This window comes from Pseudomonas sp. NPDC008258 (assembly GCF_042956345.1).
In the GTDB taxonomy this organism is placed as follows: Bacteria; Pseudomonadota; Gammaproteobacteria; order Pseudomonadales; family Pseudomonadaceae; genus Aquipseudomonas.
In genome coordinates this window covers 1-52,117 of record NZ_JBIBGE010000042.1, presented here as the reverse complement: position 1 = coordinate 52,117, position 52,117 = coordinate 1, and the positions used below count along the sequence as shown (strand labels likewise).

At 63.4% G+C, this 52,117-nt stretch carries 39 protein-coding genes; 19 read left to right on the top strand and 20 right to left on the bottom strand.

The window, feature by feature from the left end; genetic code table 11:
* Positions 1-173: 173 nt before the first annotated feature.
* On the bottom strand, positions 174-1,454 hold the full coding sequence (locus ACFY9W_RS25830) for an aminotransferase class III-fold pyridoxal phosphate-dependent enzyme (RefSeq protein WP_391136649.1): 1,281 nt from the start codon (positions 1,452-1,454) through the stop codon (positions 174-176).
* Between the two features lie 210 nt (positions 1,455-1,664).
* On the opposite strand from ACFY9W_RS25830, the gene ACFY9W_RS25825 reads away from it, so the two are divergent.
* Positions 1,665-2,588, top strand: a complete 924-nt coding sequence (locus ACFY9W_RS25825) for a LysR substrate-binding domain-containing protein (protein ID WP_391136646.1) — start codon at positions 1,665-1,667, stop codon at positions 2,586-2,588.
* Positions 2,589-2,956: 368 nt separating this feature from the next.
* Here ACFY9W_RS25825 and ACFY9W_RS25820 read toward each other — a convergent pair whose 3' ends face one another.
* The 9 genes from ACFY9W_RS25820 to bioB all read right to left on the bottom strand — a co-directional run bounded on the left by ACFY9W_RS25820 (position 2,957) and on the right by bioB (position 13,486).
* On the bottom strand, positions 2,957-4,735 hold the full coding sequence (locus ACFY9W_RS25820) for an acyl-CoA dehydrogenase C-terminal domain-containing protein (RefSeq protein WP_391136643.1): 1,779 nt from the start codon (positions 4,733-4,735) through the stop codon (positions 2,957-2,959).
* 124 nt (positions 4,736-4,859) lie between these two features.
* Positions 4,860-6,143, bottom strand: a complete 1,284-nt coding sequence (locus ACFY9W_RS25815; RefSeq protein WP_391136640.1) for a diguanylate cyclase — start codon at positions 6,141-6,143, stop codon at positions 4,860-4,862.
* Between the two features lie 260 nt (positions 6,144-6,403).
* Positions 6,404-8,209, bottom strand: a complete 1,806-nt coding sequence (locus tag ACFY9W_RS25810) for a phenylacyl-CoA dehydrogenase (protein WP_391136637.1) — start codon at positions 8,207-8,209, stop codon at positions 6,404-6,406.
* Positions 8,210-8,503: 294 nt separating this feature from the next.
* The gene (locus ACFY9W_RS25805) at positions 8,504-8,800 is read right to left on the bottom strand and encodes a pyrroloquinoline quinone biosynthesis protein PqqE (protein WP_391136634.1); all 297 of its coding nucleotides are present in this window, start codon (positions 8,798-8,800) and stop codon (positions 8,504-8,506) included.
* Between the two features lie 230 nt (positions 8,801-9,030).
* The gene (gene bioD / locus ACFY9W_RS25800; RefSeq protein WP_391136631.1) at positions 9,031-9,711 is read right to left on the bottom strand and encodes a dethiobiotin synthase; all 681 of its coding nucleotides are present in this window, start codon (positions 9,709-9,711) and stop codon (positions 9,031-9,033) included.
* 10 nt (positions 9,712-9,721) lie between these two features.
* The gene (bioC, locus tag ACFY9W_RS25795; protein WP_391136629.1) at positions 9,722-10,537 is read right to left on the bottom strand and encodes a malonyl-ACP O-methyltransferase BioC; all 816 of its coding nucleotides are present in this window, start codon (positions 10,535-10,537) and stop codon (positions 9,722-9,724) included.
* Positions 10,530-11,261, bottom strand: a complete 732-nt coding sequence (locus ACFY9W_RS25790) for an alpha/beta fold hydrolase (RefSeq protein WP_391136627.1) — start codon at positions 11,259-11,261, stop codon at positions 10,530-10,532. The genes bioC and ACFY9W_RS25790 overlap by 8 nt, the downstream gene beginning before the upstream one ends.
* Positions 11,254-12,426, bottom strand: coding sequence for an 8-amino-7-oxononanoate synthase (gene bioF, locus ACFY9W_RS25785; protein ID WP_391136624.1), 1,173 nt, complete (start codon positions 12,424-12,426; stop codon positions 11,254-11,256). The genes ACFY9W_RS25790 and bioF overlap by 8 nt, the downstream gene beginning before the upstream one ends.
* Position 12,427: 1 nt before the next feature.
* Positions 12,428-13,486: a biotin synthase BioB gene (gene bioB, locus ACFY9W_RS25780; RefSeq protein ID WP_300026833.1), complete on the bottom strand. Its 1,059-nt coding sequence runs from the start codon at positions 13,484-13,486 to the stop codon at positions 12,428-12,430.
* Positions 13,487-13,575: 89 nt separating this feature from the next.
* On the opposite strand from bioB, the gene ACFY9W_RS25775 reads away from it, so the two are divergent.
* From ACFY9W_RS25775 to rarD, 4 genes are all read left to right on the top strand, one after another.
* Positions 13,576-14,307 (top strand): phosphoribosyltransferase family protein, encoded by a 732-nt coding sequence (locus tag ACFY9W_RS25775; protein ID WP_391136620.1) that lies wholly within the window; start codon positions 13,576-13,578, stop codon positions 14,305-14,307.
* Between the two features lie 55 nt (positions 14,308-14,362).
* Entirely contained in the window at positions 14,363-15,127 is a 765-nt protein-coding gene (locus tag ACFY9W_RS25770) for a TOBE domain-containing protein (RefSeq protein WP_391136617.1), read from the top strand.
* A gap of 162 nt (positions 15,128-15,289) precedes the next feature.
* Positions 15,290-16,264, top strand: a complete 975-nt coding sequence (locus ACFY9W_RS25765) for a serine/threonine protein kinase (RefSeq protein ID WP_391136614.1) — start codon at positions 15,290-15,292, stop codon at positions 16,262-16,264.
* A 64-nt stretch (positions 16,265-16,328) separates the two neighbouring features.
* Positions 16,329-17,216: an EamA family transporter RarD gene (gene rarD / locus ACFY9W_RS25760; RefSeq protein ID WP_391136611.1), complete on the top strand. Its 888-nt coding sequence runs from the start codon at positions 16,329-16,331 to the stop codon at positions 17,214-17,216.
* Between the two features lie 347 nt (positions 17,217-17,563).
* Here rarD and ACFY9W_RS25755 read toward each other — a convergent pair whose 3' ends face one another.
* Positions 17,564-18,082: an ACT domain-containing protein gene (locus tag ACFY9W_RS25755; protein WP_391136608.1), complete on the bottom strand. Its 519-nt coding sequence runs from the start codon at positions 18,080-18,082 to the stop codon at positions 17,564-17,566.
* 450 nt (positions 18,083-18,532) lie between these two features.
* Here ACFY9W_RS25755 and ACFY9W_RS25750 point away from each other — a divergent pair, with 450 nt between their 5' ends.
* Entirely contained in the window at positions 18,533-20,710 is a 2,178-nt protein-coding gene (locus ACFY9W_RS25750; protein ID WP_391136605.1) for a malate synthase G, read from the top strand.
* Between the two features lie 110 nt (positions 20,711-20,820).
* Here ACFY9W_RS25750 and ACFY9W_RS25745 read toward each other — a convergent pair whose 3' ends face one another.
* A complete protein-coding gene (locus ACFY9W_RS25745) occupies positions 20,821-21,360 on the bottom strand; it encodes a response regulator (RefSeq protein ID WP_391136602.1) in 540 nt (179 codons plus the stop codon).
* A gap of 116 nt (positions 21,361-21,476) precedes the next feature.
* Between ACFY9W_RS25745 and ACFY9W_RS25740 the strand changes: the two genes are divergently transcribed.
* The 8 genes from ACFY9W_RS25740 (at position 21,477) to ACFY9W_RS25705 (ending at position 32,684) form a co-directional block, all read left to right on the top strand.
* A complete protein-coding gene (locus tag ACFY9W_RS25740) occupies positions 21,477-23,414 on the top strand; it encodes a DUF294 nucleotidyltransferase-like domain-containing protein (RefSeq protein WP_391136599.1) in 1,938 nt (645 codons plus the stop codon).
* Positions 23,411-24,121 (top strand): exonuclease domain-containing protein, encoded by a 711-nt coding sequence (locus ACFY9W_RS25735; RefSeq protein ID WP_391136596.1) that lies wholly within the window; start codon positions 23,411-23,413, stop codon positions 24,119-24,121. Before ACFY9W_RS25740 ends, ACFY9W_RS25735 begins: the two co-directional genes overlap by 4 nt.
* A 227-nt stretch (positions 24,122-24,348) precedes the next feature.
* Positions 24,349-24,867: an RNA polymerase sigma factor gene (locus ACFY9W_RS25730; RefSeq protein WP_391136593.1), complete on the top strand. Its 519-nt coding sequence runs from the start codon at positions 24,349-24,351 to the stop codon at positions 24,865-24,867.
* Entirely contained in the window at positions 24,864-25,820 is a 957-nt protein-coding gene (locus ACFY9W_RS25725; RefSeq protein WP_391136590.1) for a FecR domain-containing protein, read from the top strand. The genes ACFY9W_RS25730 and ACFY9W_RS25725 overlap by 4 nt, the downstream gene beginning before the upstream one ends.
* Before the next feature lie 220 nt (positions 25,821-26,040).
* Positions 26,041-28,482 carry a TonB-dependent siderophore receptor gene (locus ACFY9W_RS25720; protein ID WP_391136587.1) on the top strand — a complete coding sequence of 814 codons (2,442 nt, stop codon included), beginning with the start codon at positions 26,041-26,043 and terminating at the stop codon, positions 28,480-28,482.
* Positions 28,483-28,538: 56 nt separating this feature from the next.
* Positions 28,539-29,651 carry a PepSY domain-containing protein gene (locus tag ACFY9W_RS25715; RefSeq protein WP_391136584.1) on the top strand — a complete coding sequence of 371 codons (1,113 nt, stop codon included), beginning with the start codon at positions 28,539-28,541 and terminating at the stop codon, positions 29,649-29,651.
* Entirely contained in the window at positions 29,648-29,821 is a 174-nt protein-coding gene (locus tag ACFY9W_RS25710) for a hypothetical protein (RefSeq protein ID WP_391136581.1), read from the top strand. The genes ACFY9W_RS25715 and ACFY9W_RS25710 overlap by 4 nt, the downstream gene beginning before the upstream one ends.
* A gap of 70 nt (positions 29,822-29,891) precedes the next feature.
* Positions 29,892-32,684, top strand: coding sequence for a dermonecrotic toxin domain-containing protein (locus tag ACFY9W_RS25705; RefSeq protein WP_391136578.1), 2,793 nt, complete (start codon positions 29,892-29,894; stop codon positions 32,682-32,684).
* On the opposite strand, the gene ACFY9W_RS25700 is transcribed toward ACFY9W_RS25705, so the two are convergent.
* The 8 genes from ACFY9W_RS25700 to glnE form a co-directional block, all read right to left on the bottom strand.
* Positions 32,645-34,087, bottom strand: a complete 1,443-nt coding sequence (locus tag ACFY9W_RS25700; RefSeq protein WP_391136575.1) for a lipopolysaccharide kinase InaA family protein — start codon at positions 34,085-34,087, stop codon at positions 32,645-32,647. The genes ACFY9W_RS25705 and ACFY9W_RS25700 overlap by 40 nt on opposite strands.
* Positions 34,087-34,839, bottom strand: a complete 753-nt coding sequence (locus tag ACFY9W_RS25695) for a lipopolysaccharide kinase InaA family protein (protein ID WP_391136572.1) — start codon at positions 34,837-34,839, stop codon at positions 34,087-34,089. The genes ACFY9W_RS25700 and ACFY9W_RS25695 overlap by 1 nt, the downstream gene beginning before the upstream one ends.
* Complete coding sequence (locus ACFY9W_RS25690) at positions 34,836-35,570, bottom strand: lipopolysaccharide kinase InaA family protein (protein WP_391136569.1); 735 nt, start codon at positions 35,568-35,570, stop codon at positions 34,836-34,838. The genes ACFY9W_RS25695 and ACFY9W_RS25690 overlap by 4 nt, the downstream gene beginning before the upstream one ends.
* Positions 35,570-36,376, bottom strand: coding sequence for a lipopolysaccharide core heptose(I) kinase RfaP (gene rfaP, locus ACFY9W_RS25685; protein WP_391136566.1), 807 nt, complete (start codon positions 36,374-36,376; stop codon positions 35,570-35,572). The genes ACFY9W_RS25690 and rfaP overlap by 1 nt, the downstream gene beginning before the upstream one ends.
* On the bottom strand, positions 36,373-37,497 hold the full coding sequence (locus tag ACFY9W_RS25680; protein ID WP_391136563.1) for a glycosyltransferase: 1,125 nt from the start codon (positions 37,495-37,497) through the stop codon (positions 36,373-36,375). Before ACFY9W_RS25680 ends, rfaP begins: the two co-directional genes overlap by 4 nt.
* Positions 37,497-38,555 carry a lipopolysaccharide heptosyltransferase I gene (gene waaC, locus ACFY9W_RS25675; protein ID WP_391136560.1) on the bottom strand — a complete coding sequence of 353 codons (1,059 nt, stop codon included), beginning with the start codon at positions 38,553-38,555 and terminating at the stop codon, positions 37,497-37,499. Before waaC ends, ACFY9W_RS25680 begins: the two co-directional genes overlap by 1 nt.
* Positions 38,556-39,605, bottom strand: a complete 1,050-nt coding sequence (gene waaF / locus ACFY9W_RS25670) for a lipopolysaccharide heptosyltransferase II (RefSeq protein ID WP_391136557.1) — start codon at positions 39,603-39,605, stop codon at positions 38,556-38,558. It lies immediately after the preceding gene.
* A 202-nt stretch (positions 39,606-39,807) separates the two neighbouring features.
* Positions 39,808-42,741: a bifunctional [glutamate--ammonia ligase]-adenylyl-L-tyrosine phosphorylase/[glutamate--ammonia-ligase] adenylyltransferase gene (gene glnE, locus ACFY9W_RS25665; RefSeq protein WP_391136554.1), complete on the bottom strand. Its 2,934-nt coding sequence runs from the start codon at positions 42,739-42,741 to the stop codon at positions 39,808-39,810.
* A 383-nt stretch (positions 42,742-43,124) separates the two neighbouring features.
* On the opposite strand from glnE, the gene aceE reads away from it, so the two are divergent.
* The 5 genes from aceE (at position 43,125) to ACFY9W_RS25640 (ending at position 51,941) form a co-directional block, all read left to right on the top strand.
* Positions 43,125-45,770 carry a pyruvate dehydrogenase (acetyl-transferring), homodimeric type gene (aceE, locus tag ACFY9W_RS25660; protein WP_391136551.1) on the top strand — a complete coding sequence of 882 codons (2,646 nt, stop codon included), beginning with the start codon at positions 43,125-43,127 and terminating at the stop codon, positions 45,768-45,770.
* A gap of 13 nt (positions 45,771-45,783) precedes the next feature.
* A complete protein-coding gene (gene aceF, locus ACFY9W_RS25655; RefSeq protein ID WP_391136548.1) occupies positions 45,784-47,418 on the top strand; it encodes a dihydrolipoyllysine-residue acetyltransferase in 1,635 nt (544 codons plus the stop codon).
* Positions 47,419-47,798: 380 nt separating this feature from the next.
* The gene (locus tag ACFY9W_RS25650) at positions 47,799-50,489 is read left to right on the top strand and encodes an EAL domain-containing protein (protein WP_391136545.1); all 2,691 of its coding nucleotides are present in this window, start codon (positions 47,799-47,801) and stop codon (positions 50,487-50,489) included.
* Between the two features lie 156 nt (positions 50,490-50,645).
* Complete coding sequence (gene msrA / locus ACFY9W_RS25645; RefSeq protein ID WP_391136543.1) at positions 50,646-51,314, top strand: peptide-methionine (S)-S-oxide reductase MsrA; 669 nt, start codon at positions 50,646-50,648, stop codon at positions 51,312-51,314.
* Positions 51,315-51,317: 3 nt separating this feature from the next.
* Positions 51,318-51,941 carry a glutathione S-transferase N-terminal domain-containing protein gene (locus ACFY9W_RS25640; RefSeq protein WP_391136540.1) on the top strand — a complete coding sequence of 208 codons (624 nt, stop codon included), beginning with the start codon at positions 51,318-51,320 and terminating at the stop codon, positions 51,939-51,941.
* The last annotated feature ends 176 nt before the right edge of the window (positions 51,942-52,117 follow it).

Here is a 52,117-nt window from a genome sequence, read left to right as displayed (position 1 = left end):
CGGTTTGTTGATGTGTTTGCTCGCACGAACATCATCCATCAAACCGGCGTTCTTGTTTCTGTCTTTCCCGGGATTCCGTGAAGAACCAAAAAAAAACGCCCCGGGCCGAATGAAACAGGCCAGGGGCGATGCGCAGGAACGCCAGACGGTTCGTAGAATTCTTTAACGTGCCACTAAGCCGGAACTTCGCGGCGAGCCTGCTGCTGGGCATGCAGGCGGGCAAAGGCGCGCGCCAGGCGCAGCAGCATTTCGTCGATGTTGCCCTTGCTTACGGTCAGCGCCGGTGAAAAACGCACCACATCCGCTTGCGGAGCATTCAGCAGCAAGCCTTCGTGCAGGGCCGCGGCCACCAGCTCGCGGGCCAGGTTTTCTTTCAGTTGCAGGGCCCACAGCAGGCCTTGACCGCGCACTGCGCCCTGGCCATAGCGCCCGGCCAGGCGGCTCAGGCCTTCGCGCAAATGGCGGCCGTTGTCCTGCACCTGCGCGAAGAAGCCAGGCTCCAGCACCGTGTCCAGCACAGCCAGGCCCGCAGCGCACATCAGGGCGTTGCCGTGGTGGCTACCTTCCAGCTCGCCAGGCTCGGCGCAGCATGCCGTGCCCCGGGCGAGCAAGGCAGCCAGTGGCACACCGCCGCCCAGGCCCTTGCCCAGGGTGATGATGTCGGCGCGCACACCGTAGGTTTCTTCGGCCAGCAACGCACCGCAACGGCCAATTCCGGTCTGCACCTCATCGAGGATCAGCAGGATGCCCAGTTCACGGCACAGTGTTTCCACGCCCTTGAGGTATTCCTGCGTGGCGGGGATCACACCCGCCTCGCCCTGGATTGGCTCAAGCATGATCGCCACGGTGCGCGAATCCACTGCGGCATGCAGGGCAGCCAGGTCATTGAACGGCACCTTGCTGAAGCCCGGCAGGCCAGGTTCGCAGCGGTTGCACGGCAGCGGGTCGGACGCCGACAGCGCGCCCAGGCTGCGGCCATGGCAGGCCTGGCTGGCGGTGATGATGTGATAGGCGCCGTTGCGGTGCAGCTGGCCCCACTTGCGTGCCAGCTTGATCGCACCTTCGCAGGCCTCGGCCCCGCTGTTGAGCAGGTAAGCCTGGTCGCTGCCAGTGCTTTGGCACAGGCGGTTGACCAGCCCCAGCAGGCCTCGGCTATGGAAACCCGAACCCGGGTTTATCAACGCCTGGGCCTGGTTGCCCAGCGCTTTCACCAGCACGCTGGGGCTATGGCCCAGGCTGTTGACCGCACCGCCCTGGGTGAAGTCCAGATAGGCGTGCCCCGCGTTGTCCCACAACCAGGAACCCTGGCCCCGCACAAACACCTGCTCGGCCCGCTCGGCACTTGGCATCAGGCGATCACGCGACAACTCGGGCACTTGCGGCACGATTACCGGCGCACACTTGGGCTCGGCGACAGCGGCAGGGGCCGAGCGGCGCAGGTTGAACAGGTTCATCAGGGCTCCAGCCAATCACGGTAAAGGGCGGCAACGGTGCGGTCTTGGTGCCGGCACTCGATATTTTGCCTTGCCTATCAAAAGTGTTTTTCATCCGGGGTAACAATCGACCGATTCATCGCTGTAACCCGTTGGAATACGGCGATAGACTAGGCTTCGCGAGGGTTTTCGACCATTTCGTTTTTCCAGCATTTTCGATAAGTTTTACTTATGGATTTCCGCCAACTGCGTTATTTCGTCGCGGTGTACGAAGAGGGCCATGTTGGCCGTGCCGCCGAGCGCCTGTCGTTGTCGCAGCCGGCGCTCTCCCAGCAGATCCGCCAGCTGGAACACAGCCTTGACCTGAGCCTGTTCGAACGCAGCAACAAGCGCCTGCTGCCGACCCTGGCAGCTCACACCCTGTACAACCACGCCTTGCCGTTGCTCGACGGGTTGCAGCGGGCCCACGAGGCCATGCGCAACTTCAAGGGGCAGTCGCTGCGTACCTTGGCCATTGGCGTATTGCAGACCGTGCGGCCAAGCCTGGTGCCGCAGTTGCTCGAACGGCTACGCAAGGCACAGCCACACCTGGTGGTGCAGATCTATGAATTGTCGGGGCTGGAAATCGAACGGCGCCTGCTCAATGGCAGCCTGGACATCGGCATCAGTTACCTGCCGCCACGCCAGCCCGGGCTGCACGGCCTGTTGCTGTATGAAGATGAGCTGCAGTTGGTCATCCCCGACACTCATCCCCTGAAGGACTTCAAGAAGGTGTCCATCCGCCAGGCCGCCGAGTTGCCCATGCTGATGCTGGGCGAGGAATACCAGATCCGCCAGATCTGGCAGGCGCAGTTGGCCAGCCAGGGGCGGCGGCCACACGTGCAGGCGGAGATGAACAACATGGCAGGGATTCTCGACAGCCTGTCGCACACAGCGCTGGCGACCATCCTGCCGGGGCGGGCCAAGGAAGCGGCTGAGAATGACCAGGGCCTGCTGTGGAAGCCATTGAGCGAGCCGCGGGTGCCGCTGAAGGTTGGCCTGGTGTTTCGCGATGCCCAGCGCCAGCAGGCCTCTGTGGAGCTGCTGCGCACGCTGCTGGAAGAAGAGACTGACGCCCGGCTGCCAGGGGCATCAGCGCTGGATGTGCTGGCCTGAAAAAACACGCGCACAAAGAAAACCCCGCCGAAGCGGGGTTTCCCAGACTGTTTCCCTGTGACATCCGTATCGCCCCGCCATCCTGGCAGGTGGTCCTTCGTCGTCTTCCTTGATCTGTCCTTTGCGCTTCCTGCGCAACGTCCATGTGGTAAAGATTAACCGTGGATCCAATCTGAGAACAGTGGTGAAAAGTCACCACGTCGTGTAGGAAAAAGCTTACAAGGGCGAAGCATTCGCAGATACATCGTGAATGGGGCCGCTCTGCGGCCCATCGCGACGCAAGGCCGCTCCCACAAGGTCCTGCATACGCCGATCAATGTGGGAGCGGCCTTGTGTCGCGATGGGCTGCAAAGCAGCCCCAAGATCCCTTAGAACTGCTCGGCATCCAGCAGGTACAGCGACTCACTCCCCGCCTTCACCGAAGCCACCAGCGAATCCACCCGTGGCAGCAACCGCGCAAAGTAGAACCGCGCCGTTCCCAGCTTGCCCGCATAGAACGCCGCATCCCCCTCACCCGCCTGCGCCGCCCGCGCCATCAAAGCCCACATGTAGGCATAGGCCACGTAACCAAAGGCATGCAGGTACTCGACCGACGCTGCGCCAATTTCGTTCGGGTTGCCCTTGGCCTGTTCCAGCACCCACTCGGTCAACCCGTCGAGCTGGTCGAGGCTGGCCGCCAACGGCTTGGCAAATTCGTTCAGCTCACCGCCTGCGCTGGCAATGAACTGGCGGATCTCCTCAGAGAACAACCGGTAGTACGCCCCACCGCTGGCCACTACCTTGCGCCCCATCAGGTCAAGCGCCTGAATGCCGTTGGTGCCTTCGTAGATCTGGGTAATGCGCACATCGCGCACCAGTTGCTCCTGCCCCCACTCACGGATGTAACCATGCCCGCCGAACACTTGCTGGCCGTGCACCGTGCTCTCCAGCCCCAGGTCGGTGAGGAACGCCTTGGCCACCGGCGTCAGCAGTGCCACCAGCTCTTCGCTGCGCTTGCGCACGGCGGCATCTTCGCTGTATTTGGCACTGTCCAGCTGCATGGCTACATAGGTGGAGAAAGCGCGGCCACCCTCGATTTGCGCCTTCATGGTCAGCAGCATGCGGCGCACGTCCGGGTGGACGATAATCGGGTCGGCGGCCTTGTCTTTGGCTTGTGGGCCGGTAGGGGCGCGGCTTTGCAGGCGGTCACGGGCGTATTCCACGGCGTTCTGGTAAGAGCGTTCGGCAGACGCCAGGCCCTGGATACCAACGCCCAGGCGCTCGTAGTTCATCATGGTGAACATGGCGGCCAGGCCCTTGTTCGGCTCACCGACAATGTAGCCCACTGCTTCGTCGAAGTTCATCACGCAGGTGGCCGAAGCCTGGATGCCCATCTTGTGCTCGATCGAACCGCAAGTGGCCGGGTTGCGTGCGCCAAGGCTGCCGTCTTCGTTGACCAGGAACTTGGGCACCAGGAACAGCGAAATACCTTTCGGCCCCGCCGGCGCGTCCGGCAGCTTGGCCAGCACCAGGTGGATGATGTTCTCGGTCAGGTCGTGCTCGCCACCCGTGATGAAGATCTTGGTGCCGCTGACCTTGTAGCTGCCATCCGCCTGGGGCTCGGCCTTGGTGCGGATGATGCCCAGGTCGGTACCGGCATGTGGCTCGGTCAGGCACATGGAACCGGCCCACACGCCGGCGTACATGTTCGGCAGGTACTTTTCCTTCAGCGCTTCGCTGGCATGGGCATTGATCGACAGGCAAGCGCCCGCGGTCAGCATCGGGTACAGGCCAAACGCCAGGCTGGAGGCGTTGACCATTTCTTCTACCTGCGCCGAAATGGCCTTGGGCATGCCCATGCCGCCGAACAGCGGGTCGCCGCCCACGCCCACCCAGCCGCCTTCGGCGTAAGTGTTGTAGGCCTCGATGAACCCGGCTGGGGTGCGTACCGCACCGTTGTGCCAGTGGCAACCTTCTTCATCCGCGGCGCGGCTGAGCGGCGCGATGGACTTGGCGGTGACCTTGCCGGCTTCTTCCAGCACGGCCATGGCAGTGTCGGCATCGACAACGTCGGCCAGCCCGGGCAACTGCGCCCACTGCTCGGCCACGTTGAAGACTTCATTCAGTACGAAGCGCATGTCGCGCAGCGGCGCTTTATAGTCAGCCATGACAACCTCTCGCTAGTCGGGTCTTGGCGGTCTCGGGGAACCGCGACACTGGGGTTACTGGCAGTGTAACCGAACAACTTTTACGAGACATAGGGTCATCAACGGACCGTATGGTCTATTTCAGTCACGCGGTACGCACTGCCCCACGCTGCGATTGTTGCCCATGCACCATGACACAATTGCGCCCTGCACCTTTGGCGCTGTACAGCGCCTGGTCGGCGGATTTGAGCACCGCTTCGGGGTTGCGGTGATCAGCCTGGCGCTCGGCCACGCCGATACTGATAGTGACCGATACCGTGCCACCAGCGCTCCCCGCCCGCCGCTGACGGCCGGCCGTATCGTCCTGCGGGCGGTTGCTCTGGTCGCGCAGGTGCATCACGTAGTTGGCGATCACCTCGCGCACCGCTTCCACGTGGGGCACGCATTCCTCGGCCGTCTTGCCAGCGAACACCAGGGCAAATTCCTCGCCGCCATAACGGTAGGCCCGGCCGCCTCCGGTCACCTTGGACAAACGGCTGGCCACCAGGCGCAACACTTGGTCGCCGACATCATGGCCATGGGTATCGTTGAATTTCTTGAAGTGGTCGACATCGGTCATGGCGATCACATAATTACGCCCCAGGCGCTGCATGCGCTCGTTCAGCGCGCGGCGCCCCGGCAGGCCGGTCAGTTCGTCGCGGAAGGCCATCTGGTAAGCCTCGTGCGCTACCGCCGCGGCGATCATCAGCATCACCTGGCTGCACATGATGTTCAGGGTGAACGGCAGGATGAACGTTTGCGGCAGCATCCAGAAAATGCCCAGCAGGCCCGTTATCAGCGCAGCGTGCAGAGGCCGCGGTGCGCGCAAGTATTGCACCACCAGCAGGATGAACACGCCGATGAACAAGGGGTAGACCAGCTGGATCAGGCTCATCCACTGGCCATGCAGGGCGGGCCAGCGGATTTCCGCCAGCCAGGTCAGCAGGGCTTCGGGGAAGCTTTGTTCGAGCGCCACTGCCACGCTGCCTACGGCGAACAGCACGGCGCCGCGTGCGACCAGGTCCTGCAGCAGGTGAGTACGTTCCTGCCAGGCGCCATACAGCCCGAACAGCGCGGGGAGCAGCAGGCATACGAGGTGGAATATCACCGCGGCGTCCTCGCGCACGCGGCCATGGTCACGGTAGAAGTCGGTCTGTGTGTCGAGCAGGTAGTAGGCGATGTACACGGTGAGCATCATGAACAGCTCACGCTGGCGGCGATAAACCGCGCAGTAGGCGCCGCCCAGCAACAGAACCAATGTGGGCAGGACGTTGAACAGCGATGTGAAAAAGACACTGAGGTCTCTCACGTAGGCCGCAGCGAGCCCTGCCAGCAACAAAACGAGCGATGGCAGAAAGTGGCTTGCGCGAACAGCATTAAAACGAAACAAGGGTAATCTCCAACCCGGCAGATCAGATGGTGGCATTGTGCCCTTACTTCATCGGCAGTGCACATGAACAGTTGAATTTGCGGTTGGATTGAATGGCCTCATCGCCGGCAAGCCAGCTCCCACAGGTACTGCACCAGGCCTTGAATGCTACGCAATCCTGTGGGAGCAGGCTTGCCGGCGATGGGCCGCACAGCGGCCCTCAAAATGCACAAAACCCGCCTGCCGGTGAGGGCAGGCGGGTTTTCGGTACAACCGATAAATCAGTACGACAGGCCGAAGTTTTCTTCGTCCATCGCCATCAGGTTGTTGGCACCCGACAGCATGGTTGCCACATGGGTACGGGTACGCGGCAGGATACGCTGGAAGTAGAAGCGCGCAGTCTGCAGCTTGGCGGTGTAGAACGCCTCTTCGCTGGTACCGGCTGCCAGCTTCTCGGCCGCCAGGCGGGCGATGTCGGCCCAGAAGTAGGCCAGGCAGGCATAACCGGAATACATCAGGTAATCGACCGAAGCTGCGCCCACTTCTTCACGGTCCTTCATGGCGGCCATGCCCACTTTCATGGTCAGCTCGCCCCACTCCTTGTTGATTGCCGCCAGCGGCTCGACGAATTCCTTGACCGCTTCGTTGCCTTCCTGCGCCTGGCAGAACTTGTGCACGATCTTGGTAAAGCCCTTCAGTGCCTCGCCCTGGGTCATCAGCACTTTACGGCCGAGCAGGTCCAGCGCCTGGATGCCGGTAGTGCCTTCGTACAGCATGGAGATACGGCTGTCGCGCACGTTCTGCTCCATGCCCCACTCGGCAATGAAGCCGTGGCCGCCATAAATCTGCACGCCATGGTTGGCCGCTTCGAAACCGACTTCGGTCATGAACGCCTTGGCGATCGGGGTCAGGAACGCCAGCAGGGCATCGGCCTTCTTGCGCTCTTCTTCGTCCTGGCTGTACTTGACGATGTCCACCTGCTTGGCGGTGAAGTACACCATCGCACGGTTGCCTTCGGCGAAGGCTTTCATGGTCAGCAGCATGCGACGCACGTCCGGGTGGACGATGATCGGGTCAGCGGCCTTGTCCGGCGCTTTCGGGCCAGTCAGCGAACGCATCTGCAGGCGCTCACGGGCGTACTTCAGGCCACCCTGGAACGCCACCTCGGCGTGGGCCAGGCCTTGCAGCGCGGTACCCAGGCGAGCAGTGTTCATGAAGGTGAACATGCAGTTCAGGCCTTTGTTGGCCGGGCCGATCAGGTAACCGGTGGCCGCATCGAAGTTCATCACGCAAGTGGCGTTGCCGTGAATGCCCATCTTGTGCTCGATAGAGCCGCAGCTCACGCCGTTGCGCTCACCCACGCCGCCTTCGGCATTGGGCAGGAACTTCGGCACGATGAACAGCGAAATACCTTTGGTACCGGCCGGTGCATCCGGCAGGCGGGCCAGGACGATATGGACAATGTTGCCGGCCATGTCGTGCTCACCGGCCGAAATGAAGATCTTGGTGCCCGACACTTTGTAGCTGCCATCGGCCTGTGGTTCGGCCTTGGTGCGCAGCATGCCCAGGTCGGTACCGCAGTGTGGCTCGGTCAGGCACATGGTGCCGGTCCACTCCCCGGACACCAGCTTGGTCAGGTAGGTGTGCTGCTGCTCTTCGGTGCCGTGCGCAGAAATGGTGTTCATCGCGCCATGCGACAGGCCTGGGTACATGCCCCACGACCAGTTCGAACCACCAACCATTTCGCTTAGGGCCAGGCCCAGCGACTCTGGCAGGCCTTGGCCACCGTGCTCGATGTCATGGGCCAGGCTCGGCCAGCCGCCTTCGACGAACTGCTCGTAGGCCTCCTTGAAGCCAGTCGGGGTTTTCACGCCCGATTCGCTCCAGGTGCAGCCTTCCTGGTCACCCACACGGTTCAGCGGCGACAGCACCTGCTCACAGAACTTCGCACCTTCTTCAAGGATCGCGTCGACCATGTCGGGCGTGGCGTCCTGGCAGCCCGGCAGGCTCTGATAGTGCGCCTCATAGCCAAGCAGTTCGTCGCGAACGAAGCGGATATCACGCAAGGGGGCTTTGTAATCAGGCATTGCGATGAACCTCTGGGTCAGTTCTGTGGGGGTGACCAGCTCTTGGCGGCCGTCTTATCAAACAGTTGTTTGAAACTTACGTTTAGCTCCGCATTCTGTCAAGGAGGGACTATGGTGCCATTTACGCCACGAAAAATGGCGTTTACGCCAAGCCCGAAAAATGCCACCCATCTGTGGGAGCGGGCGTGCCCGCGAAGAGGCCAGACCAGGCAATAGAGGTGCCTGAGCTGACGCATTCGCGGGCATGCCCGCTCCCACAGGGGATGTGTGTGTGTGATTCGAATAGGCGCCCGGTCAGGCGTAGGTATCGATGATCCGGCCGAGCATTTCGTCGGAAGCCTTGACCACTTTTGCGCCAAGCTCGACTTCGGTCTTGCCCACGGCCTGTTGCACCACGCTGGTAGCCAGGTCCATCTGCTGACTGCGGTCGACCGCGCGCAGGCGTTCAGCCTGAAAATCGCTGGACTGGCTGGTGGCGGTACGTTCGGCGGCGGTGTTGGCGATCTGGCTTGCAGCCTGATCGACGCGGTTCTGGCCGGTGTGGATTGCGCTCAGGCCCGCGTAATAGGCGGAGCTACCGGTGATTTCCATGTCAGGACTCCATTGACGCTGGATAACGAACAGGCTCAATTAAAGCAGGCCTGTGGTGAAAAGGCCCGTTTAAATCCCTAATGGCCTGGTGCCAGCTGATAGGCACTGGGTATTCCTGCGCTGGCCTCTTCGCGGGCTTGCCCGCTCCCACAGGGACCGCACAGCTCCTGAGAACTGCACAATACCTGTGGGAGCGGGTTCACCCGCGAAAGGGCCGAGCCTGGAAAACCCTAATCCAGCAGATCCAGCTGCAAATGCTCAGCCACCATGTCGGCACTGGCCAGCTTCAGCTTGGGCACCCGCCCCAGGCAAGGCGCGGGCAAGCGCTCGGCAAGGCTGGCAAGGTTTTCTTCCAGCCGCGAAGTACGCGGCTCGATGATGTTCGCCACCCACCCCGCCAACTGCAAACCGTCACGCTCGATCGCCTCGGCGCTGAGCAAGGCATGGCTGATACAACCCAACCTCACCCCTACCACCAGGATAACCGGCAGCTTCAAGGCAACAGCCAGATCAGACAGGTTCTCCAACCCTGACAACGGCACGCGCCAGCCACCAGCCCCCTCTACCAAGGTGAAGTCGGCATTTTGTTGCAACACATTGCGCATCGCTGCCAGCAACTCCGGTACCGCCAGCGTCACCCCCGCTTCGCGAGCGGCCACGTGCGGAGCAATCGCAGGCTCGAAAGCAAACGGGTTGACCTGCTCATACGGCAGCTTGATCGTGCTTTCATCAATCAGCGCCTGGGCATCGCTGTTGCGCAACCCTTTAGGCGTCATCGTGCACCCGGACGCAACCGGCTTGGCCCCCAGCGTGCTCATGCCCTGCAAGCGCGCCGCATGCAAAAGCCCGGCGGCGATGGTGGTCTTGCCGACATCGGTATCGGTACCGGCAATGAAATAGGCCTGGCTCATCTCGCTCCCCTTACGCCTGTGGCTTGCGCAACACACCATAGACCACCTGATAGGTGGCTGGCAGCCCCTCGGGCTGGCGAAATGCTTCATAGGCCTGCAACAGGCCCTGCATCCGCGCCCGGCCAGTGAGGCCGGAAGGGCGGCCCGGGTTCAGGTTATGCGCACCCAGCGCCTTGAGCTCGTGCGTCAGGCTGCGCACGTCCGGGTAGTGCAGCACGTGCGGGCGGCGCTGCAACTCAAGCGGTTCGAAGCCGCTGGCAGCACACAGGCGCTGATAGTCTTCGAAGCGGCGGAAACGGTTCACATGCACCAGGCCGTCCACGGCCTGCCAGCTGGCACGCAGTTCGTCGAGAGTGCCCACGCAAAGGCTGCTGAACGCCAGCACGCCTCCCGGGCGCAGTACCCGCAACGCCTCTGCAAGCACGCTGGCGAACTGGTCGCACCACTGCACGGCCAGGCTGGAAAACACCAGGTCGACACTGCCATCACACAGCGGCAAGCGCTCGGCATCGCCAGCCACGTGATACTGTGCCCCGCCCCGTTCATGACGGGCATGGCGCAGCATGCCTTCGGCAATATCCACCGCCACACCACTGCTCTGTGCGAAACGCTCGGCCAGCACGCGGCTGAAATGGCCGGTGCCGCTGCCCAGGTCCAGCCAGTGCGAGGGCTGCAAGCCTGCCGGCAACTGCTCCAGCAGGTTCAAACCTACAGCACGCTGCAAGGCCGCCACGCTGTCGTAGCTGGCCGCAGCGCGGGAGAACGAGGCCGCCACCTGGCGTTTGTCGGGCAATGCGCCTGGGGTTGGACGGGATAGGTCAGTCATCGCCACTCTCATGCAGGAAACTCTTGATGCCCGCCGCCAGCTCCTGCGGATACTCCAGCAGGAACGCGTGGGAACTGTCTTCAACCAGGCCCACTTCCACATCGGGCAGCAGCTCGCTCAACGCTTTTGCCGCCTCTGCCGGCACCAGTGCGTCGCTACCGGCGAACAGGTGCAACTGCGGGCCGCCATAGGCCTGTAGGGCTTCGCGGGTGTCCAGCCTGGCCAGCACTTCCAGGCCGGTGGCCAGGTACAGCGGGTCGGTATCCGGCACGCCGACACCCAGCTGACGTAGCAGCGTGCGTGGCTGCTGCGCGCCATCACTGCACAAGGTACGGAAGCGCTTGAGGGTGACCTGGGTATGGCTGCGACAGCCATCGAGGAAGGTGCCGAAAGTGTCTTCGGCCATGCCGTGGGGCCAGCCCGGGCGGGCCACGAAGCTGGGGTTGCTGGCCAGTGTCAGCAGGCCGCAGCAATGGTCACCGCGCTTGTGCGCCAGCGCGCTGGCCAACATGCCGCCCAGCGACCAACCACCCAGCCACACATCGTTCGGCAGCTTGCGATCAAGGTGGTCTACCCATGCCTGAACATCACTGTCGGCCAGCTCTGGCAGGGGCATCAGCTCTACCTGCAAGCGTGCATCCTGGGCACGCAGGCTGGCGGCCAGCGGCTCCAGTGAAGCAGTGCCCAGGCCCCAGCCGGGCAGCAGTACAAGGCGATTACGCATCGGCGTTCTCCAACTGTGGATAACACTCGGCCAATGCATTCAACAATAGCTGCACCTGCGCCTCGCTGTGCGCGGCACTCAATGTAACCCGCAGGCGGGCGCTGCCAGCCGGTACGGTGGGCGGGCGGATTGCCGTCACCAGCAAGCCGCGTTCGCGCAACATGCGCGACAGGCGCAGGGCCTGTGCACTGTCGCCGATCATGATCGGCTGGATAGGTGTCGGGCTGTCCATCAGCTCAAGTCCGATCTGCCGTGCGCCTTCGCGGAACTGGCGGATCAACGCTGCCAGGTGCTCACGGCGCCAGGTTTCGCGGCGCAGCAACTCCAGGCTCTTGAGCGTGGCGCAAGCCAGCGCCGGTGGCTGGCTGGTGGTGTAGATGTAGGGGCGGGCGAACTGCACCAGCGCCTCGATCAGCTCTTCGCTGCCCGCCACGAATGCACCTGCGGTACCGCAACCTTTGCCCAGCGTGCCGATCAGCACCGGCACGTCATCTACGCCCAGCCCGAAGTGCTCGACGATGCCACCGCCCTGAGCGCCAAGCGTGCCCAGCCCATGGGCATCGTCGACCATCAACCATGCACCGCGCGCCCGGGCCACATCGGCCAGCGCCGGCAGGTCGGCCAGGTCGCCGTCCATGCTGAAAACGCCATCGGTCACCACCAGGGTGTTGCCGACGGCCTTGTCCAGGCGGCTGGCCAGGCTGGCCGGGTCGTTGTGCAGGTACCGGTTGAAACGGGCGCCACTGAGCAGCCCGCCATCCAGCAGCGAGGCATGGTTCAAACGGTCTTGCAGCACCGTGTCGCCCTGCCCCACCAGCGCGGTGATGGCGCCGAGGTTGGCCATGTAGCCGGTGGAGAACAGCAGCGCACGCGGGCGCCCGGTGAGTTCGGCCAGCGCTTCTTCAACCTGGTGGTGCGGCGTACTGTGGCCGACCACCAGGTGCGAGGCACCGCCACCGACACCCCAGCGCCCGGCGCCAGCCTGCCAGGCGGCGATCACTTCGGGGTGATTGGCCAGGCCCAGGTAATCATTGCTGCAAAAGGCCAGCAAACGCTGGCCGTCGACCACCACTTCCGGCCCTTGCGGGCTTTCCAGTAGCGGCCGCTGCCGATACAGGTCTGCGGCGCGCCGTTCGGCCAGGCGCGCCGCCAGGTCGAAGGCCATGTCAGGCCGATGCAGCGTTGTAGAACATCTCGCTGCTGCGCTGTTCGACCAGCGCCTGCTCGATGGCCGCCTGGTGCACTTCGTCGGCGTGCTCTTCACGCGCTTCGGGCTTGATGCCCAGGCGTGCGAACAGTTGCATGTCCTTGTCGGCCTGCGGGTTGGCGGTAGTCAGCAGTTTTTCGCCATAGAAGATCGAGTTGGCGCCCGCCATGAAGGCCAGGGCCTGCATCTGCTCGTTCATTTGCTCGCGGCCGGCGGACAGGCGCACGTGCGACTTGGGCATCAGCAGGCGGGCCACTGCCAGCATGCGGATGAAATCGAACGGGTCGACATCCTCCTCCTCGGCCAGCGGGGTGCCGGCCACCTTGACCAGCATGTTGATCGGCACCGACTCCGGGTGCTCGGGCAGGTTGGCCAGCTGGATCAGCAGGCCGGCGCGGTCGTCCAGCGACTCACCCATGCCCAGGATGCCGCCGGAGCATATCTTCATCCCGGCATCACGCACATAGGCCAAGGTCTGCAGCCGCTCGCTGTAGGTGCGGGTGGTGATGATGCTGCCGTAGAACTCCGGCGAGGTGTCGAGGTTGTGGTTGTAGTAGTCCAGGCCAGCCTGGGCCAGGGCCTTGGTCTGGTCCTCGTCGAGCTTGCCGAGGGTCATGCAGGTTTCCAGGCCCATGGCCTTCACGCCTTTGACCATTTCCAGCACGTAGGGCATGTCTTTGGCCGACGGGTGCTTCCACGCCGCGCCCATGCAGAAGCGGGTGGAGCCGATGGCTTTGGCGCGGGCAGCTTCTTCCAGCACCTTCTGCACTTCCATCAGCTTCTGTTTTTCCAGCCCGGTGTTGTAGTGGCCGGACTGTGGACAATATTTGCAATCTTCCGGGCAGGCGCCGGTCTTGATCGACAGCAGGGTCGAAACCTGCACGCGGTTAGGGTCGAAATGCGCGCGGTGCACGGTTTGCGCCTGGAACAGCAAGTCATTGAACGGTTGCTGGAACAGCGCCTTGACCTCGGCCAGGGACCAGTCGTGACGTGTTGTTGCAGTTGTGCTGGCGCTCATCGGCGTTTCCTTGTTTAGGCTGAAGCAGGCGCCGGGGCAGGAAAGCCCGCCAGCGCATCACGGATAGCTCGCATAGTCATGGAAGGCCTATGAACTGTCAACCACACTGGAAAAGACTGGTTTACAAGTGCTCACTTATTAACCAGACATGCTTATTGTGCGATGAACCTGCCGAGCAGGCCTACCCACTGTGTATCGCCTGCGAGGAGGAACTGCCCTGGCTGGGCGATCATTGTCTGCGCTGCGCCCTGCCACTGCCCATGGCTGGCCTGACCTGCGCCCAGTGCTGCCGCGGCTTGCCGCCCTACGATCAAGTTATTGCGCTATGGCAATTCGGCTTTCCGGTCGACACCCTGGTCAGCCGCTTCAAGCACAATCGGCAATGGCCCCTGGGGCGGTTGATGGCTGAAATGCTGGGGCATGGGCTGCTGCACCGCTTTGCCGAAGGGCTGCCCCGCCCCGACCTACTGTTGCCAGTACCCTTGGCCAAACGTCGACTGCGCGAGCGGGGGTTCAACCAGGCCGGGATGCTCGGGCGGTGGCTATCCTCCCAACTGGGGCTACGCTGCGACGAGCGGTTGCTGGTGCGCACGCGCGATACACCTGCGCAACAAAAGCTGGATGCCAAAGCAAGGCGACGTAACTTGCAACAGGCGTTTACAGCCACTGGCGATCTGGCGGACCAGCATGTCGCCCTTGTCGATGATGTGCTGACTACCGGTGCTACCGCGCAGGCTATCGCCGAAGCGCTGAAGAAGGCCGGGGCACGGCGGGTAGATGTCTACTGCCTGGCGCGCACGCCCAAACCGGGGTATGCATGACCCGGCACAGTCCTACACACTATCGGTCCTCAGGCCGCACAACGACTCGACGCCCATGTCCCTACCCACCCTCCTCACCCAGCACATTGCCCGCCGCCCCCAGCGCATTGCGCTGTTGCAGCACGTCGCCGAGCAAGGCTCGATCACTCGCGCCGCGAAGGCTGCGGGCATCAGCTACAAGGCCGCCTGGGACGCTATCGACGAGCTCAACAACCTGGCCAGCCAGCCCTTGGTCGAGCGCAGCACGGGGGGCCGTGGTGGCGGTGGTGCGCGCCTGTCACCGGAAGGTGAGCGGGTGCTGCGTCTGTATCAAAGGCTGCAGGCGTTGCAGGCGCAAATACTCGAAGCTGCCGAAGAGTCCAGCGACCTCGACCTGCTCGGGCGGCTGATGCTGCGCACCAGCGCACGTAACCAGTTGCAGGGCCAGGTCAGCGGGCTGCGCCGGGAAGGCCGGTATGACCGCGTCAGCCTGGCCTTGGGCGGTGGGCTGGAGATTGATGCGCTGATCACGCACGACAGTACCGCGCGTCTGGAATTGACACTGGGCACGATGGTGGTGGCGTTGCTCAAGGCTGGCTGGGTGCGGTTGCTGGCGGAGGGGGAAGAAGCCGAAACGGGCAGTAATTGCTTGAGTGCAACGGTGGAAGAAGTATTGGCAGACGATGAAGGGCCCAGTGAGGTCCGGCTGGCCCTGGGCAACGGGCAGACCTTGTGTGCCATTGCCGAGGCAGATTGGCTGGCTGGGCAGCGCATAGAAGATGGCAGTGTCGTGCGTGTGCAGTTTCATCCGTCCTATGTGCTGATCGGCATTCCTGCATAGCCTGGCCGCGCTTTGCGCGGTTCGCGGGCTTGCCCGCTCCCACAAGGACCGCGGCCCGTAGCATGTGCACCGTACCTGTGGGAGCGGGCACGCCCGCGAAGAGGCCGCCACAGGTATAACGCGGTACCATGGCGGTCATGCCGCCAACTCCCCGGAGCCCCCATGTCCCACCCCTTCGACACCCTCACCCCCGACCTGGTCCTGGACGCCGTGGAGAGCATTGGCTTCCTGAGCGACGCCCGGGTGCTGGCATTGAACAGCTATGAAAACCGTGTATACCAGGTAGGCATCGAAGACTCGCAACCCCTGATCGCCAAGTTCTACCGCCCCGGGCGCTGGAGCGATGAAGCCATCCTCGAAGAACACAGTTTCACCGCCGAACTGGCCGACTGCGAAGTGCCGGTGGTGGCGCCCATGCAGCACGACGGCCACACCTTGTTCGAACACCAGGGCTTTCGCTTTACCCTGTTCCCCCGCCGCGGCGGATACGCCCCGGAGCCAGGCAACCTCGACCAGTTGTATCGCCTGGGCCAACTGCTCGGCCGCCTGCATGCCGTAGGCGCCAGCAAACCGTTCAAGCACCGTGAAGCCCTGGCTGTGGACAACTTCGGCCATGCCTCGCTGAACACCTTGCTTGAAGGGGGATTTGTCCCACGCGAGTTGCTGCCAGCGTTCGAATCCGTGGCCCGCGACGTGCTCAAGCGTGTCGAGGACATCTACGCCCACACCCCGCACAACCTCATCCGCCTGCACGGCGACCTGCACCCTGGCAACCTGATGTACCGCGAAGAGGCGTACCACGTGGTCGACCTCGACGACTGCCGCATGGGGCCGGCGGTGCAAGACCTGTGGATGATGCTGGCCGGCAACCGCGAAGAACGCCTGGGGCAACTGGCCGAGCTGATCGACGGCTACAACGAGTTTCACGACTTCGACCCGCGCGAGCTGGCCCTCATCGAACCCCTGCGTGCCTTGCGCCAGCTGCACTACAGTGCGTGGCTGGCACGGCGCTGGGACGATCCGGCGTTCCCGCCCAGCTTCCCCTGGTTTGGCCAGCCACGTTACTGGGGCGACCAGATCCTCGCCCTGCGCGAACAGATGGCAGCGCTGGATGAAGCACCGCTGAAATTGTTCTAGAAGCACGCCGGCCTCTGTCTACAATAGGCGTCGCTTTATTTAGCTACCTAAGCAAGGATTCTGCATGCACGCCGCAAACCCGCGTCGCGGGTACATACTGGGCCTTAGTGCCTACATCATCTGGGGCCTGTTCCCCCTGTACTTCAAGGCTATCCAGAACGTTCCGGCAGTGGAGATCATTGTCCACCGGGTACTTTGGTCAGCACTGTTCGGCTCATTGCTGCTACTGGTGTGGAAACACCCTGGCTGGTGGCGTGAATTGCGTGACAACCCCCGCCGCCTGGGCATCCTGGCGCTGAGCGGGGCGCTGATCGCCGGCAACTGGCTGACCTACGTATGGTCGGTTAACAACGGCCGCATGCTTGAGGCCAGCCTGGGCTACTACATAAACCCACTGATCAACGTGCTGTTGGGCATGCTGATTCTTGGCGAGCGGCTGCGCCGCCTGCAATGGCTGGCGGTGGGCATGGCGGCTGTGGGTGTGGCCCAGCAGGTGTGGCAAGTGGGCAGCCTGCCCTGGGTGTCGCTGGTGCTGGCGCTGAGCTTCGGCTTCTATGGGCTGATTCGCAAGCAGGCGCCAGTGGCAGCATTGCCGGGCCTGGTGGTGGAAACCTGGATGCTGGTGCCGCTGGCTCTTGGCTGGATGCTGCTGCACCCGGCGGCGATGAGTGCCCAGGGTGCGTTCTACACCAGCAGCGAGGCGCTGTGGCTGATGGCCGCTGGGCCGGTGACGCTAATACCGTTGGTGTGCTTCAACGCGGCGGCGCGCCACCTGCCCTATACCACGCTGGGCTTCTTGCAGTACCTGGCGCCGACCCTGGTGTTGTTGCAGGCGGTACTGCTGTTTGATGAGCATCTGTCGTCGAGCAACCTGGTGGCCTTCATGTTCATCTGGGCGGGTTTGGCGATTTACAGCGTCGATGCGTGGCTGAGTTTGCGCAAGCGCAGCTGATCAAAAAACGATCAAATCTCTGCAGGCCACGTGCTTTGAGGCCTGCAGAGATATCTCCAAAGGTTATCCACACCCTCGTCCCCGTGCTTTGTGCACAAGCTGCTGATTATTGGGTGTTTTTTGAGCAAAGCCTTGCAAGCCACAGGGTATCTGGGCTGGAGAGGTACACCCCCAGCTTATCCACAGGGCCTTCCCCGTGAAATCGGGATAACCGCAAGGGGCCGCTTCGCACCCCATCGCCGGCAAGCCAGCTCCCACCTTGATCCCGTTGCCCTCCAGGCCTGTGCAATACCTGTGGGAGCTGGCTTGCCGGCGATGGGCCGCAAAGCGGCCCCGACAATCCCGAATCAGTTCTCCGCCCGCAACTGCAACTCCACCATCAAGTCATCCGCCAGGCTCTCCAGTCGCTGCTGCAATTCTTCAAGCGGCAAGGTCAACGGCAGCGCCAGCAACGCATCGGCATGAAACAACGGCTCACTGCTCATCGGCGCAGGCCTCACCTCTGTGGAAAACCGCTCGACGTTTACCTGCAACTCAGCCAGCAACCGGGTAATGTCGCGCACGATTCCCGGCCGGTCATTCCCCACCAGCTCCATCGCAATCGGCTTCCAGGTGCAGGACGGCTCGATCCCGCTTTCGGCAATCAGTACCCGAATGTCATACCTGGCCAGCGCCTGCAACGACGCCACCAGTTCAGCGTAATTCTCGGCAGGCACGGCCACCCGCAGGATGCCGGCAAACTGCCCGGCCATACGCGACATGCGGCTCTCCAGCCAGTTACCACTGTGGTCGGCGATACATTGGGCAATGCGTTCAACCTGCCCGGCCTTGTCGGGGGCTATTACAGTCAGTACAAGATGATCCACAAACCCTTCCTCGTGTCGGACCGCGCCGTGCGGCAGAAAATCGGGGGATCGACTGAGTATAGGCAAGGCGCGGCAACCTGCCGCAGGGCAATCAGCATAGCCAATCGTGTACTGTTTCAAGATTTATCTGGAACAATCCACCTGTTTTTTGCGAACATACCCACTCCCAGCGTGACCATACGCGACCAACGGGTCGCATAACGGCGCTTTTAGTCTGATTTTGCCCCGCCTACTGCATCATGTAGTATCCCGTGGCGCGGACTACAAAACGTCGTTTGGATGTCTGCCAAGGCGCCTGTGAAAATACGCACACTGCCCGCCAGCCCGTCTGGCAGGCTGCACCCAGCCGCGCTCGGGTTCACCCCCGGGGGCAAGCACTGGTACGTGTTTAGAGAAGCGCTACAGGCTTAATACAGAAGAGCGAAATAGCTGAGCAGAGTGAGGCAAGCAATGACTGGATACGTTCAAGTCGGTGGCCTTCAGGTCGCCAAGGTCCTGTACGACTTCGTGAACAACGAAGCCATCCCCGGGACCGGCATCGTCGCCGAGCAGTTCTGGGCGGGTGCAGAGAAGATCATCAATGACCTCGCTCCAAAGAACAAAGCCCTGCTCGCCAAGCGCGACGAGCTGCAAGCCAAGATCGACGCCTGGCACCAGGCACGCAAAGGCCAGGCACACGATGCCGTAGCCTACAAAGCATTCCTCCAGGAAATCGGCTACCTGCTGCCACAAGCCGACGATTTCCAGGCCACCACCCAGAACGTGGACGAAGAAATCGCCAACATGGCCGGCCCGCAGCTGGTTGTTCCAGTGATGAACGCCCGCTTTGCCCTGAACGCCGCCAACGCCCGCTGGGGTTCGCTGTACGACGCCCTGTACGGCACCGATGCCATCAGCGATGAAGGCGGCGCCGAAAAAGGCCAGGGTTACAACAAAGTGCGTGGTGACAAAGTCATCGCCTTCGCCCGCGCCTTCCTCGACGAAGCTGCGCCACTGGCCGCCGGCTCGCACGTCGATTCCACCGGCTACCGCATCGAAGGCGGCAAGTTGATTGTTGCCCTCAAAGGCGGCAGCAACAGCGGCCTGCGTGACGATGCCCAACTGGTCGGCTTCCACGGCGATGCCGCCGCACCGACTGCCGTGCTGCTGAAACACAACGGCCTGCACTTCGAAATCCAGGTCGATGCCAGCACCCCGGTTGGCAGCACCGACGCCGCCAGCGTGAAAGACATCCTGATGGAATCGGCACTGACCACCATCATGGACTGCGAAGACTCGGTTGCCGCCGTCGACGCCGACGACAAGGTAATCGTCTACCGCAACTGGCTGGGCCTGATGAAAGGCGACCTGGCCGAAACCGTGAGCAAGGGTGGTAAAACCTTCACCCGCACCATGAACCCGGACCGCGAGTACGCCGCGCCAAACGGTGGCAGCGTGACCCTGCATGGCCGTTCGCTGCTGTTCGTGCGCAACGTTGGCCACTTGATGACCAACCCGGCGATCCTCGATGCCCAAGGCAACGAAATTCCCGAAGGCATTCAGGACGGCCTGTTCACCAACCTGATCGCCCTGCACAACCTCAACGGCAACACCAGCCGCAAGAACACCCGCAGCGGCAGCGTGTACATCGTCAAGCCGAAGATGCACGGCCCGGAAGAAGTGGCATTCGCCGCCGAAATCTTCAGCCAGGTCGAAGACCTGCTGGGCATGAAGCGCAACACCGTCAAGGTCGGCATCATGGACGAGGAGCGCCGTACCACGGTCAACCTCAAGTCCTGCATCAAGGCAGCCGCCGAGCGCGTGGTGTTCATCAACACCGGCTTCCTCGACCGCACGGGCGATGAAATCCACACCTCGATGGAAGCCGGCGCCGTGGTGCGCAAGGGCGCCATGAAAAACGAGAAGTGGATCGGCGCCTACGAGAACAACAACGTCGACGTTGGCCTGGCCACCGGCCTGCAAGGCCGTGCGCAGATCGGCAAAGGCATGTGGGCCATGCCCGACCTGATGGCCGCCATGCTCGAGCAGAAAATCGCCCACCCGCTGGCCGGTGCCAACACCGCCTGGGTGCCGTCCCCAACCGCCGCCACCCTGCACGCCCTGCACTACCACAAGGTCGACGTACAGGCGCGCCAGCGTGAGCTGGCCTCGCGTACCCCGGCGTCGGTGGACGACATCCTGGCCATCCCGCTGGCTGCCGACACCAACTGGTCGGCTGAAGAGATCCGCAACGAACTGGATAACAACGCCCAGGGCATCCTTGGCTACGTGGTTCGCTGGATCGACCAAGGCGTGGGTTGCTCGAAGGTGCCGGACATCAACAACGTCGGCCTGATGGAAGACCGTGCCACCCTGCGTATTTCGGCCCAGCTGCTGGCCAACTGGCTGCGCCATGGCGTGGTCAGCCAGGAGCAGGTGCTGGAAAGCCTCAAGCGCATGGCCGTGGTGGTTGACCAGCAAAACGCCAGCGACGCCCTGTACCGCCCGATGGCGCCGAACTTCGACGACAACGTCGCGTTCCAGGCGGCTATCGAGCTGGTGGTGGAAGGTGGCAAGCAGCCGAACGGTTATACCGAGCCGGTGCTGCACCGCCGTCGCCGCGAGTTCAAGGCGCGTAACGGGCTGTAAGGCCTATTCGCGGGCACGCCCGCTCCCACAGGTTAATCGCTGCCTTCAAAGACAGTGATAACCCTGTGGGAGCGGGCGTGCCCGCGAATGCATTGGAACAGCCAACACAACTACTCGATCTTCAATTCTTTCTTCACCAGCTCCAGCAACTTGCCCAGGTCTACCGGCTTGAGCAGGAAATCCACCACCCCCAGGTGCATCACGTCCACCGCCTCTTTCACATCGGTGTCGCCCGACACCACGATGATCGACAACGCCGCCCGCTCCGACTCGCGAATGGTCCGTATCAAGTCCAGGCCATCTTCCGGCTGCATGCGCAAATCCGTGATCATCAAGCTGATACGCTGCTGATAATGCAGGTACAACCTGGCCTCCTCGGCCCCGTCCGCACCTACAGCATCGATACCCCGGCTTTTCAGGTAAAGAATCAGCGCCTCGCGGTTGACCGCGTTGTCGTCAACCACCAGCACCAACGGCTTGGGTGCCACAGGCGCGCTCACCACGGCCAATGCCTCCCGTTCGGCGTCGCTCAGGATGTCGGTTTGCTCGGGCATGGCCATCTCGTCAAGAAAATTCCGCTTCAGCATTAGGACCACTTTACTTGCGTAACCCGGTTCGCCTTTCGTCGGGTCTTTGACAGGGGCGCTCATAGACTTACGTCCAATGGGCACCACACCGCCGCAAGCCGACCATGGAGGCAGAGAACAACAAGGCCGGCACCTATATATAGATATATATAGTTCGGCATAGCGATACGGTCAGTTTCATGAGCAAAAAGGACGCCTACAGCCAGGCGGGCAGGACGGCAGTGCTGCAGAACATCCAGGGCACCTTGCAGTTCCTGCAGCGCTTTCCGCCGTTCAACCAGATGGAACATAGCCATCTGGCCTACCTGGTCGAACAGTGCCAGCTGCGCTTTTATGCCAGCGGCGAAAGCATCGTCAAGCCTGCCGACGGGCCGGTCGAGCACTTCTACATCGTCAAGCAGGGCCGGGTGGTTGGCGAGCGCCAGCACCTGGTCAAGCCAGGCGTGGAGACCACCTTCGAGATCACCAGCGGCGAATGTTTCCCGCTGGCTGCGTTGCTGGGCGAGCGGGCGACCCGCACCGAGCACCTGGCCGGGGAAGACACCTTCTGCCTGCAACTGAACAAGGCCGCGTTCATCCGCGTGTTCTCGATGTCTGAAGTGTTTCGGGATTTTGCCTTGCGCGGGGTCAGCAGCCTGCTCGACCAGGTCAACCAGCAAGTGCGCCAGCGCGCCGTAGAGACCCTGGGCACCCAGTATTCGCTCAACACCCCCCTGGGCGAGCTCGCCATGCGTCACCCTGTGGTGTGCGATGCAGATACCCCCCTGCGCGAAGCCGTGCGGCTGATGCACGAACAACAGGTCGGCAGCATCGTGGTGGTCGACCCGCAGCGCTACCCCATCGGTATCTTCACCCTGCGCGACCTGCGCCAGGTGGTGGCCGCGACCGACGCCGACCTGGGCTCGCCGATCGAGCGGCACATGACGGCCAAGCCCTTCTACCTCAGCCCCCAGGCCAGCGCTTTCGACGCGGCCATGGCCATGACCGAGCGGCATATCGCCCACGTGTGCCTGGTGGAGAACCGCCGCCTGTGCGGGGTGGTTTCGGAGCGTGACCTGTTCTCGCTGCAGCGGGTCGACCTGGTGCACCTGGCGCGTACCATCCGTCACGCGCCACGGCTGGACACCCTGGTCTCACTGCGTGGAGAAATCAGCCAACTGGTCGAGCGCATGCTCGCCCACGGTGCATCGTCCACGCAGATCACCCAGATCATCACCTTGCTCAACGACCACACGGTGTGCCGGGTGATTGAACTGGCGCTGGCCGAGCGCGGCGACCCGGGCGTGCCGTTCAGCTGGTTATGCTTTGGCAGCGAAGGGCGGCGCGAGCAGACCCTGCACACCGACCAGGACAACGGCATCCTCTTCGAAGCCGCCAACAGTACCGAAGCTGAAACCCTCCGCGCCCGCCTGCTACCCCTGGCACAGTACATCAATCAATGCCTGGCCCAATGCGGGTTCACCCTGTGCAAAGGCAACGTCATGGCCGGCAACCCGCAGTTGTGCCTGTCGCGCAGTGAGTGGGCGCAGCGGTTTGCCGGTTTTGTCCGCGAAGCCAGCCCGGAGAACCTGCTGGGGTCGAGCATCTACTTCGACCTGCGCGTGGTATGGGGCGACGAACAAGGTTGCGAGCAACTGCGCCAGGGCTTGCTGGAGCAAGTGGCAGACAACCGCATTTTCCAGCGCATGCTGGCCGACAATGCCTTGCGCCAGCGCCCCCCCGTGGGCCGCCTGCGCGAGTTCGTGCTGACCCGACAAGGCAACGACAAGGCTGCCACCCTCGACCTCAAGGTCCAAGGCCTTACACCCTTCGTCGACGGCGCCCGGCTGCTGGCCCTGGCTAATGGCATCGGCGCCTGCAATACCCTGGAGCGGCTGCGCCTGCTGGTGGCCAAGGGCGTGATCGAAGCGCTGGATGGCGCGGCCTATGAAGAGGCCTACCACTTCATCCAGCAAACCCGCATGCAGCAGCATCAGCGCCAGGCCCGCGACAACCTGCCGTACTCCAACCGGCTCGACCCGGACAGCCTCAACCACCTGGACCGGCGCATCCTGCGCGAGTCCCTGCGCCAGGCCCAGCGCCTGCAAAGCAGCCTGGCCCTGCGGTACCAGCTATGAGCCTGTTTGCCTGGCTACGCCCCACCGCGCCCGAACTGGACCACACCACACGCCAGCGCCTGGCCCGGTTGCCCAAGCCCGCAGCGCTGGGTGTGTGCAGCTTGCGTGAGCAGCGCTGGGTGGTGCTGGACCTGGAAACCAGCGGGCTCAACCCCAACCGTGACCAGGTGCTGTCAATCGGTGCTGTGGCCATCGAAGATGGCGCCATCGACTTTGCCCAGCAGTTCGAGCGCACCCTGCACCGGCCCTTGCAGAAGACCAACCCCAGCGTGCTGATCCACGGCCTGGGGCCTGGTGCTCTCGCGGCTGGCTGCGATCCGGCCGAGGCGCTGCTGGATTTGCTCGATTTCATCGGTGACAGCCCGGTAATGGCGTTTCACGCGCCGTTCGACCAGCGCATGCTCGCCCGGGCATTGAAAGAGAGCCTTGGCCATCGCTTGCAGTCTGTTTTCCTCGACGTTGCCGAGTTGGCGCCAATGCTCAACCCCGATACCGTACTGCGTGAAGCAGGGCTGGATGACTGGGTGGCGCGCTTTGGCCTGCAAGTGGAAGAACGCCACCATGCCAGCGCCGATGCCCAAGTGACCGCCGAATTGGCGTTGATCCTGTTCAGCCAGGCCCGGCGCCAGCAACTGGACAGCCCGTTGCAGCTGGAGCAGCGGCTGCGTGGGTGGCGGCGGCGCAACGTGCAGAGTCATGGCCTTTAGCTTTTCATTGGCCTGACAGGCCCCATCGCCGGCAAGCCAGCTCCCACAGGGAACGCTTGATTTCAGGCCTTGTGCAGTACCTGTGGGAGCTGGCTTGCCGGCGATGGGGCCATCAGCCCTTTCGATGATGGCAATCCGATAAGCGTCCATTGCACCCACCCCCTCCCCTCTGCAACAATCGCGAATAATTATCGTTAGTTAATGCATACGTTCCGGGGGGACGCTGCTTGTCTTCAGCACAGAGCCCACACGCCGATCTGGTCGGTGCGCTGTACCGCGACCACCGCCGCTGGCTGCTCGCCTGGCTGCAGCGCAGCATGGCCTGCCGCCAACGTGCCGAAGACCTGAGCCAGGACACCTTCGTGCGCCTGCTCGGCCGTGAGCAACTGGACACACCCCGCGAACCCCGCGCCTTTCTCGCTGCCGTGGCCAAGGGCCTGATGTTCGACCACTTCCGCCGCGCCGCACTGGAGCAGGCTTACCTGGCCGAGCTGGCATTGATCCCGGAAGCCGAACAGCCCTCGCCGGAAGTGCAGTACCTGATTCTTGAAGACCTCAAAGCCATCGACCGCCTGCTCGGCAAGCTGTCGAGCAAAGCCCGTGCGGCGTTCCTGCACAACCGCCTGGACGGCATGGGCCATGCCGAAATCGCCGAGCGCCTGGGGGTTTCGGTATCGCGGGTGCGCCAGTACCTCGCCCAGGGCATGCGCCAGTGCTATGTGGCGCTGTACGGGGAACCGACGTGAGCAACGCACCGGTTTCGTCGCAGGTGCTGGAAGCCGCCATCGCCTGGAAACTCAGCCTCGACGACGCCAGCGGCACGCCCGACGAAGGCGGTGAATTCTTGCGCTGGCATGCCGCCAGCGAGGAACACGCGCGCGCATGGCGCCAGCTCGGCGCCATGGACCAGCGCGTCAGCGCAGCCACCGGCCCGGCACGCCAGGCCCTGCTGCAATCACGGGTCAGCCTGCGCCGACGCATCGGCAAGGCCGGCAGCGGGCTGGCCGGCATGTTCCTGCTCGGCTCGCTGCTGGCCTGGGTCGGCGCACCGTCATTGGCGCCCAGCTACTGGCTGGCCGACCAGCGCACCGCTACCGGCGAGCTACGCACCATGCGCCTGGAAGACGGCACGCTGCTGAGCCTGAACACCCACACTGCCGTGGATATCGACTACGAGGGCGAGCAGCGGGTCATAGTGCTGCACCAGGGCGAAATCTCGGTAGAAACCGGCCACCAGGACCCGCGTCCGCTGCTGGTGCGTACCGACGATGGCCGCCTGCGGCCTTTAGGCACCCGCTTCCTGGTACGACGTGAAGAACACGGCACGCGCCTGGAAGTACTGCAAGCCTCGGTGGCTGCCATGCCATACAACAGCGGCGACGAACAAGTGCTGCGCGAAGGCCAGCAGGTGCTGATGAACGCCAACGGCCTCGGCGAGGTCAGCGCGGTGCCAGCCGGTGCAGATGCCTGGACCCGCGGCATGCTGGTGGTGGACAACGTGCGCCTGGGCGACCTGCTGGCCACGTTGGGCCAGTACCGCAGCGGTTACCTCGGGGTCGATGCCAAAGTCGCCGACCTGCGCGTGACCGGCAGCTTCCCGCTGACCGACACCAACCTTGCGCTTGAATCGCTGGTGCCGGCATTGCCGGTGAAGATCGAGCGGCATACCCAGTGGTGGGTCAACGTCGTTCCCAAGTAAACCTGTGGCGGCCTCTTCGCGGGCTTGCCCGCTCCCACAGGTAATTCACCGCACTTGAGGGCAGTGTTTTACCTGTGGGAGCGGGCAAGCCCGCGAAGAGGCCGGTACAGGCAAAAACCTGTTTCAAATAATTCTCACTTTTTTTCAGATTCGCCCTGTCACTTCTGAAATCTCGTTCGGCAAGGAATCAATAAACACTTATCTATCGAGGAGTCGCCGCATGTCCCGTGCTGTTGATCGTATCCTGCGCCCCAGCCTGATGGCCCTGGCCATCGGCCTGGCCGCCCCATTGGCCAGCCCTGGCCTGTTCGCCGCCGAACAATCCGCACCGCGCGCCTACGACCTGCCGAGCGCTCCTCTGGCTACCACGCTCAACCAGATCGCCAGCCAGGCCGGCATCGCCCTGGCCATCGACCCGGCCCTGGTCAGCGGCCGCACTTCGGCCCCGGTAAGCGGCCAGTACAACGGCCTCGGCGCCCTGCAAGCGGCCCTGCGCGGCACCGGCCTGCAGCTGCAACAGAGCAGTGTTGGCAGCTACAGCCTGGTAGCGGTGCCGGATGGCACCCTGGCGTTGCCGGAAACCACGGTCAATGCAACCAGCGCTGGCGAAAGCGCCTGGGGCCCGGTCGAAGGCTACCTGGCCAAGCGCACCGCTGTGGGGACCAAGACCGACACCGCCTTGGTCGAAGTACCGCGCTCCATCTCCGTTGCCACCCGCCAGCAAATGAGTGACCGCAGCGTGCACAGCCTGGATGATGCCGTGCGCTACATGCCAGGCATCGTCTCCGCCAGCTTCGGCAGCGATACCCGCTATGACTGGATGCGCGTGCGCGGTTTTGAGCCAACCCAGTTCCTCGATGGCTTGCCACTGCCTCGCGGCGTCTATGCCAACCCGAAAGCCGAAACCTGGAACCTCGACCGCCTTGCACTGCTGCGCGGCCCGGCATCCTCCACTTATGGCCAGACCCCGCCCGGTGGCCTGCTGGACATGGTCAGCCGCCGCCCGCAGGCTGAAAGCGCCCATGAAATCGAAGTGCAATACGGCAGCGACAACCATCGCCAGATCAACTTCGCCAGCACCGGCAAAATCGACGACGAAGGCCGCTTCCTGTATGGCGTCAGCGGTGTGATCCGTGACAGCGGCACGCAGATCGACCACGTCGATAACAAGCGCTACAACATCGCCCCGAGCCTGACCTGGAACATCGACACCGATACTACCCTGACCTTGCTCACCCAGTTCACCCGGGACGATACCGGCATCACCAGCCAGTTCCACTCGATCCAGGGCACCAAGATCGACATGCCATTCGGCAAGATCTCCCACCACAAGAACCTGGGTGATCCGAACTACGAGTTCTACGACCGCACCTATTACGCGCTCGGCTATGCCTTTGAGCACCGCTTCAACGATGTCTGGCAGTTCCGTCAGAACCTGCGCTATACCAAATCGGACCTGGCGTTCCAGGCAATCACCGTCAACAGCTACATCCCTGCCTTCGCAGATTTCGGCTTTGTCGTGGACGACGAGGGCAACACCGGGCGTGGCACCACCAATGTTGACGAAGACATCAGCCAGTTCGCGGTCGACAACAACTTCCAGGGCGACTTCGCTACCGGCGCTGTCAACCACACCCTGCTGATCGGCCTCGACCACCAGCGTAGCAATACCAACTACCTGGCCATCTTCGGCAGCGCGCCAGGCGTGAACGTCAACAACCCGGTTTACGGTTTGCCGATCACTCGCCCTGACCGCTCCACAGCGTTCTACGACTACGACCAGAAAACCCGCCAGACAGGCATTTACGTACAGGACCAGATGGCCCTCGACAAGTGGCGCCTGACGCTGGGTGGGCGTGAGGACTGGGTGCACACCGGCACCAAGTTCTTCAACCAGGGCGACGCCACCAATACTCAACGCGACAAGAAATTCAGCGGCAACGCTGCAATCAGCTATGTCTTCGACTCGGGCTTTGTACCGTACCTGTCTTACGCCGAATCGTTCCAGCCAAGCAGCAATGCCAGTGTGAGTGCCGAGGACTCGTTCAAACCTACCGAAGGCAAGCAATGGGAACTGGGTATCAAGTACCAGCCACCAGGCTCCAACACCTTGCTGTCGGCAGCGGTCTATGACCTGACCCAGAAAAACGTCTCGGTCACCAACAACGTCGGCAATGTCACCGTCACCAGCCAGACCGGCGAAGTGAAAGTCCGTGGCCTGGAGCTTGAAGCTGTTTCCGATGTCACCGAGAACCTGAAAGTGACTGCGGCCTACACCCTGGCCAAATCTGAAGTCCAGGACGGCCTTTACAAGGGCAATCGCCTGCAGCTCATGCCTAACCAGCAAGCTTCCCTCTGGGCCGACTACACCTGGCACAGCGGTGTGCTCGACGGCTTCGGCGTCGGCGCCGGCGCCCGCTACACCGGCAACACCTACGGCGACCAGGCCAACACCTACCTGGGCAAAGCCAATGCCTACACCGTGTTTGATGCCTCCGTGCACTATGACCTTGGCCGTTTGAGCACCAGCCTGAAAGGGGCTTCGGTTGCGGTCAATGCCACCAACCTGTTCAACAAGGACTACATTTCGACCTGCGATTCGTTCTACTGCTACTACGGCGACGAACGCAGCGTAGTGGCCAGCGCCAACTATAAGTTCTGAGTGAGCTGGGGCCGCTTTGCGGCCCCGGTTTCCATCAGGCAAAAATCGGTACCGTGATGAAAAGCACAACCATCCGCCGCTGGTCGGTGGTCCACACCTGGAGCAGCCTGGTCTGCACCCTGTTCCTGCTGTTGCTGGCAGTTACCGGCCTGCCGCTGATCTTCCACCACGAACTCGAACACCTGCTCGGCGACGCCCCCGAACTGCGCGCAATGCCGGCTGATACCCCGCACCTCGACCTGCAGCAGCTGGTGCTCAAAGCCGAGCAGCACCGCCCCGGCGAGGTCATGCAGTACTTCGGCTACGACGAAGACGAACCCAATGGCGTGGTAGCCATTACCGCTGCCACCGCAGGCACCGACCCCAACCTGTCGCATACCTTCATGCTCGACGCCCGCACCGGCGAAGCCGTGGCCATGCCGGCTGCCAACGGCGGCTTCATGATGATCATGCTGCGCCTGCACGTGGACATGTTCGCCGGCCTGCCCGGCAAACTGCTGCTGGCCTTCATGGGCGTGCTGTTCATCGTCGCGATCATCTCCGGTACTGTGCTGTACGCACCGTTCATGCGGCGCCTGGACTTCGGCACCGTACGCCAAGACAAATCCCGCCGCCTGCGCTGGCTCGACCTGCACAACCTGATCGGCGTGGTCACCCTTGCCTGGGCACTGACCGTTGGCGTGACCGGGGTGATCAGCGCCCTGTCCGACCTGGTGATCGCCGCCTGGCGCAACGACAGCCTGGCCACCATGGTTGCACCTTACCGCAACGCCCCACCGCTCACCGAACGCGCACCCGCTACCCGCCTGCTGGAAATTGCCGAACAGGCCGCCCCCGGCATGCGCCCGGACTTCATTGCCTTCCCCGGTACGCGCTTTTCCAGCGAGCACCACTACGCCGTGTTCATGAACGGTGCCACCCACCTGAGTTCGCACCTGTTCACCCCAGTGCTGATCGATGCCCGCACCCTTGAAGTGACAGCGGTCGGCGAACGCCCCTGGTACATGGACGCCATGGGCCTTTCACAACCGCTGCATTTCGGCGATTACGGTGGGCGCCCCATGCAGATCCTGTGGGCGGTACTCGACGTGCTGACCATCATCGTGCTCGGCAGTGGCGTGTACCTCTGGCTGGGCAAGCATCGCCGCCCCCGCGAGGCCAAGGCATGAGCCACCGTTCGCAATCCACTGCCAAGGTCTTTGCCTGGCCGGCAGCCATCGCCGTGCTGGGCGCGCTGGGGCTGTTCGCTGCCCTGCTCGGCGACGGCGCCTGGGACGCACTCGCCTGGCTTGGCCTGGGCATACCGGCCTGGCTAGGCCTGCGCGGCCTGTGGCGGTGAAGTAGCCCGCTACCGCCCTGCCTCAGCGCGCCCATTCACCATGGCCGCTCTCTGAAGCCAGGAGCGGCGCATGTTACCCCTGCAACGTATCGATTTTCTGAACCTTCAAGTGCTGGCCCTGCTTGAGGCCATGCCGTCCCCCGGCCCGGCGCCGCATTCGCGCCAGCAACTGCATGGCGACCTTGCCGACTTTTGGGCTGCCACCGACCCGCAGGGCCGTTCGCGAAGCACCCGGCTGGCCGACATCCGCCGTGCGATGATGCACGCCGAGGTAGCCCTGCGCCTGGCCGACCAGACCCTGGACCCGGGCCTGGCTACGCTCATCGGCACCCTTCTGGACCTGCCCCATGCCTGGCAACGCAGCCGCCAACCGTTGCCACAACGCGCCCAGGTCTACCGACCGGTGCTCTCGCGCAGCAGCCCGGCATGGCGAGCGGCGCTGCCTGGCATGTTCGTGATTGCTACCGGCCAGGAAGAAGGGCAGAACCTGCAGCCCGACCAGGCAACCGGCCCTGTGCTGCTTTGCGGGCTGTGCCAGGGTATCGAGGCCTACCCCTCGCTGGGCGCGTTGCACCAGGAATTGAGCGAACGTCTTGACGATCCACTCCAGAGCACACCGTTGCTGCAATTGCTGGTGGACGAAACACAGATCGAAAACGCCCGGCAAGCCGACCGCCTGCGCTACCAGTGGTATGCCGATGACCCTTTGCCGGCGCAGATCGACGCCCTGCTTGAGGCACAGCGCCTGCGCCTGAACCTTGCCTGGGCGACGCTGCAGCCTGACGAGCCAGACGCATTGCGCAACGCCATGGCGCTTGCCGTGGCCTCCGGCAGCAAGGCGCTGCTCGACACCCGTTATGCATTGTTGCTTGAGAAAAACCTGCCTGCCTGGCTACGCGCAGCAAGCCCTTCGGCGCTCGCGCACATCATGCAAGGCATGCAGGAACTGGTCGCTGCCGGCCAAAGCGTAGCTGCCCCCGGCATTCTCACGCTCCGCCAGTTCCAGCAACGCAACACACTGCTGGACTGGGCCAGGGAGCGCGTGCAATCAAGCCTTCGCCACGACCTGGGGTTGAACCTGGCGCCTGCCGACATCCTGGTCAATGTCATTCACACACGCCAGACCGGGCCGTGGATCTACCCATTGCAGCCATCGAGCTACGTCACCTGGCGCGGGTTCGAAAAGGTCAACGATGAAATGGTGGAGGCCGTTCGGGTGAGCTACCCGCTGGATCAGTTGGCGGTACGCAACCTGGCGTGGTTCGACTACGACTACTGGTTGACAGCCCGGGTGATCGCCCGCGATGGCACAACCCTGCCAGCGGGGCTGAGCCCCACTTACATCAAAGCGCTGGTGAGGAAGCTGAATGTGGGGGACGGCTACACCCGCTACCTGCGCACACAGCTGATCGACTCCCCAGACGGCGCATGGCGCCTGCACGCCCACATCAAGGTCAACCGTGCGCGCATGCGCGCTGAAGCAGCCAAGGCACGTTACGCCGGGCACCTGTCCCCGGCTTGGGCAGAACGCGATTACCGCTGGGTGCAACAGGTGCTGGCACAACCGCGCAATACCCTGCGCCCGCACGTGGACGGGCATGCCGTGGTCGTGCGCCAGTTGCTGGTCAATCAACACTCGGTGCGCGGGGTGCTGCTGCTTGCCAGCGACTCGCCCAGCGTCACCTCGTTCGTGTTGTATACGCCAGACGCACCCGACCGGCGCGCCTGGCGCTCGTTCTCGGGCGCACGTGACCTGCTGAAGTTGCTGCGCCAGAAACCAGCGCTGCGCACCTACATCACGCAGCGCCTGGAGCTACTGCCGCCATCCTGGGTAGAGCAGCTGCTGCTCCGCGGCCGCCTGGGCAAAGCACTGCAAACACCCGCCATCGATGGCGACCTGTTCCAGGCCTGCTACATGGCTGAAGTCCGTGACCTGCTGGCAGCAGCCGATGCTGGCAGCCACAGCACCGCTGAAACCGATGCCGAGCAGGCGCTGAAATTAAGCTGGAGCCTGCTGGACCTGATCAGCATCTTCCTGCCGCTCAAGGTCATGATCCCGCTGTCATTGGGGCGCATGGCGCTGGAAGTCTGGAACGGTCTGGATGCCTATCGCCAGGAGGACCTCAATGGGGTGCTCACCCACGCCTACAATGCCCTCAGCCATGTCACCGACGCTGGCACCAGCCTTGCCAGCACCGGGCTCATGCGCCGCGTCATGCGGGGCCTGCCCAAGCAACCGCCACTGCCACTGCCGTTGCGTTTCAGCGTCACCCCCGCCCCCCGCAACCTGCGTTATCGCATCGACGGGCTGTATGGCGAGCAAGTGTATGAAAAGGCATCGGCCTTCGAAGGGTTGTCCGAATACTTCGTACAGGATGCCCAAGGGCGCTATTTCAAGGTGTCGTTCGATGGCAGCCGCTGGCGGGCTATCGACCCAGAACGACCCGATGCTTACCTCGCCCAGCCAATCAAGCGCCTAGCCAACGGCGACTGGGTGATCGACTCACCCCTGCTGTGGTACGACGGCCTGCCACAGCTGCAGCAACTGTTCGACGATTGCCGCCTGCCGGAACCGCTGACAGGCACCTCGACCGGCCAGGCCGAAGGGCTGTTCCTGGCGCATGACCAGCTTTACCTGCACACCCAGGGCGGGCAACTGCCGTTGCGCCGGCACCTGTTGCCCGAGCACTATCACTTGCGCATACCCGAGGCGGCGCAAGCCGGTGTCGTGCCTTGGGCCGTGCTGCGCTGGCAGGACGAGCAATGGCGCATTCGCGTGCGCCAGGCAGGGCGCAGCAGCGAATGGCTACCCCTGCCTGCAGCTTACTCGGTGAGTTTTGGCAGCAGCCGGTCCAGCCGTTGATGCAAGGCACTGGTACGCGGCCAGTTGCGCAGCAGCCGCGCCCGGTCACGGGCATAAGCCGGGGCAAAGCTGAGCTGAGTGGCGTGCTGGCACATGGCATCAAGGTCGATCAACGACCACCGGCCGTTGTCCCAGAACAAGTTGTGGCCCTTGAAGTCGCCATGGCTGATGCGTTCACGGATCAGCTGCTGCATCACATGCACCAGCGCATCCACCTGCTCCTCCGGTGCCTCGCCGTTCTCCACGTAGGGCGCGAAGCAGGCCGTCAGGTCCGGGCCATCGACATATTCGGTGACCAGGTAGGCACGGCTGCGCAGGCCCATCACCCGCTGCTCAAGCACCGCCAACGGCTTGGGCGTGGCAATGTCGAGAAATTCCAGGCGGTGGCCTTCGATCCACGAATGCCAGGCACGGCTCGGGCGCCAGAAGCGCTTGAACCAGTGCGCGGTGTTCTTGATGTTGTAGCGCTTGAGTACCAGCTTGCGCCCGTCCACCTCGATGCGCGCCACGCTGGCGGCACCACCGGTCTTGTACAGGTGGCCCTTGTCGATCAACGCATCCGCCTGCGCCAGCACAGGCTGCATGGCCTGGGCCTCGCTGCGGCGAATCGCCTGCAAGCCCGACAGGGTGCGCTGTACGCTGAACAGGCTGCACTCACGGCCGGCCTTTTCCAGGTAATCCTTCTGCCGCCAGCCGCGCACCTTGTCCACCTGCTTCTGCAAGGCTTCCAGCGGTAGCGCATGTTCGGCATTGGCCAGCAGGTAATGCACCAGCAGCTCTTCGATGAACGGCTCCAGGCGCTTGGGCAACTGAGCGAAGAACACGCCGAGGTTTTCCAGCACGCGTGGGCGCGACAGCTGCTGGCCAGGCGTTTCGGCCTTGATGCCGGCGCCATCGATCAGGTACAGCTTGCCGTCATGACGCAACAGGTTGTCCAGGTGCAGGTCTTCCTGCCACAAGCCTTGGGCGTGCATATGCGCGACAGCGGTGAGCGCTTCGCCCAGCACCAGATGTTGCTCATCGGCCAGGACTGGCAGGTTTTCTACGGCCGTCCAGGCATCGCCCAAGCTCTGCGCGCCGTCGAGAAACTCGAACAGTAGCCAGCCGCCCTCGCCTTCCTTCAAGCCATCAGCCAACAGCTTCGGTGTGGTCAGGCCTTGCTCGGCCAGCAGCTTCACGCCTTGCAGCTCACGCTGGAAATGCCGGGCAGCACTACTGCCCACCAGCAGCTTGGCCAGCACCGGAGTACCCCGCCAGACACCAGCGCCGACATAGCGCTGGCCCGGCAGCACGCGCAGCAAGCTGAGCAGTTGCAGCTCGGCACTGCCAGCGGCATCGGCCAGTGTGATGCTCAGGGGCAACGACGGGCTGCGCCCGGCATCCTTCAATTCAGACAAACGCATCAGCGGGCCTCTTTTTCACGACGGCGTTGCGTCAGGCGTTGCAGCCAGGTGTCGACCAACGAGCTGTCGGCGGGCTGCGCCAGGTAGGTCGCCAGCAGGGTGCGCACATCGGCCTGGCTCCAGGCCTGGGCGCGGCGCAGCAGTGGTTCCAGGTCCTTCAGGCGGTCACGCATGCCAAACAGCAGAGGCCGGGTTTTCTCCAGGTCGATCAGCTGCGCGTCCCAACCTTCGCGGCGCTGGCGCAGGAAGATGTGCTTGGGGTAGAAGCAGCCGTGCACCTGGCCGGCGCTGTGCAGGGTGCGCGCCAGTTGGCCGCAGGCCTGCAAGATGCCATTGCGTTCGGCATCGCCCAGCTGCGGCCACTGGGCCAGCAGGCTGTCGAGGTCGGCCCATTCGTCCAGGGCGCGGGTCATCAGAATCGCACGGTGCTTGCCGCCTTGCTTGCGCTCGCCGTAGAACACGGCCTGCAAGGCAGGAATGTGCAGCTTCTGGTAGCGGCTGATGTTGCGAAATTCACGGGCGAAGGTGGGCTCGCCAAACGGCCGGTGCAGGGTGCGGGTAAGGTAGTCGCTCTGGCGCTTGAGGTAGTAGCCCTTGCCTTCGAGTTCCAGGCGATACACGCTGCTCCAGCCGCCACGGCCGGTGTTGGGTTCATCCACGGCTTCCAGTTGCAGCGCCCACAGCGCCTCGAAGTCGTCCAGGCCATGGCGTTTGAGCAGCGCGAGGTCCGCGCTGGCCAGGTAATCGGTCATTCCCTTCCCTCGAAAAAGCCCAGCACCTGGCGAATGCGCTTTTTATCACGCTCATTCAGCCGGTCGCGGCCACGGTATTGCAGATAGAAGCGCAGGCGCTGGGTGGCCGACAGGTGGTATTTGGCCACTTTGTCCAGGCACGCCAGGTCCTTGATCATCCGGTGCCGCCACATGAAGCCGCGCCAGAAGTCCCCGGTAGGGCAGTCGATGAAGAATAGCGTGCCCTGGTCGTCAACCAGCAGGTTGCGCCACTTCAGGTCGTTATGGGCAAAACGGTGCTCGTGCATCACCCGGGTATGCCGCGCCAACTGGCGGCTGAGGTGATCGACCCAGGCGCGGTCGGCCAGGCGTGGATCGTTGCGCTCCGCCAGCGCCGACAGGTCTTCGGTGTGCGGCAGCTCGCGGGTGATCATCGCGCCCCGGCCAAAGGCCAGGCCATTGCGCTCCAGGCCCCAGGCCACCACTTCGGCAGTGGGAATGCCCCACTTGGCGAACTGCTTGAGGTTTTGCCACTCGGCCTTGATGCGCGGCCGGCCCAGGTAGCGACGCATATGCTTGCCGGCACCGGTGTAGCGCTTGACGTAATAATTGACCCCGTCGCGCTCGATGCGCACTACCTCGCTGAGCGGGTCGCGGGTCAGGCGTTCGCCTTGCAGGGCGAAAACCGCATCGAGGCTGCCGAAGTCCGCCGCCAGGTGTTCATAGCCTGGCGCCAGTGTCCAACCCGCCATCAGAGAGCATCCCCATAGCGTTGCTTGCGGTCGTAGAGTTTCTGCGCCTTGCGCTCCAGCCAGGCGAGCAGCGCGGCTTCGTCCTTGAGAATTTGCCGCAGCGGGCGCTGGAAGTAACCGCGCAAAAAGCGCAGCTTGTCGCGCTGGGTAAGGCCGATGTCCAGCGCCGAGAAGTACAGCGCGGCCAGGTCCTTGTCGCGCCAGCGGCGGCTGATTGTCGCTCGGGTCTGGGCACGGTGCAGGTCGATAACCGACAGTTTGAAGTCATCCGCCGTCACCGGGCGGTCGGTGTGCAGCAGGAAGTGGCAAATGTAGCAGTCGCGGTGGTTGACCCCGGCGCGGTGCATGCCGCCGGTCATCTTCGCCACTTCGGCGATCAGCGCACGCTTCAGGCGCGGCTCGGGCGGCTGCCTGAGCCAGTCGATGCTGAAGTCTTCCAGGCTGATGGTCGGCGCCAGCTCTTCGGTGATGATGAACGAGTGCTGTGTGGCCGGGTTGCTGCCACGCTCGCCATAGGCGACTGCGGTCATGGTCGGCACACCCACCTCGTGCAGGCGCTGGATGGCCCGCCATTCCTGGCCGGCACCAAGCACCGGCAGCTTGGCGGTGAACAGGTTCTTGAAGATCTCGCCCCAACCAATGCCGCGGTGGATCTTGACGAAAAAGCCCTCGCCAGCCACCTCGGTGCGCAGCGTGCGGCGCCCTTCCAGCTCGCGATAGACCTCGCCTTGCAGCGCCTCTACGGCGTCGAAGGCATCACGCCCGGCCCACAGGCGTTTGAAGGGTTCGGCCAGTATCAGCTTCATGCGGTTTTCTGCCCCAGGATCACGTCGGCAGCATGCTGCGGCATGCTGTACAGATCGGCGGTTTCAGCAAACGCCAGGCCGTTGCGCGACCAGTTGGCACGGGCCTGCGGGTCTTCGAGCATGCGTTGCAGGTAGCCATTGAGCTGGTCCTGCTCGAATGGCTCGTCCAGCACCAGGCCGCTGTCGGCCTCGGCAATGTAGTGGGCGTAGCCGCACACCTTCGACACCAGCACCGGCAGGCCGGCCACCAGCGCTTCGAGCAGCACCGTACCGGTGTTCTCGTTGTACGCCGGGTGAATCAGCAGGTCGGCACCCAGCAGGAACCGCGGGATGTCGCTGCGCCCCTTGAGGAACTGCACCTGGTCGCCCAGGCCCAGGGTGGCGCTCTGCAGTTGGAACACCTTGGGGTCGTCCTGGCCGATCACCATCAGCCTGGTGCGCTTGCGCAAGGCCGAAGGCAGCGCGGCCAGCGCCTTGAGGCTGCGGTCCACACCCTTGGTCTTGAAGCCCGAGCCAATCTGCACCAGCAGCAGGTCGTCATCGCCCAGGTTGAATTCCTTGCGGAACTCAGCGCGGATTTCGCCAGCATTGGCCGGCGCACGGCGGTCCTGGGAAATGCCAGGCGGCAGCAGGTGGAAGCGTTCCACCGGCGTGCCGTAGTGCTTGATGAACAGCGGCTGCTGCACTTCGGAAATCATCAGCACTTCAGTGTGGGCGTCCTTGGCGAACACCGCACGCTCGTACTCGGCAAAGTGCCGGTAGCGGCCCCAGCGGCGGTACAGGCCGCCACGCAGGGTCTGCGCCTTGTCCTCGAAGCAGCCGTCGGCGGCGTAGTACACGTCCAGCCCCGGCATCTTGTTGAAACCGATCAGGCGGTCGACCGGGCGCTTGGCCAGGTCGGCGGCCATCCAGGCGCTGAGTTTCTCGTTGCGACGGTGGTTGAAGATTGCCTTCACCGGCGCCACCAGTACTTCAAAGCCCGGTGGAATGTCACCTTCCCAGATCAACGTGTACACACGGATCTGATGGCCCCGCTTCTGGCATTCCAGGGCAATGCGCATGAAATCGCGCTGCAGGCCGCCGAAGGGGAAATATTTGTAAAGCACGAAAGCCAGTTGCATCAACGGACATCCTCAGCCAGCAGCAACGCGCTCAAGCGGCTCGCCACATGCTCGGGATTCAGGCGAGTGAAGCACAGTGGCCACTCGCGTTTCGGATCGAACCGGCGCAGGTCATCGGCGCTCGGTTTGTAGGTGCACTTCTTCTGCAGGCAGGGAGCGCAAGGCCAGTCACTGGCCTGGTGGATCTGGGTCCGTCCGTAGGCGCCAGTCAGGCCCGGGTTGGTTGGGCCGAACAGCGAAATAGTAGGTACATCAAGTGCCGCAGCCAGGTGGCCAAGGCCGGTATCGACCGCCACGCAGGCTTTTGCCGCCGCCAATACACGCGCTACGCCGGCAAGGTTCAATTTGGGGAGCACCTGGCAGTTGTTCAAGCCCTGTGCGATACGCTCGGCCCGTGCCTTCTCGGCCGGGTTGCCCCACGGCAGGCGCACTTCCAGCTTGCGCCGGCCCATGCGTTCGGCCAGTTCGCGCCAGTAGGCTTCGGGCCAGTGCTTGGTCGCCCAGGTAGTACCGTGCAGGAAAACCACGTAAGGGGCCGCTGGCGGCAGTTGCAGCCGGTCGAGGTCCAGGCCGTAGTTGCCGATACCTTCCGGCAGGTCGTAGGCCAGGGCCATGGCGAACAATTGCCGCACACGCTCCACCGCATGCTGGCCGGTGGCAACCGACAGGCGCCGGTCATAGAAGCGGCTGGCCAGGCCCTCGCGCGCCGAGTAACGGTCCAGGCCGGCGACCGGGGCCTTCACATAGCGGGTCAGCCAGGCCGACTTGACCAGGCCCTGGGCGTCGATCACCAGGTCGTACGTGTGCTCGCGCACGCGCTGCTTGAACGCCTTCCACTCGCCACTCTTGACGGTTTGCCAAAGGTTCTTGCGCCAGCGCCGGATGGCCACCGGGATAACCTTGTCTACCGCCGGATGCCAGCTGGGGATTTCGGCGAAGCCTTCTTCCACCACCCAGTCGAAACGGATGCCCGGTATGGCATGGGCGGCATCGGTAAGCGCCGGCAGGGTGTGGATCACATCACCCAGCGACGAAGTCTTGATGATCAGTACCCGCACTTAGTCGACCTCGGCCACGGTATCGATCAGGTCCGGCCCGCTCAGGCTGTGCAGGGCGGCGATTACTTTGCCCGGTTCCAGCAGGCGCAGGCAGTTGTAGTGGCCGAAACGGCACGTACGGTCGAAGCACGGGCTGCACTCGATACCGGTGCGCACCACTTCCACCTGCTCGGCCAGCGGCGGGGTAAAGCCGGGCGAGGTAGAGCCGTATACCGCCACCAGCGGGCGGTTCAGCGCGGCAGCCACATGCATCAGGCCGGAGTCGTTGGACACCACGGCGTGGGCGCAGGACATCAGGTCGATGGCCTCGGCCAGCGAGGTTTCACCGGCCAGGTTGGACGATTCTTCACGCAAGCCCGGGATCAGCCGGTCGCGGATCTGCTCACCCACCGGGTGATCGTTCTTCGAGCCGAACAGCCACACCTGCCAACCCTGGCGGATCATCGCGTCGGCCACGGCAGCGTAATGTTCGGAAGGCCAGCGCTTGGCCTCGCCGAACTCGGCACCTGGGCACAGCGCCAGCACCGGGCGGTCCAGTTCCAGCCCGAACTTGGCCAGTGCCGCTTCGCGGCTTTGTGCTTCGATCTGCAGGCTGGGGCGCGGGTACGGCTGCGGCAGCTCGGCTCCGGGCGCGTAGGCCAGGGCCATGAAGCGCTCGATCATCAGCGGGTAACGGGCCTTGTCCAGCTTGCGCACATCGTTCAGCAGGCCGAAGCGCATTTCGCCGCGCCAGCCGGTGCGTTTGGGGATACCGGCGAAGAACGGTACCAATGCCGACTTCAGCGAGTTGGGCAGCAGGATGGCCTGGTCGTACTGGCCGGCCAGGGACTTGCCGATGCGCCGGCGTGTGGCCAGCTCCAGTGCGCCATGGCCGAGCGGGAAGCTCAAGGCCTGGCGCACCTCGGGCATGCGCTCCAGGATCGGCCGGCTCCACTCGGGCGCCAGCACGTCGATCACGCAGTCGGGGTGCTGCTGTTTCAGGCACTGGAACAGGGTCTGCGCCATCACCATGTCGCCGACCCAGCTGGGGCCAATGATCAGTATTCTCATGCTTAGTCCAGAAACGCTCGGGGAGGCTACAGACTGCGGTACAGCCTGGCCTCCCCTCTTTATATTCAGGCTATGTGGCGGACAGTGTACCACTCACATGGCCCATTCGCGGGCACGCCCGCTCCCACAGGTATTGCACTGCCTCGAGGTCTGCGCTTTCCCTGTGGGAGCGGGCGTGCCCGCGAATGAAGCCAACTCGGCATCAGCTCAAACCCAATTCACCCCAGATCCGCCGCACTTCACGGCGCTCATCGGCAAACTGCGCCGCGTCGATCACCCCGGCCTGCTTCTGCAAGGCCTGGCGGTGCGAAGCCGAGCGGAACGCCTTGTACACTTCACGCAACAGCACCGCGTCGCTGGCCGGCATCAGGCTCGCCTGCTCCAGCTCTTCCAGAATGCGGATGTTATCGGTCCATCGGAGTATGGCCGGGTGCTCGTGGGACCAGGCCAAAGCGGCGTATTGCACCATAAATTCGATATCGACGATACCGCCGGCATCCTGCTTGATATCGAAGGGCACACCGGCCTCGAAAGCGTTGCCCGCAGTGCCGGCAGCCGTGGCCTTGGTACCGAGGTTTTCGCGCATTTTTGCGCGCATTTCACTTACTTCGGTACGCAGTTTTTCCAGATCGCGGGCTTGCCCCAGCACCTTGGCACGCACGCCTTCGAACGCCGTACCGACCTGCTTGCAGCCCACCAGCACGCGGGCCCGCACCAAGGCCTGGTGCTCCCAGGTCCAGGCTTCGTTCTGCTGGTAACGCTCGAAGGCTCCGAGCGAGCTCACCAGCAGGCCGGAAGCGCCGGACGGGCGCAGGCGCATGTCCACGTCATACAGTTGGCCCGAGTTGGTCTGGGTGGTCAGCAGGTGGATGATGCGCTGGCCCAGGCGGGTGAAGAACTGCGCACTGTCGATGGGCTTGGCGCCGTCGGTTTCCTCTTGCGGGTCGCCGTCGTGAATGAATACCAGGTCCAGGTCCGAGCCATGCCCCAGCTCCAGCCCGCCAACCTTGCCGTAACCAATGATGATGAAGCCCGGGTCGCACAGGCTGCCGTCACTGCGCTTGGGCTGGCCGTGGCGAGCCACGGTCTGGCGCCAGGCCAGGGCCAGCACCTGGTCAAGGATCGCCTCGGCCAGCCAGGTCAGGTAGTCACTGACTTTCATCAACGGCAGGTTGCCGCTGATTTCCGATGCAGCCACACGCAGGCTGTGGGCCAGCTTGAAGTGGCGCAGCGCTTCCATCTGCTGCTCCAGGTCGTCTTCAGGGATGCGCGTCAGGCGTTCGCGCAGCTCGCTGGCCAGCTCTGGGGCCAAGGGTGGGCTGAACAAGCGGCCTTCGTTAAGCAGCTCATCGAGCAGCAACGGGTAGAGGGCGATCTGCTCGGCAATCCATGGGCTGGCAGCGCACAAGGTCAGCAGGCGACGCAGGGCACCCGGGTTTTCGGTGAGCAGCACCAGGTAAGCCGAACGCCGCGCCACGGCTTCGACCAGCGGCAGCACACGTTCCAGTACCAGGTCTGGGTTGTCGTGCTCCACCGCCTGGGCCAGCAAGCGCGGAATGAAGGCGTCCAGCCGCTCGCGGCCAATACGCTGCATCGAACGCAGCTGCGGGCTGGAGCGCAGCCCGGCCAGGCGCCGCAAGGCTTCCACAGGTTGCTTGAACCCGGCCTCTTCCAGCTGCCTGCCAGCGGCTTCCTCGTCCTGCGCCTGCTCCCACAGCGGCGACCATTCGCCACCTACCACCAGTTCGCCTTCACCGTCTTCATCATCCGGGTCGGCGATAACCTGGCGGAAGTGCCAGTCGATACGGCCACGCCAGTACGTCAGCTGGTCGTGGAAGCTTTGCCAGTCGGCAAAACCAAGGATGTACGCCACCCGCGCCTTGTCAGTCTCATCTTCGGGCAACATCTGCGTCTGGCGGTCGGCAATGGCCTGGATGGCGTGCTCGGTATAACGCAGGAATTCATAACCCTCGCGCAGCTCGGCCACCACCGCTGGCGGCAGATAACCCTGGCCCTCCAGGGTGGCCAGTACCTTGAGCAGCGGCCGCTGCTGCAAGCTGAGGTCGCGCCCGCCGTGGATCAGCTGGAAGGCCTGGGCAATGAACTCCACCTCACGGATGCCACCGGCGCCCAGCTTGATGTTGTCGGCCATGCCCTTGCGCCGTACCTCCTGCTGGATCAGCTGCTTCATGGTGCGCAGCGCTTCGATGGCGGAAAAGTCCAGGTAACGGCGGTACACGAACGGGCGCAACATCTCCTGCAACTGCGCGCCGGCAGCCTGGTCACCGGCCACCACCCGCGCCTTGATCATGGCGTAGCGTTCCCAGTCGCGGCCCTGGTCCTGGTAGTACTGTTCCAGGGCATTGAAGCTGAGCACCAGCGCCCCGGCCGAACCATAGGGGCGCAGGCGCATGTCGACACGGAACACGAAACCGTCGACGGTGACCGGGTCCAGCGCCTTGATCAACCGCTGGCCCAGGCGGGTGAAGAACTCCTGGTTTTCCAGCGAGCGCTTCACCCCTTCGGTTTCGCCACCCTCAGGGAAGCCGAAGATCAGGTCGATGTCCGACGACAGGTTCAGCTCCACCGCCCCCAGCTTGCCCATGCCCAGCACCACCATGTGCTGTGGCTGGCCGCTGCGGTTGCCGATGGGCGTACCGAACTGCTGGCAATGGCGCGGGTACAGCCATTGGTAGGCTTCGTCGATGGCGGCATCGGCAAGGTCGGACAGGTCGCGGCAGGTTTCACCCAGCTCGGCCTGGCGGGTGATGTCGCGCCAGATGATGCGCAGTTGCTGGCGATTGCGCTCACGGCGCAGGTTGCGCGCCAGCTCGTCGTCGCTTTGCGCCGCCTGGGCAGCCGCAGCGATGTGCCCGCGCAGCTCACCCGGTGCGTAACGGCGCGCCAACTCGCCACTGGCCAGCAAATCGAACAGCATCGCCGGCTCGCGCTGGGCCAGGCCAAGGACAAAGTCGCTGGCGGCGGCAACCTGATCAAACTGCTGCCGGTGGGCCGGGCTCCATGTAGCCAGGTCGAGTTCGGCATGGGCGGCTAGCGCATCACTGAGGAATTGCTGGTTACGAGCGACCAGTGGCTGGAGGATGGCGGGCAGGTCGGGCGGCAAAGGCAGGCGCATGGTCTATCCTTGATCGGCGTGAATTAGAGGGGAAAAAGCGGCCAAGGGGAGACCGGACCACGGTTGGACTGTCGTACAAAAGTTGGAAATAGCTGAAAAAAACGAAAACTTGGCAACAATCATCAAGAACCACCCGTTCGCGACACAATGCCAACCACCATGAACGTTTTTCCTCACAAGCCAAGGTGCGACCAAACGTCGCACAAATGTAGTTTTACTACTACTCGTGTCGTGTAAAAGCATGAAATGCGAAAGCAAATGTAGTAAAACTACACGGCGCCGGATGACACCCCGGTAATCCAAGAATTCACGACGTCTGCCCATAAGGCCAGTCGCAATCTCAGGCAATCGATTCTGGTTGCCTTTCCGCCCTGGAGCAAGCCATGCAAGACCTCGATCCAATCGAAACCCAGGAATGGCTGGATGCCCTGGAGTCGGTCCTCGACAAAGAAGGCGAAGACCGCGCTCATTACCTGATGACCCGTATGGGCGAGCTGGCCACCCGTAGTGGCTCCCAGCTGCCGTATGCGATCACCACGCCATACCGCAACACCATCCCTGTCACCCACGAAGCACGCATGCCTGGCGACCTGTTCATGGAACGCCGCATTCGCTCGATGGTGCGTTGGAACGCCCTGGCCATGGTCATGCGCACCAACCTGAAAGACTCGGACCTGGGCGGACACATCTCCAGCTTCGCCTCCAGCGCCACCCTGTACGACATCGGCTTCAACTACTTCTTCCAGGCCCCGACCGACGAACACGGCGGCGACCTGGTGTTCTTCCAGGGCCACGCTTCGCCAGGCGTCTACGCCCGCGCCTTCATGGAAGGCCGCATCAACGAAGAGCAGATGAACAACTTCCGTCAGGAAGTGGACGGCAACGGCCTGTCTTCGTACCCGCACCCATGGCTGATGCCTGACTTCTGGCAGTTCCCGACCGTATCGATGGGTCTGGGCCCGATCCAGGCCATCTACCAGGCACGCTTCATGAAGTACCTGGAAGCGCGCGGCTTCATCCCGGCCGGCAAACAGAAGGTCTGGTGCTTCATGGGCGACGGCGAGTGCGACGAGCCGGAATCCCTGGGCGCAATCGCCCTGGCCGGCCGCGAGAAGCTGGACAACCTGATCTTCGTCATCAACTGCAACCTGCAGCGCCTCGACGGCCCGGTTCGCGGCAACGGCAAGATCATCCAGGAACTCGAAGGCGTGTTCCGTGGCGGTGGCTGGAACGTCAACAAAGTCGTTTGGGGCCGTTTCTGGGACCCACTGCTGGCCAAGGACACCAACGGTGCCCTGCAGCGCCGCATGGACGAAGTCATCGACGGCGAGTACCAGAACTACAAAGCCAAAGACGGCGCGTACGTTCGTGAAAACTTCTTCAACACCCCAGAGCTCAAGGCCATGGTCGAAGACCTGTCCGACGACGAGATCTGGAAGCTCAACCGTGGCGGCCACGACCCGTACAAGGTCTACGCGGCGTACCACCAGGCTGTTAACCACAAAGAGCAGCCAACCGTTATCCTGGCCAAGACCATCAAGGGTTACGGCACCGGTGCTGGCGAAGCCAAGAACACCGCGCACAACACCAAGAAGGTCGACGTCGACAGCCTGCGTCACTTCCGTGACCGCTTCGACATCCCGGTCAAGGATGCCGACCTTGAGAACCTGCCGTTCTTCAAGCCGGAAGAAGGTTCTGCCGAAGCCAAGTACCTGGCCGAGCGCCGTGCTGCCCTGGGCGGTTTCGTGCCACAGCGCCGCGCCAAGAGCTTCAGCGTGCCGACCCCGCCACTGGAAACGCTGAAAGCGATCCTGGACGGCTCGGGCGACCGCGAAATCTCCACCACCATGGCCTTCGTGCGTATCCTGGCGCAGCTGGTCAAGGACAAGGACATCGGCCAGCGCATCGTCCCGATCATCCCGGACGAAGCCCGTACCTTCGGTATGGAAGGCATGTTCCGCCAGCTGGGCATCTACTCGTCGGTCGGCCAGCTCTACGAGCCAGTCGATAAAGACCAGGTGATGTTCTACCGCGAAGACAAGAAGGGCCAGATCCTCGAGGAAGGCATCAACGAAGCCGGCGCCATGTCGTCGTTCATCGCTGCCGGTACCTCGTACAGCTGCCACAACCAGCCGATGCTGCCGTTCTACATCTTCTACTCGATGTTCGGCTTCCAGCGCATTGGCGACCTGGCCTGGGCCGCTGGCGACAGCCGCACCCGTGGCTTCCTGATCGGCGGTACCGCCGGCCGTACCACCCTGAACGGTGAAGGCCTGCAGCACGAAGACGGTCACAGCCACATGATGGCGGGCACCATCCCGAACTGCCGCACCTACGATCCAACCTACGGCTACGAGCTGGCGGTGATCATCCAGGACGGCATGAAGAAGATGACCGAAGAGCAACAGGACATCTTCTACTACATCACCGTGATGAACGAATCCTACCAGCAGCCAGCCATGCCGGCCGGTGTCGAGGAAGGCATCATCAAGGGTATGTACCTGCTGGAAGAAGACACCCGCGAAGCCGCGCACCACGTTCAGCTGATGGGCTCCGGCACCATCCTGCGCGAAGTCCGCGAAGCCGCGAAGATCCTGCGTGAAGAGTTCAACGTCGGTGCCGACGTGTGGAGCGTCACCAGCTTCAACGAACTGCGCCGCGACGGCCTGGCCGTAGAACGCGCCAACCGCCTGAAGCCTGGCCAGAAGCCACAAGAGACCTACGTCGAGCAGTGCCTGAACGGTCGCAAAGGCCCGGTCATCGCCTCTACCGACTACATGAAGCTGTTCGCCGAACAGATTCGCCAGTGGGTACCGAGCAAAGAGTTCAAGGTCCTGGGTACCGACGGTTACGGTCGCAGCGACAGCCGCAAGAAGCTGCGTCACTTCTTCGAAGTCGACCGCCACTTCGTGGTGCTGGCTGCCCTGGAAGCCCTGGCTGACCGTGGCGAGATCGAACCCAAGGTTGTTGCAGACGCTATCGTCAAGTTCGGTATCGACCCGGACAAGCGCAACCCACTGGACTGCTGAGGAGTATTTTTAAGTGAGCGAACTCATTCGCGTACCTGACATCGGCAGCGGTGAAGGTGAAATCATCGAGCTGTTCGTCAAGGTCGGTGACCGTATCGAGGCTGACCAGAGCCTGCTGACCCTGGAGTCCGACAAGGCCTCCATGGAGATCCCGGCCCCCAAGGCCGGCGTCATCAAGGAACTGAAGGTCAAGCTGGGCGACCGCCTGAAAGAAGGCGACGAGCTGCTGGTCCTGGAAGCCGAGGGCGCCGCTGCTGCGGCCCCTGAGGCCCCGGCCGCTGCAGCTGCGGCCCCGGCTGCTGCCCCGGCGCCTGCTGCCGAAGCCGCCCCTGCGCCAGCCGCAGCCCCGGCTGCCGCCAGCGTGCAGGACATCCACGTGCCGGACATCGGCTCGTCGGGCAAGGCCAAGATCATTGAAGTGCTGGTCAAGGTCGGCGACACCGTCGAAGCCGACCAGTCGCTGATCACCCTGGAATCCGACAAGGCTTCCATGGAGATCCCATCGCCAGCTGCTGGCGTGGTCGAAGAAGTCCTGTGCAAGCTGGAAGACGAAGTCGGCACTGGCGACCTGATCTTCAAGCTGAAGGTCGCTGGCGCAGCCCCGGCTGCCGCTCCGGCCCCTGCCCCGGCGCCAGCCAAGGCTGAGGCGGCTCCGGCCGCTGCACCTGCTGCTGCCGCCCCGGCTGCTGCCCCTGCACCGGCTGCTACCGCACCGGCCGCTGGCAGCAACGCCAAGGTTCATGCAGGCCCAGCCGTTCGTCAGCTGGCTCGTGAATTTGGTGTCGACCTGGGCGCTGTTGCCGCCACCGGTCCGCACGGCCGCATCCTGAAAGAAGACGTGCAGGTTTACGTCAAGGCGATGATGCAGAAGGCCAAGGAAGCCCCGGCAGCCGCCGGCGCAACCGGCGGCGCTGGCATCCCGCCGATTCCGGCTGTGGACTTCAGCAAGTTCGGTGAAGTGGAAGAAGTGGCCCTGACCCGCCTGATGCAGGTCGGTGCTGCCAACCTGCACCGCAGCTGGCTGAACGTGCCGCACGTTACCCAGTTCGACTCTGCCGACATCACCGAGCTGGAAGCTTTCCGCGTTGCGCAGAAGGCCGTGGCCGAAAAAGCCGGCGTGAAACTGACCGTGCTGCCACTGCTGCTCAAGGCCTGCGCCTTCCTGCTCAAGGAACTGCCAGACTTCAACAGCTCGCTGGCGCCAAGCGGCAAAGCCATCATCCGCAAGAAGTACGTGCACATCGGCTTTGCCGTGGACACTCCGGACGGCCTGCTGGTCCCTGTGATCAAGAACGTCGACCAGAAGAGCCTGCTGCAACTGGCTGCCGAAGCCGCTGCACTGGCCGAGAAGGCGCGCACCAAAAAGCTGTCGGCCGACGACATGCAAGGTGCCTGCTTCACCATCTCCAGCCTCGGCCACATTGGCGGCACCGGCTTCACGCCGATCGTCAACGCGCCGGAAGTGGCAATCCTGGGCGTCTCCAAGGCGACCATGCAGCCAGTCTGGGATGGCAAAGCCTTCCAGCCTAAGCTGATGCTGCCACTGTCGCTGTCCTACGATCACCGTGTGATCAACGGCGCAGCCGCCGCGCGCTTCACCAAGCGCCTGGGCGACGTACTGGGCGATATCCGCACCATGCTGCTGTAAGGCAGCCCGCTGCCCCTCCTTGCGAGGGGCAGTACCCTTTTCGAGCTGCCACGCTCGTACCTCAACCCCGTCAATTGGCGGGGCTTTTTTTGCCTGAAAAAGACATACTGGGGCTGCTTTGCAGCCCATCGCAGGCAAGCCAGCTCCTACAGGTATTCCACAACCCTTGAAACCTGTGCCGTACCTGTGGGAGCTGGCTTGCCTGCGATGGGCCGCAAAGCGGCCCCCAAAATCTCCAGCCAAACTACAGATTCCGACCAAACAGCCGATAACCCGCACACAGCATCACACATGGCCGCTTGCCAGCCCTCGGCACATGATGCAACCTTGCCAGACCCGCTGCGGTCATACCCAGCGTTCCCTCTTCAAGCGAGTCTTCGATGAAAAGCCAACCCGATGCCGCCAGCCGTGTGGCGGCCGAGGTCGTCACGCCGTTACCCGTGCCCTCGCGGCTCGGCATGCTGCGTTTCGAAAGGCTTAACGAAGCCACCTGGGCCATGCTCTACCTGGACCCGGCCTGCGAGCGCCAGTTCGGCCTGCACGCCGCCGACCTGTGTGCCCTGGTGGACGCGCCCTACGCCAGCCTGATGGAACCTGAGGCGCGCTACCGGCTGCACGACGACATTCAGCTGCAACTGTCCCAGCGCGGCTACTACCGTGTGCGCTACACCCTGCATACGCCAAGCGCCTCGCTCCGCTTGCTGGAGGCCGGTGAAGCCTACAAGCAGCACAACCGCCAGCTGCTGCGTGGCTACCTGAGCGTGCTCGACGACCAGCAGGAAGACACCGGCGAGCCCGGTGCCACCGACCTGGAGTCGCGCAACAACCGCCTGCAACTGGCCTTGCAGCTGAACCAGCGCGCCCAGCAAGAGCAACTGGAGCACCTGGAGCGCGTGCGCGGCCAGCAAGACCTGATCCTGCGCCTGGCCCGGCAGCGCTACAGCGCGGGGAACTCGCTGCTTGAGGCCGCGCAACTGATTACCCAGAGCGCCTGCGAAATCTACAAGGTCGACAGCGCCAGCATCTGGCACCTGGACGATCAGCGCCTAGAGCCGATCACTGCCTGGTACCGCGACGCGCAGGAGCATCGCCAGCCCGAAGCCATCGATGGCAGCCGTTTCCCCGACTACCTTGAGGCGCTGCATGCCAGCCGTGCCATCGACGCACACAACGCCGGCCACGACCCTCGCACTCGCGCCCTGGCACAAAGCCTGCGCCCGGAAAACAAGGCCATGCTCGATGCCAGTATCCGCGTCGACGGCCAGGTGGTGGGCGTGCTGTGCCTGGAGCAGACCGGCCAGCCGCGGGCCTGGCAGTCGGACGAAATTGCCTTCGCCGGCGAGCTGGCCGACCAGTTTGCCCAGGTGATCACCAACCATAACCGGCGTACCGCGGCCAGCGCCCTGCACCTGTTCCAGCGGGCGGTGGAGCAAAGTGCCAGTGCCTTCCTGCTGGTTAACCGAGATGGCCAGGTGGAGTACGTCAACCCAAGCTTCACTGCCATCACCCAGTACAGCACCGATGAAGTGCAAGGCCGCCACCTGGGCGAGCTGCCCGCGCTGGAAAACCTCAGCGAACTGCTGTTCGACTCGCCGTCCAGCCTGGCCATGGGCAACAGCTGGCAAGGTGAATTCAAGAGCCGGCGCAAGAACCTGGAGCCCTACTGGGGCCAGTTATCGATTTCCAAGGTGTACGGCGACAACCGTGAGCTGACCCATTACATCGGCATCTACGAAGACGTCACCCAGACCAAGCTGGCGCAGCAGCGCATCGAGCGCCTGGCCTACACCGACAACCTGACCAACCTGGGCAACCGCCCGGCGTTCATCCGTAGCCTGGACGAACGCTTTGCCCACGATGGCGAGAACTCGATGTGCCTGCTGCTGGTGGACATCGACAACTTCAAGCGCATCAACGACAGCCTGGGCCACCAGACCGGCGACAAGCTGCTGATCAGCCTGGCCCGGCGCCTGCGCAACAGCCTGCCCACTGGCGGTGTGCTGGCACGCTTTGCCAGTAACGAGTTTGCCGTGCTGCTCGACGCCACTGGCCTGGAAGATGGCCAGCACGTTGCCCAGCAACTGCTGCGCACCCTCGACAAGCCCATGTTCGTCGACAACCAGCTGATCAACGTCACCGCGTCGGTGGGCCTGGCCTATGCGCCGCTGCACGGCGCCGACCCGGCCAGCCTGATGAAAAACGCCGGCCTGGCCCTGCACAAGGCCAAGGCCAACGGCAAGCACCAGGTGCAGGTGTTTACCGAGGTGCTCAATGCCGAGGCCAGCTACAAGCTGTTCGTCGAGAACAACCTGCGCCGCGCCCTGACCCAGAACGAACTGGAAGTGTTCTACCAGCCCAAGATCTGCCTGCGCAGCGGCCGCTTGCTTGGCCTGGAAGCGCTGTTGCGCTGGAACCACCCCGAGCGCGGCATGATCCGCCCGGACCAGTTCATCAGCGTGGCGGAAGAAACCGGCCTGATCATCCCCATCGGCAAATGGGTGGTGCGCCAGTCATGCAGCATGAGCCAGCAACTGCGCGAGGCCGGCTTGGGCAACCTGCACGTGGCCATCAACCTGTCGCCCAAGCAGTTCTCCGACCCGGACCTGGTGGCCTCGATCAGCACCATTCTCAAGGAAGAAGCCCTGCCCCCGCACCTGCTGGAGCTGGAACTGACCGAGGGCCTGCTGCTGGAAGCCAGCGAAGACACGCACCGCCAGCTGGACGAGCTGAAGGCCTTGGGCCTGACCCTGGCCATGGACGACTTCGGCACCGGGTATTCGTCGCTCAGCTACCTGAAGAAGTTTCCGATCGACATCCTCAAGATCGACCGCAGCTTCATCAACGAAATCCCGGATAACCAGGACGACATGGAAATCACCTCGGCGGTGGTGGCCATGGCGCACAACCTCAAGCTGAAGGTAGTGGCTGAAGGGATCGAGACGCCGGAGCAGCTGGCGTTCCTGCGCCGGCACCGCTGCGATGTGGGCCAGGGCTACCTGTTTGACCGGCCTATTCCGGGGCGGGAGCTGGCTGAACGGCTGAAGCGCTATCCGCGTGGACCGGTGGCCTGACCTCGGGCAATATGGAAATCATTCGGGCCCCTTCGCGGGCATGCCCGCTCCCACAGGATCATCACAGGATTTGAATGTTGTGGGATCCCTGTGGGAGCGGGCGTGCCCGCGAATGCCCCACCCCCTATCCAACTGAAAAAACACAGAGGAACGGCCATGGTCCTGCGTTCGGAAATCCTGGTGAACAAAAACGTCATGCCAACCGCGGAGCAGGCCTTGCCTGGCCGCGAAACGCCAATGAGCCTGCCCGAGTTCCACTACGTGTTCGAAGGCACCCCGCTGCTCGGCCCCTTCTTCGAAGGCGCTGTCGACTTCGCCATCTTCGGCCTGGGTTGCTTCTGGGGCGCCGAGCGCCGCTTCTGGCAGCGTGAAGGTGTGGTCAGCACAGTGGTTGGCTACGCCGGCGGCTTCACCCCCAATCCTACCTATGAAGAAGTCTGCTCGGGCCTGACCGGCCATACCGAAGTGGTGCTGGTGGTGTTCGACAAGGACAAGGTCAGCTACCGCGAGCTGCTGACCATGTTCTGGGAACTGCACAACCCGACCCAGGGCATGCGCCAGGGCAACGATGTCGGCACCCAGTACCGCTCGGCCATCTACTGCACCAGCCCGGAACAGCTGGAACAGGCCAAGGCCAGCCGTGACGCCTTCCAGGCCGAACTGAGCAAGGCCGGCTTCGGCGAGATCACCACCGAAATCGACCAGGCGCCGACCGTGTACTTCGCCGAGGCCTACCACCAGCAGTACCTGGCCAAGAACCCGGATGGTTACTGCGGCATTGGCGGCACCGGTGTATGCCTGCCGCCTAGCCTGCAAGGCAACTGAAACATGAGCACGATGACCCTGTTCCATTCGCCATTGTCGCCTTTCGTGCGCAAGGTCATGGTGGTGTTGCACGAAACCGGCCAGCTTGAGCGCGTGCAATTGCAGCCGGTGAATATCAGCCCGGTAAGCGGCGACCCGCAGCTCAACCTGGACAACCCGATCGGCAAGATCCCGGCGCTGCGCCTGGACGACGGCACCGTGCTGCATGACAGCCGGGTGATCTGCGAGTACCTCGACCTGCAACACGTCGGCCTGCCACTGCTGCCCCGCGAGGGCTCGGCGCGCTGGCGGCGCCTGACGCTGGTATCGCAGGCCGATGCGATCATGGATGCGGCGGTGTCGTCGCGGTATGAAAGCTTCCTGCGGCCAGAAGACAAGCGCTGGGAGGGCTGGTTGCAAGCGCAAGGCGACAAGATCCGCCGTAGCCTGGCCAACCTGGAGCAGGAGCACCTGCCCGAGTTGATGTCCGGGTTCGACCTGGCGGCGATTGGCGTGGCGTGTGCGCTGGGGTATCTGGATTTGCGCCAGCCCGGGTTTGGCTGGCGTGAGCACCAGCCTGGGCTGGCAGCCTGGTATGCCGAGGTGGCCAAGCGGCCGTCGATGGTCGCCACATCTCCAGCGGCCTGACAGGGCCTCTTCGCGGGCACGCCCGCTCCCACAGGGACATCACAGTATTCGAAAGCTGTGCAGTACCTGTGGGAGCGGGCATGCCCGCGGTACAAACCGGAGACATCGTTTACATTCCAAACCGGGGACATGGTTTACAGGCTAATACGCATGATCAGGAGGTATCTGATCATGCC

Coding starts and splice junctions, on each gene's coding strand:
- ACFY9W_RS25715 (WP_391136584.1), top strand. CDS start 28,539: ATGAAAAGCACAACCATCCGCCGCTGGTCGGTGGTCCACACCTGGAGC.
- rarD (WP_391136611.1), top strand. CDS start 16,329: ATGCACGCCGCAAACCCGCGTCGCGGGTACATACTGGGCCTTAGTGCC.
- ACFY9W_RS25810 (WP_391136637.1), bottom strand. CDS start 8,209: ATGCCTGATTACAAAGCCCCCTTGCGTGATATCCGCTTCGTTCGCGAC.
- ACFY9W_RS25750 (WP_391136605.1), top strand. CDS start 18,533: ATGACTGGATACGTTCAAGTCGGTGGCCTTCAGGTCGCCAAGGTCCTG.
- ACFY9W_RS25680 (WP_391136563.1), bottom strand. CDS start 37,497: ATGCAACTGGCTTTCGTGCTTTACAAATATTTCCCCTTCGGCGGCCTG.
- ACFY9W_RS25820 (WP_391136643.1), bottom strand. CDS start 4,735: ATGGCTGACTATAAAGCGCCGCTGCGCGACATGCGCTTCGTACTGAAT.
- ACFY9W_RS25830 (WP_391136649.1), bottom strand. CDS start 1,454: ATGAACCTGTTCAACCTGCGCCGCTCGGCCCCTGCCGCTGTCGCCGAG.
- ACFY9W_RS25700 (WP_391136575.1), bottom strand. CDS start 34,087: ATGCGTTTGTCTGAATTGAAGGATGCCGGGCGCAGCCCGTCGTTGCCC.
- bioB (WP_300026833.1), bottom strand. CDS start 13,486: ATGAGCGCCAGCACAACTGCAACAACACGTCACGACTGGTCCCTGGCC.
- ACFY9W_RS25770 (WP_391136617.1), top strand. CDS start 14,363: ATGTCCCTACCCACCCTCCTCACCCAGCACATTGCCCGCCGCCCCCAG.
- ACFY9W_RS25695 (WP_391136572.1), bottom strand. CDS start 34,839: ATGACCGATTACCTGGCCAGCGCGGACCTCGCGCTGCTCAAACGCCAT.
- ACFY9W_RS25650 (WP_391136545.1), top strand. CDS start 47,799: ATGAAAAGCCAACCCGATGCCGCCAGCCGTGTGGCGGCCGAGGTCGTC.
- aceE (WP_391136551.1), top strand. CDS start 43,125: ATGCAAGACCTCGATCCAATCGAAACCCAGGAATGGCTGGATGCCCTG.
- bioF (WP_391136624.1), bottom strand. CDS start 12,426: ATGGCCTTCGACCTGGCGGCGCGCCTGGCCGAACGGCGCGCCGCAGAC.
- ACFY9W_RS25790 (WP_391136627.1), bottom strand. CDS start 11,261: ATGCGTAATCGCCTTGTACTGCTGCCCGGCTGGGGCCTGGGCACTGCT.
- ACFY9W_RS25640 (WP_391136540.1), top strand. CDS start 51,318: ATGAGCACGATGACCCTGTTCCATTCGCCATTGTCGCCTTTCGTGCGC.
- msrA (WP_391136543.1), top strand. CDS start 50,646: ATGGTCCTGCGTTCGGAAATCCTGGTGAACAAAAACGTCATGCCAACC.
- ACFY9W_RS25720 (WP_391136587.1), top strand. CDS start 26,041: ATGTCCCGTGCTGTTGATCGTATCCTGCGCCCCAGCCTGATGGCCCTG.
- ACFY9W_RS25740 (WP_391136599.1), top strand. CDS start 21,477: ATGAGCAAAAAGGACGCCTACAGCCAGGCGGGCAGGACGGCAGTGCTG.
- ACFY9W_RS25765 (WP_391136614.1), top strand. CDS start 15,290: ATGTCCCACCCCTTCGACACCCTCACCCCCGACCTGGTCCTGGACGCC.
- ACFY9W_RS25745 (WP_391136602.1), bottom strand. CDS start 21,360: ATGAGCGCCCCTGTCAAAGACCCGACGAAAGGCGAACCGGGTTACGCA.
- ACFY9W_RS25805 (WP_391136634.1), bottom strand. CDS start 8,800: ATGGAAATCACCGGTAGCTCCGCCTATTACGCGGGCCTGAGCGCAATC.
- bioC (WP_391136629.1), bottom strand. CDS start 10,537: ATGACTGACCTATCCCGTCCAACCCCAGGCGCATTGCCCGACAAACGC.
- ACFY9W_RS25775 (WP_391136620.1), top strand. CDS start 13,576: ATGAACTGTCAACCACACTGGAAAAGACTGGTTTACAAGTGCTCACTT.
- ACFY9W_RS25710 (WP_391136581.1), top strand. CDS start 29,648: ATGAGCCACCGTTCGCAATCCACTGCCAAGGTCTTTGCCTGGCCGGCA.
- ACFY9W_RS25825 (WP_391136646.1), top strand. CDS start 1,665: ATGGATTTCCGCCAACTGCGTTATTTCGTCGCGGTGTACGAAGAGGGC.
- ACFY9W_RS25690 (WP_391136569.1), bottom strand. CDS start 35,570: ATGGCGGGTTGGACACTGGCGCCAGGCTATGAACACCTGGCGGCGGAC.
- ACFY9W_RS25705 (WP_391136578.1), top strand. CDS start 29,892: ATGTTACCCCTGCAACGTATCGATTTTCTGAACCTTCAAGTGCTGGCC.
- waaF (WP_391136557.1), bottom strand. CDS start 39,605: ATGAGAATACTGATCATTGGCCCCAGCTGGGTCGGCGACATGGTGATG.
- ACFY9W_RS25735 (WP_391136596.1), top strand. CDS start 23,411: ATGAGCCTGTTTGCCTGGCTACGCCCCACCGCGCCCGAACTGGACCAC.
- rfaP (WP_391136566.1), bottom strand. CDS start 36,376: ATGAAGCTGATACTGGCCGAACCCTTCAAACGCCTGTGGGCCGGGCGT.
- bioD (WP_391136631.1), bottom strand. CDS start 9,711: ATGAGCCAGGCCTATTTCATTGCCGGTACCGATACCGATGTCGGCAAG.
- glnE (WP_391136554.1), bottom strand. CDS start 42,741: ATGCGCCTGCCTTTGCCGCCCGACCTGCCCGCCATCCTCCAGCCACTG.